General features: G+C 65.9%; 45 protein-coding genes (1 of these 45 only partly in view). 20 read left to right on the plus strand and 25 right to left on the minus strand.

The features are described from left to right. The 3 genes from DI041_RS12800 to grxD all read right to left on the minus strand — a co-directional run. A protein-coding gene (locus DI041_RS12800) for a TonB-dependent receptor (protein ID WP_136638771.1) crosses the window boundary here: on the minus strand, nucleotides 1-2058 show its 5' portion. Its footprint begins 1191 nt before the window's first position; the window shows 2058 of its 3249 coding nt (coding positions 1-2058); the start codon lies at nucleotides 2056-2058; the stop codon falls past the left edge of the window. A gap of 230 nt (nucleotides 2059-2288) precedes the next feature. Continuing rightward, entirely contained in the window at nucleotides 2289-3065 is a 777-nt protein-coding gene (locus DI041_RS12805) for an SDR family NAD(P)-dependent oxidoreductase (protein WP_136638772.1), read from the minus strand. Continuing rightward, nucleotides 3062-3382 (minus strand): Grx4 family monothiol glutaredoxin, encoded by a 321-nt coding sequence (grxD, locus tag DI041_RS12810; RefSeq protein WP_004152129.1) that lies wholly within the window; start codon nucleotides 3380-3382, stop codon nucleotides 3062-3064. The genes DI041_RS12805 and grxD overlap by 4 nt, the downstream gene beginning before the upstream one ends. Nucleotides 3383-3501: 119 nt before the next feature. Between grxD and DI041_RS12815 the strand changes: the two genes are divergently transcribed. After that, complete coding sequence (locus DI041_RS12815) at nucleotides 3502-4080, plus strand: superoxide dismutase (RefSeq protein ID WP_136638773.1); 579 nt, start codon at nucleotides 3502-3504, stop codon at nucleotides 4078-4080. Nucleotides 4081-4157: 77 nt separating this feature from the next. Here the strand turns inward: DI041_RS12815 and DI041_RS12820 are convergent, their stop codons facing one another. The 3 genes from DI041_RS12820 to purE all read right to left on the minus strand — a co-directional run bounded on the left by DI041_RS12820 (nucleotide 4158) and on the right by purE (nucleotide 6260). Then, nucleotides 4158-4499 (minus strand): carboxymuconolactone decarboxylase family protein, encoded by a 342-nt coding sequence (locus DI041_RS12820; protein WP_046983319.1) that lies wholly within the window; start codon nucleotides 4497-4499, stop codon nucleotides 4158-4160. Nucleotides 4500-4611: 112 nt separating this feature from the next. Then, complete coding sequence (locus DI041_RS12825) at nucleotides 4612-5760, minus strand: 5-(carboxyamino)imidazole ribonucleotide synthase (RefSeq protein WP_136638774.1); 1149 nt, start codon at nucleotides 5758-5760, stop codon at nucleotides 4612-4614. Then, nucleotides 5757-6260: a 5-(carboxyamino)imidazole ribonucleotide mutase gene (gene purE / locus DI041_RS12830; protein ID WP_005412808.1), complete on the minus strand. Its 504-nt coding sequence runs from the start codon at nucleotides 6258-6260 to the stop codon at nucleotides 5757-5759. The genes DI041_RS12825 and purE overlap by 4 nt, the downstream gene beginning before the upstream one ends. A gap of 58 nt (nucleotides 6261-6318) precedes the next feature. Between purE and DI041_RS12835 the strand changes: the two genes are divergently transcribed. The 4 genes from DI041_RS12835 to DI041_RS12850 all read left to right on the plus strand — a co-directional run bounded on the left by DI041_RS12835 (nucleotide 6319) and on the right by DI041_RS12850 (nucleotide 8971). Further along, nucleotides 6319-6588, plus strand: a complete 270-nt coding sequence (locus DI041_RS12835) for a Trm112 family protein (protein WP_032128883.1) — start codon at nucleotides 6319-6321, stop codon at nucleotides 6586-6588. Next, on the plus strand, nucleotides 6585-7436 hold the full coding sequence (nadC, locus tag DI041_RS12840) for a carboxylating nicotinate-nucleotide diphosphorylase (protein ID WP_012510596.1): 852 nt from the start codon (nucleotides 6585-6587) through the stop codon (nucleotides 7434-7436). The genes DI041_RS12835 and nadC overlap by 4 nt, the downstream gene beginning before the upstream one ends. A 115-nt stretch (nucleotides 7437-7551) precedes the next feature. Next, entirely contained in the window at nucleotides 7552-8553 is a 1002-nt protein-coding gene (locus tag DI041_RS12845; protein WP_136638775.1) for a DUF2272 domain-containing protein, read from the plus strand. A 67-nt stretch (nucleotides 8554-8620) separates the two neighbouring features. Then, nucleotides 8621-8971, plus strand: a complete 351-nt coding sequence (locus DI041_RS12850) for a DUF3301 domain-containing protein (protein WP_012510594.1) — start codon at nucleotides 8621-8623, stop codon at nucleotides 8969-8971. A 152-nt stretch (nucleotides 8972-9123) separates the two neighbouring features. Here the strand turns inward: DI041_RS12850 and DI041_RS12855 are convergent, their stop codons facing one another. The 7 genes from DI041_RS12855 to DI041_RS12885 all read right to left on the minus strand — a co-directional run bounded on the left by DI041_RS12855 (nucleotide 9124) and on the right by DI041_RS12885 (nucleotide 15205). Continuing rightward, complete coding sequence (locus tag DI041_RS12855; RefSeq protein WP_046983322.1) at nucleotides 9124-9576, minus strand: ClpXP protease specificity-enhancing factor; 453 nt, start codon at nucleotides 9574-9576, stop codon at nucleotides 9124-9126. 84 nt (nucleotides 9577-9660) lie between these two features. Next, on the minus strand, nucleotides 9661-10296 hold the full coding sequence (locus tag DI041_RS12860; RefSeq protein WP_046983323.1) for a glutathione S-transferase N-terminal domain-containing protein: 636 nt from the start codon (nucleotides 10294-10296) through the stop codon (nucleotides 9661-9663). Between the two features lie 134 nt (nucleotides 10297-10430). Further along, a complete protein-coding gene (locus DI041_RS12865; protein WP_046983324.1) occupies nucleotides 10431-11180 on the minus strand; it encodes a cytochrome c1 in 750 nt (249 codons plus the stop codon). Then, the gene (locus tag DI041_RS12870) at nucleotides 11173-12432 is read right to left on the minus strand and encodes a cytochrome b (RefSeq protein ID WP_046983325.1); all 1260 of its coding nucleotides are present in this window, start codon (nucleotides 12430-12432) and stop codon (nucleotides 11173-11175) included. Before DI041_RS12870 ends, DI041_RS12865 begins: the two co-directional genes overlap by 8 nt. Continuing rightward, nucleotides 12432-13052, minus strand: coding sequence for a ubiquinol-cytochrome c reductase iron-sulfur subunit (gene petA, locus DI041_RS12875; RefSeq protein WP_004151998.1), 621 nt, complete (start codon nucleotides 13050-13052; stop codon nucleotides 12432-12434). The genes DI041_RS12870 and petA overlap by 1 nt, the downstream gene beginning before the upstream one ends. A 211-nt stretch (nucleotides 13053-13263) precedes the next feature. Next, complete coding sequence (locus DI041_RS12880; protein ID WP_136638776.1) at nucleotides 13264-14190, minus strand: lytic transglycosylase domain-containing protein; 927 nt, start codon at nucleotides 14188-14190, stop codon at nucleotides 13264-13266. Between the two features lie 46 nt (nucleotides 14191-14236). Then, a complete protein-coding gene (locus tag DI041_RS12885; RefSeq protein ID WP_136638777.1) occupies nucleotides 14237-15205 on the minus strand; it encodes a helix-turn-helix transcriptional regulator in 969 nt (322 codons plus the stop codon). 80 nt (nucleotides 15206-15285) lie between these two features. Between DI041_RS12885 and DI041_RS12890 the strand changes: the two genes are divergently transcribed. After that, on the plus strand, nucleotides 15286-15906 hold the full coding sequence (locus DI041_RS12890; protein ID WP_012510589.1) for a glutathione S-transferase family protein: 621 nt from the start codon (nucleotides 15286-15288) through the stop codon (nucleotides 15904-15906). A 187-nt stretch (nucleotides 15907-16093) separates the two neighbouring features. Next, complete coding sequence (miaB, locus tag DI041_RS12895) at nucleotides 16094-17512, plus strand: tRNA (N6-isopentenyl adenosine(37)-C2)-methylthiotransferase MiaB (protein ID WP_136638778.1); 1419 nt, start codon at nucleotides 16094-16096, stop codon at nucleotides 17510-17512. A gap of 88 nt (nucleotides 17513-17600) precedes the next feature. Here the strand turns inward: miaB and DI041_RS12900 are convergent, their stop codons facing one another. From DI041_RS12900 to DI041_RS12910, 3 genes are all read right to left on the minus strand, one after another. Continuing rightward, nucleotides 17601-18713 carry an ABC transporter permease gene (locus tag DI041_RS12900; protein WP_046983329.1) on the minus strand — a complete coding sequence of 371 codons (1113 nt, stop codon included), beginning with the start codon at nucleotides 18711-18713 and terminating at the stop codon, nucleotides 17601-17603. Continuing rightward, nucleotides 18710-19588: an ABC transporter ATP-binding protein gene (locus DI041_RS12905; protein ID WP_046983330.1), complete on the minus strand. Its 879-nt coding sequence runs from the start codon at nucleotides 19586-19588 to the stop codon at nucleotides 18710-18712. The genes DI041_RS12900 and DI041_RS12905 overlap by 4 nt, the downstream gene beginning before the upstream one ends. 65 nt (nucleotides 19589-19653) lie before the next feature. After that, nucleotides 19654-20610 carry an HlyD family secretion protein gene (locus DI041_RS12910; protein WP_046983331.1) on the minus strand — a complete coding sequence of 319 codons (957 nt, stop codon included), beginning with the start codon at nucleotides 20608-20610 and terminating at the stop codon, nucleotides 19654-19656. A gap of 502 nt (nucleotides 20611-21112) precedes the next feature. Here DI041_RS12910 and DI041_RS12915 point away from each other — a divergent pair. From DI041_RS12915 to DI041_RS12945, 7 genes are all read left to right on the plus strand, one after another. Continuing rightward, on the plus strand, nucleotides 21113-22099 hold the full coding sequence (locus DI041_RS12915) for a PhoH family protein (protein WP_032969420.1): 987 nt from the start codon (nucleotides 21113-21115) through the stop codon (nucleotides 22097-22099). Next, complete coding sequence (gene ybeY / locus DI041_RS12920; protein WP_019659039.1) at nucleotides 22096-22581, plus strand: rRNA maturation RNase YbeY; 486 nt, start codon at nucleotides 22096-22098, stop codon at nucleotides 22579-22581. Before DI041_RS12915 ends, ybeY begins: the two co-directional genes overlap by 4 nt. Before the next feature lie 54 nt (nucleotides 22582-22635). Further along, nucleotides 22636-23244 carry a hypothetical protein gene (locus DI041_RS12925; RefSeq protein WP_136638779.1) on the plus strand — a complete coding sequence of 203 codons (609 nt, stop codon included), beginning with the start codon at nucleotides 22636-22638 and terminating at the stop codon, nucleotides 23242-23244. A gap of 28 nt (nucleotides 23245-23272) precedes the next feature. Beyond that, nucleotides 23273-23848 (plus strand): hypothetical protein, encoded by a 576-nt coding sequence (locus tag DI041_RS12930; protein ID WP_136638780.1) that lies wholly within the window; start codon nucleotides 23273-23275, stop codon nucleotides 23846-23848. 64 nt (nucleotides 23849-23912) lie between these two features. After that, nucleotides 23913-24794: a CorC family transporter gene (locus DI041_RS12935; protein WP_004151956.1), complete on the plus strand. Its 882-nt coding sequence runs from the start codon at nucleotides 23913-23915 to the stop codon at nucleotides 24792-24794. Further along, entirely contained in the window at nucleotides 24791-26041 is a 1251-nt protein-coding gene (locus DI041_RS12940; protein ID WP_136638781.1) for a lipoprotein N-acyltransferase Lnb domain-containing protein, read from the plus strand. The genes DI041_RS12935 and DI041_RS12940 overlap by 4 nt, the downstream gene beginning before the upstream one ends. A gap of 6 nt (nucleotides 26042-26047) precedes the next feature. After that, entirely contained in the window at nucleotides 26048-27070 is a 1023-nt protein-coding gene (locus tag DI041_RS12945) for a magnesium and cobalt transport protein CorA (protein ID WP_046983335.1), read from the plus strand. Nucleotides 27071-27144: 74 nt separating this feature from the next. On the opposite strand, the gene DI041_RS12950 is transcribed toward DI041_RS12945, so the two are convergent. From DI041_RS12950 to DI041_RS12965, 4 genes are all read right to left on the minus strand, one after another. Further along, nucleotides 27145-28509: an NAD-dependent succinate-semialdehyde dehydrogenase gene (locus DI041_RS12950; RefSeq protein ID WP_046983336.1), complete on the minus strand. Its 1365-nt coding sequence runs from the start codon at nucleotides 28507-28509 to the stop codon at nucleotides 27145-27147. 83 nt (nucleotides 28510-28592) lie between these two features. After that, complete coding sequence (locus tag DI041_RS12955) at nucleotides 28593-29435, minus strand: ABC transporter permease subunit (RefSeq protein ID WP_008267688.1); 843 nt, start codon at nucleotides 29433-29435, stop codon at nucleotides 28593-28595. Next, nucleotides 29432-30364, minus strand: coding sequence for an ABC transporter permease subunit (locus tag DI041_RS12960; RefSeq protein WP_012510577.1), 933 nt, complete (start codon nucleotides 30362-30364; stop codon nucleotides 29432-29434). The genes DI041_RS12955 and DI041_RS12960 overlap by 4 nt, the downstream gene beginning before the upstream one ends. Then, nucleotides 30361-31497: an ABC transporter ATP-binding protein gene (locus DI041_RS12965; RefSeq protein WP_046983338.1), complete on the minus strand. Its 1137-nt coding sequence runs from the start codon at nucleotides 31495-31497 to the stop codon at nucleotides 30361-30363. The genes DI041_RS12960 and DI041_RS12965 overlap by 4 nt, the downstream gene beginning before the upstream one ends. Before the next feature lie 273 nt (nucleotides 31498-31770). Between DI041_RS12965 and DI041_RS12970 the strand changes: the two genes are divergently transcribed. After that, on the plus strand, nucleotides 31771-33171 hold the full coding sequence (locus DI041_RS12970) for a flavin-containing monooxygenase (RefSeq protein WP_136638782.1): 1401 nt from the start codon (nucleotides 31771-31773) through the stop codon (nucleotides 33169-33171). Between the two features lie 39 nt (nucleotides 33172-33210). Here the strand turns inward: DI041_RS12970 and DI041_RS12975 are convergent, their stop codons facing one another. The 3 genes from DI041_RS12975 to DI041_RS12985 form a co-directional block, all read right to left on the minus strand. Further along, nucleotides 33211-34320: a polyamine ABC transporter substrate-binding protein gene (locus DI041_RS12975; RefSeq protein ID WP_136638783.1), complete on the minus strand. Its 1110-nt coding sequence runs from the start codon at nucleotides 34318-34320 to the stop codon at nucleotides 33211-33213. Nucleotides 34321-34411: 91 nt separating this feature from the next. Further along, nucleotides 34412-35806, minus strand: coding sequence for a glutamine synthetase family protein (locus DI041_RS12980; RefSeq protein WP_046984963.1), 1395 nt, complete (start codon nucleotides 35804-35806; stop codon nucleotides 34412-34414). Beyond that, nucleotides 35803-36564 (minus strand): gamma-glutamyl-gamma-aminobutyrate hydrolase family protein, encoded by a 762-nt coding sequence (locus DI041_RS12985; RefSeq protein WP_136638784.1) that lies wholly within the window; start codon nucleotides 36562-36564, stop codon nucleotides 35803-35805. Before DI041_RS12985 ends, DI041_RS12980 begins: the two co-directional genes overlap by 4 nt. A gap of 161 nt (nucleotides 36565-36725) precedes the next feature. Between DI041_RS12985 and DI041_RS12990 the strand changes: the two genes are divergently transcribed. Together DI041_RS12990 and DI041_RS12995 are read left to right on the plus strand one after the other, a co-directional pair. After that, nucleotides 36726-38003 (plus strand): NAD(P)/FAD-dependent oxidoreductase, encoded by a 1278-nt coding sequence (locus DI041_RS12990; RefSeq protein WP_136638785.1) that lies wholly within the window; start codon nucleotides 36726-36728, stop codon nucleotides 38001-38003. A 196-nt stretch (nucleotides 38004-38199) separates the two neighbouring features. After that, a complete protein-coding gene (locus tag DI041_RS12995) occupies nucleotides 38200-39810 on the plus strand; it encodes an MASE1 domain-containing protein (protein ID WP_136638786.1) in 1611 nt (536 codons plus the stop codon). A 120-nt stretch (nucleotides 39811-39930) separates the two neighbouring features. On the opposite strand, the gene DI041_RS13000 is transcribed toward DI041_RS12995, so the two are convergent. Then, nucleotides 39931-40377, minus strand: coding sequence for a hypothetical protein (locus tag DI041_RS13000; protein WP_136638787.1), 447 nt, complete (start codon nucleotides 40375-40377; stop codon nucleotides 39931-39933). A 247-nt stretch (nucleotides 40378-40624) separates the two neighbouring features. Here DI041_RS13000 and DI041_RS13005 point away from each other — a divergent pair, with 247 nt between their 5' ends. The 3 genes from DI041_RS13005 to DI041_RS13015 all read left to right on the plus strand — a co-directional run bounded on the left by DI041_RS13005 (nucleotide 40625) and on the right by DI041_RS13015 (nucleotide 44157). Continuing rightward, entirely contained in the window at nucleotides 40625-42208 is a 1584-nt protein-coding gene (locus tag DI041_RS13005; protein ID WP_136638788.1) for an MASE1 domain-containing protein, read from the plus strand. Between the two features lie 58 nt (nucleotides 42209-42266). Next, complete coding sequence (locus DI041_RS13010; RefSeq protein WP_136638789.1) at nucleotides 42267-43610, plus strand: diguanylate cyclase; 1344 nt, start codon at nucleotides 42267-42269, stop codon at nucleotides 43608-43610. Nucleotides 43611-43695: 85 nt separating this feature from the next. After that, complete coding sequence (locus tag DI041_RS13015) at nucleotides 43696-44157, plus strand: bacteriohemerythrin (protein WP_065722369.1); 462 nt, start codon at nucleotides 43696-43698, stop codon at nucleotides 44155-44157. Here DI041_RS13015 and DI041_RS13020 read toward each other — a convergent pair. Continuing rightward, nucleotides 44138-45034, minus strand: an 897-nt coding sequence (locus tag DI041_RS13020) for an MFS transporter (protein WP_136640138.1), incomplete at its 5' end; no start/stop codon positions are given. The genes DI041_RS13015 and DI041_RS13020 overlap by 20 nt on opposite strands.

Raw genomic sequence — 45034 nt, forward strand, 5'->3', positions numbered from 1 at the left:
AGCCAGCGACGGGTCCGGGATGAACGGATTGTCAGCATCGAAGCTGAAACCACCCGGATTGCGGGTCAGGTTGTACTCGGCGTAGTTCAGGCCGGTGTTCTGGTAAGCACCTGCCAGCCACACGTTCGGGGCAGCACCGCCGAACAGACCCACGCCACCGCGCAGCTGGGTCGGGCGGTCGCTATCGAAGGTGTAGTTGAAGCCGACGCGCGGCTGGAACAGCTTCTTGTCGACCAGCTTGGTGTTGTTGAAGCCGTACAGCTGCTCGATGCGCGGGTTGTACAGGCGCTGGGTGCTGAAGTCCGGCATGTCAACGCGGACACCGAACATCAGGCTCAGGTTGTAGTTGATCGCCCAGGTATCCTGGATGAACAGACCCGTGTTCTTCAGGTGGAACTTCGCCGGAATGTCATCCAGGCTGCCACCAGCACGCGGCACGCGCACCTGGTACGCGGACGGGGTGCCAGCTTCAAACGCAGCCAGGTTGGCGAACTCATACGCGCCGTACAGGTTGCGGCCGTAGAAGTTCATCAGGTCGTTGTCGGTGTAGTCAAAGCCGAACTTGACGGTGTGGTCACCGACGTACCAGGTACCGGCACCGAATGCGCTCAGTTCCTTCGACTCGACCAGGTTGGTGTGGGTGTTCTGCTCGGTACCGAGGTACAGCGAGTTGTTGTTGTCGAAGCGGACGCGGATCTGCGGCAGGTGCGAAGCAGCAACACGGTTGGACGAGTAGTCCTTGTGCGAGACCTTGAATTCGGTGGAGAAGTTCTCGGACCAGTCACTGAACAGTTCACCCATCCAGGTTTCATACTCGGTCGGCTGGGTGTACCAGAAGTCGCTCAGCGAAATTTCGCTGTTGCTGACCTTCGGGAAACGCACCACGTCCTGCTTCATCTTGTTGTAACGCAGGGCCGCACGGTGGTTCTCGTTGATGTTCCAGTCCAGCTTGACCGCGTACTCTTCGATCTCGGTCTTGTTGTTCAGCGCGCCTACGCCGCCGACCTGATAGCCAAGATCGGACATGCGCTTCTGAACGCGGGCGATATCAGCATCGCTGATGCCGCCAGCCTTGTTGTAGGGGCTTTCGCCAAGGCTGACGCCGCCACCGCTACGCTCGTACTTTTCGTAGTTGGTGAAGAAGAACAGCTTGTCCTTGACGATCGGGCCGCCGAAGGTCATGCCGTAGGTCTTCTCGTCCTTGAAGCCGTTGAAGTCCTGCTTGTCACCTTCCAGGCGCGAACGGACCATGTCCTTGTCGCGGTACGAACCGTACACGGTGCCGTGGAATTCATTGGTACCCGACTTGGTCACGGCGTTGATCACCGCACCGGTACCACCGGCGATGGTGGTGTCGTAGTTGGCCAGGTCGATGTTGATTTCCTGGATGGCATCCATCGACACCGGCTGACGCTCGGTCGGCAGGTTGTTGGAGCCCAGGCCGAACGGATCGGAGGCGCTGATGCCGTCGATGCGGATGGCGTTGTAACGGGTGTTCTGGCCACCGGCCGAGATCGCGCCGTCAGCCTTGCTGACCTGCGAGATGCGCGGGTCCAGGCGGATGTAGTCCTGGATGTTGCGGTTGGCCGACGGCAGCGCGTCCATCGTTTCGCGGGTCACGTTGGTGCCGCTGCCCATCTTGGTGGCGCTGAACAGGTCCAGTCCGCCGGCGGTGGCGACGACGTTCACGGCGTCCAGGTTGGTGGCGGCCAAGTCGCCGCCGAGGCTGGCGTTGACCGTGTTGACCTGATTCAGGTTCAGGAAGACACCTTCTTCGGTCTTGGTGCCTTCACCAGACTTGGTGATGGTGATGGTGTACGGGCCACCCACGCGCAGGCCGCGCGCGTTGTAACGACCCGACGCATCGGTGGTAGCACGCGAAACAGTGCCCGACTCGGTGTGGGTGATGGTGACTTCAGCGCCGGCGACAGGCTGGCCTGCAGCGGACATGACCTGGCCACCGACACCGGCGGAGGTGCTCTGGGCGAAGGCAGGAGCGGCAGCAAGTGCAGCCACGAGACCAAGGGTAAGCTTGGACATCCGGAGTGGGTGAGTCATTTTTCGGTAGCCTCGATGCGAGTTGGCGATGGCGGAAAAAAAGCGCATCCAAGCAGCCTTGCGGGCGGCTGTTCGGACATTTATCTGGGGTTCCCTACCGTGAACGGCAGCTGCCGAAACGGTTAACACTAGATTAACACGCTACGCCTTGGATGTGACGGTTGTGCGACAAACGGCACCGGATCGCAACGCAATCGTGACGGGTTCTTCACTCCGCCTTTCCCCGGGACTTACTCGACCGGGCTCATTCCACTGGCGTCAAGGACCCGCCCGCGCCACGCGCTCCCCGCGCTGGACAGGAGGGTCACGGCCGCCGCCGCGGCTGCTTCAGGGCCCTGGGCGGCCGGGTCCTGGTCAACGGAATAGGCCCGGGCACGCAGCGCCGTGCGCAGCGGGCCGGGATACAGGCCGCTGACCCGCACCGGGCTGCGGCCGAGTTCGTCGTGCAGGCTGGCGATCAGGCCGCGCAGGCCATGCTGGGCCACGCCGTATCCGCCCCAGTAGGCCTGCCCGACCCGTTCCGGCGCATCGACAGCAAACACCAGCGCTGCATCTTCGCGCTGTCGCAGCAGCGGCAGGCAGGCCTGGGCCAGCCAGGCTGGGGCGGTCAAGGTGACATGGACGGCGCGGGCGAAGCTGGCCGGATCGGCCAGCTCGAACGGGGTCAGGCCCGGGAAGTGGGCGGCGCAGACCAGCAGGCCGTCCAGGCGACCCAACTCGCGCCGCAGGGCCTGGGCCAGCTCGGCATAGTCATCGGGGCCGGCTCCCTCAAGGTCCAGCGGGTAGAGCAGAGGCTCCGGACCGACGGCCTGGACCTGCGCATAGACGCGATCCAGCCGGCGCGGCTTGCGCCCCATCAGGACGACAGTGGCCCCGGCGGCGGCCGCTGCGACCGCTGCGGCACTGCCCAGCCCGCCACCGGCACCGGCAACCAGCACCACGCGGTCCTGCAACGGGCGGCCATCGAGCGCCCCGTCAGTCGGTGACGTCGATGGCCAGGCACTCATCCCTGGGTCGCCTCTTCGACGATGCGCTTCAGCTCGCCGGCTTCGAACAGTTCCATGACGATGTCGCAGCCGCCGATCAACTCGCCGTTGATGAACAGTTGCGGGAAGGTCGGCAGATTGGAGAAGCGCGGCAGATTGGCGCGGATCTCCGGCTCTTCCAGCACGTTGACGGTGCGCAGGGTGACGGCGCCGGCAGCCATCAACGCCTGTACGGCGCGGCTGGAGAAGCCACACATCGGGTATTGCGGGGTGCCCTTCATGAACAAGACGAGCGGGTAACGATCGACCTCGGCCTGGATTTGCTGCATTACCGCCACAACCACACTCCTTGCTTCGCCGGACAAACCGACCGCGATGGTCGGCTAGACTGCCCAAGGTAGCCGCCATTGTAAGCCGATGGAACCGGCTGCCGCCGCCCCCTGCCACGAACCTGTCCATGCCCGTCGAATTGCCTGCCCTGCCCTACCTCTCTGGCTCCCTGCTGCCGCACCTGTCCGCGCAGACCGTGGAACTGCACCACGGCCGCCACCATCGCGCCTATGTCGATGCGGTCAATGCCGGCATTCTCGGCACCGAGTGGGAGGAGGCGTCACTGGAAGAGATCGTCCGCCACACCCAGGGCAGACTGTTCGACGCTGCGGCCCAGGCGTGGAACCACGGCTTCTACTGGCAATGCCTGCGCCCACGCGGCGGTGGCGAGCCACAGGGCCGGCTGGGCGAGCTGGTCAAGCGCCAGTTTGGCGACACGCAGCGCCTGCGCGAGGAGTTCAACCGTACCGCGCTGGGGCTGTTCGGCTCAGGCTGGGTGTGGCTGGTGCAGCATCCCGGCGGCCAGCTGGGCATCCAGGCCACCCGCAATGCCGGCACGCCGCTGACCGGCGAGAGTACGCCACTGCTGTGCTGCGATGTGTGGGAACACGCCTACTACACCGACTACCAGAATGATCGCGCGCGATACCTGGAGGCGTTCTGGCAGATGGTCAACTGGGAATTCGCCGAAAGCCAGCTGCGCTGAAGACATCCGCCGGGCATGGCCCGGCGCTACCACACCCATCCCGGTAGCGCCGGGCCATGCCCGGCGACACGTGGACCTCACGCGCTCTCGTGCGCGGCCACGGCATCCATCACCCGCGCCGAGTAGACCAGCGCTGCACCGGCATTGAGCGACACCGCCACGCCCAGCGCTTCGGCGATTTCCTCGCGGCTGGCGCCGTGCTTCAGCGCAGCATCCACGTGCACGGTGATGCAGCCATCACAGCGGGTGGTGACCGCCACCGCCAGCGCGATCAGCTCGCGGGTCTTGGCATCGAGATGGTGGGTCTGCGCGCCGGCATTGGCCAGCGTCGCGTAGCCCTTGACCGTATCCGGTGAAAGCTTGCCGATCTCGCCGATGCGGCCCTTCAGTTCCTTGCGGTAGGCATTCCAGTCGAGCATGGGGATGAGTCCTGTGAAAGGAGCTCCACGCTACCACCGGGAATGTTGCGCCGATGCCTGCACCGGCGCGCCACAGCGTTGCATTGCCGGCCAGCGGCCGGCACTACCCTCCTCAGCGATTGCGCAGCGCGTGTACCGCCGGTGCCACCTGGGCCTGGCGGTCCAGCTCCAGGCCGACCTGCTCCAGCGCATCGGCCAGCGCATCGGCATCATCGTCGCGCAAGGTGGCGTGGCCAACCTTGCGGCCATCGCGCGCTTCCTTCCCGTAGTCGTGCCAGTGGCCGCTGGCCTGGGCCAGCACCGGCAACGGGTCGGGCATCGCGCCCAGCCAGTTCAGCATGCAGGCATGGCCGAGCATGCGGGTGCTGCCCAGCGGCAGGCCGAGCACCGCGCGCAGGTGGTTCTCGAACTGCGAAGTTTCACTGCCTTCGATGGTCCAGTGGCCGGAGTTGTGCACGCGCGGTGCCATCTCGTTGGCCAGCAGTTCGCCATCGCGGCAGAACAGCTCCAGCGCGAACACACCGACATACTGCAGGTGCTCCGCGATGCGGCGCGCATAGCCGATCGCGGCCTCATGCTCGGCGGCCGACAGCACGGCCGGGGCCACGCTGGCCGACAGCACCCCGTCGACGTGCCAGTTACCGGTGACCGGCCAGGCCTGGAAGCTGCCATCGCGGCCACGCACGGCAACCACACTGACCTCGCGCTGGAAGGCCACGAAGCCCTCCAGGATCAGGCCAGTGCGTTCGACCTGGGCGCCCAGCGCATCCCATGCCGCGTCGATGTCGGCTTCGCTGCGCAGGCGGAACTGGCCCTTGCCGTCATAGCCGAGGCGGCGCGTCTTGAGAATGCACGGCAGGCCGAACTCGGCGGCCTTCGCGGCCAGCTCGTCACGGCTGCGGATGTCGGCAAAGGCCGGCAGCGGGATGCCCAGCTGCTGGAACAGGGTCTTCTCACTCAGCCGGTCCTGGGCCACGGCCAGTGCGGCCGGCGGCGGGTAGACCGGCACGCGATCAGCCAGGAACTGCGCGCTGTCGGCAGGCACGTTCTCGAAATCGAAGGTGACCACATCGACCCTGGCGGCGAAGTCCGCCAGAGCCTGGCGGTCGTCAAACGCGCCGACGGTGAGCGGCGCCAGCGGGCCACTGCAGGCGTCGGCCGCCGGGTCATACAGTTCGAAGCGCAGTCCCAGCGGCGCACCAGCCAGAACCATCATGCGGGCGAGCTGGCCGCCGCCCAGGATGCCGACGGTCAAGCTCATTGGCGCGGATCGTCGTGGGCCATCACGTCTTCGGTCTGGCGTGCGCGGAACGCGTCAAGCGCCTGGCCGATCGCCGGCTGGTCGCTGGCCAGCATCGCGGCGGCGAACAGGGCGGCGTTCGAGGCACCTGCATTGCCGATGGCGAAGGTGGCGACCGGGATGCCGGCCGGCATCTGCACGATCGACAGCAGCGAATCCATGCCGTTGAGGGCCTTGGACTGCACGGGCACGCCCAGCACCGGCACCGCGGTCTTGGCCGCGATCATGCCCGGCAGGTGCGCGGCCCCGCCGGCACCGGCGATGATCGCGCGCAGACCACGCGGGCCCGCCTGCTCGGCGTAACTGAACAACACATCCGGCGTCCGATGGGCGGACACCACCTTCACTTCGAACGGAACACCCAGGGCTTCAAGCTTCTGGGCGGCGTGCTGCATGGTTTCCCAGTCGGAGCGGGAACCCATGACGATGCCGACAAGCGGCGCGATCGGGTTGGGGGTCATTGGCCGTCACCTGCCTTAAAGACGTATTCTAGCCATCTTCCACGCAAGACGAAGAACCATGGATCGCAAGCTGCTCGACCTGCTGGTGTCGCCGGACACCCGCCAGCCCCTGTCCCTGCTGGATGGCAAGGGCCTGGAAGCCCTCAACAAGGCCATTTCCACCGGCGCGGTGAACAAGGCCGATGGCAACCCGCTGGCGCAGCCGCTGCGCGAGGCGCTGGTCACCCGCGACCGCAAGCAGGTGTTCCGCGTCGACGATGGCATCCCGGTACTGCTGGCCGAGGAAGCCATCCCCACCGCGCAGATCGCCGACTTCCCGGCCGCATGAGCACGCTGCCGACGCCGGATGCGGCCGTGGTCGCCGCCGATGTCGCGCGTGCGCTGGCCGAGGACCTCGGCAGCGGCGACGTCACCGCCGCCCTGTTGCCTGACCAGGCCGACAGCGCCTATCTGCTGTGCAAGCAGGATGCGGTGATCGCCGGCCGCCCCTGGTTCGACGCCACCCATCGTGCACTCGACCCCGACGTGCGCATTGAATGGCGCGTTGCCGACGGCGATGCAGTCACCGCCGGCACTGTACTGGCCCTGCTGCATGGCCGCAGCCGCAGCCTGGTCAGCGCCGAGCGCACCTCGCTGAATTTCCTGCAGACGCTGTCCGCCACCGCCACCACCACCGCCCGCTACGTGGCGGCCGTGGAAGGCACCGGCACGCGCATCCTCGACACCCGCAAGACGCTGCCCGGCCTGCGCCTGGCGCAGAAGTACGCAGTGCGCTGCGGCGGTGGCGAGAATCACCGCTTCGGCCTGTACGACACGGTGATGCTGAAGGAAAACCACATCCGTGCCGCCGGTTCGCTGGCTGCCGCCGTGGCGGCTGCACGCCGGCAATGGCCGCAGCTGCCGCTGGTGGTCGAGGTCGAGGATCTGGAGCAGTTGCGGCAGGCACTGGAAGCCGGCTGCGAACGCATCCTGCTGGATGACTTCAGTCCCGATCTGCGCCGCGAGGCGGTGCGCATTACGGCGGGACGCATTCCGCTTGAGGTCTCCGGCAGCGTCGGCCTGGGTGGCCTGCGTTCGATCGCCGAAGACGGCGTGGACTGCATCTCGATCGGTGGACTGACCAAGCACGTGCAAGCGATTGATCTGTCGCTGAAGCTGGGCCCGCCGCCGGGCTGAGGCCGGGGCTGGGGTCAGATCCCTTTTCCTCGGGAAAAGGGATCTGCCCCCGATCTCACACCCGGCGTTCACGACGGCACTGCGACGCTGCGGCCATCCCCCACAGGAGCCGCGCATGCGCCGGACGCTCTTGCCTGCCTGCCTGCTACTGGCAGCCGCCCCCTTGTCTGCGGCTGCCGCCGAAGCCTGCGATGTACCGCCACGCTTTGGCCTGAGCCCCTTGGCGGTGGCCATCCGCAATACTGCCTGCAACGAACACCGTCTGTGGTACCGGCCCTTCATCGACCGTGATGGCCGCGCCGCAAGCCTCAGCGTCACCGAAGCCGAAAGCGATCACCTGGCCGACAACGGGCTGATCGCCTGGCAGCGCGTGGCCGGCTACTGGCGCAACAGCGGCACGCTCAACGCGATGGGCAGCATCGTGGGCGCCAGCAGCTGTCTGGCACCTCTGGGCACGCGCTACACCGACAGCGACTGCCGCGCCTTCCTGATCGACAACCCGTGGTCGGCCGCGTTCATTTCCTGGGTAATGGTGCAGTCCGGTGTTCCCGGCTTCAACACGTCGCCACGCCACATCGACTACATCCGTGCCGCCTACCAGGGTGGCCCGTCGGGCGTGCCCTACCGGCTGGTCGACCCCGCCACGGCCAAACCCGCGCCGGGCGACCTACTGTGCTTCCTGCGCGACCGCAGCAGCACGCTCAGCTACGGCGGGCTGGTGCAGGCGCTGGGCAACGGTTCGGTCGGCCACTGGAAGTCGCACTGCGAGGTCGTGGTCGCGGCCAATCTCGGCGGCGACCAGACCCTGTACCTGATCGGTGGCAACGTCATGAACACCGTGGCGATGCGCCTGCTGCCGCTCGACCGCACCGGACTGATCAAGCTGCCGCCCGCGCGCGAACGCAACAGCACCGGCATCGACCCCAGCTGCACGCCGGGCCGCGAGGACGAGTGCAGCTTCAACCGCCAGGACTGGGCGGCGCTGCTGCAGTTGACCGCAACTGCGCCGTCGGTGATGCCCACACCAACAGCGACGCCGATGCAGCCCTCACCCGCGCCACAGCCGGTCGTCATACCGCCGCAACCGGTCTCTGGTGGCCCGCAGCCAACGCATTGAATCCGGCGCTTGATCCAGCGCGCGTTCGCCGCCATCTTTGCAGGATCGACACCTGACGGCTGACGCCATGCCCACCCTGCTGCTGTTGCTGATTGCCGGCGGAATCATCTACTTCTTCTGGAACGCCGCGCGTTCGGCTGCCGAGCGCGCGGTCGAACTGGGCCGCAACGCCTGCCGTGCCGCCGATGTGCAATGGCTGGACCAGGCGGTGCACGCTACCGGCCTGCGCCTGTCGCGCGGCGAGGACGGCCGGCTCGGTTTCGAGCGCACCTTCAAGTTCGAGTATTCCTACGATGGCATCGACCGCCATGTGGGGCGCATGGTGCTGCGCGGCGATCAGCTGATTTCGTTCACTGGCCCGGGCGCGGCGCGAATCAGCCAGATCCGCGCGGACGTGGATGATGCCGAAGACATCTAGGCGGTAGCGCCGGGCCATGCCCGGCGAGCACAGCGGCATCGGTGTGCCGACCAACGATCGGCACCCACCCCATCTCGCCCCCACAACCTGACGGCACCGGCGCTACGCCATCAAACGAAAAACGCCGCCCTTGAGGGGCGGCGTCGGAGAGGTTACTTGACCACGCGCAGGTTCGGGCGCCCCTTCGGCGGCGGACTGGCCGGCGGCGTATCGTCCGGTGGCGTGTCTTCGTCGTGCAGCAGTTCGTCGCTGGTCGGCGCGGTTTCGGCGCCGGGAATGTCATCCGGCAACGCCATGCCCTGCCCGGTCTCGCGGGCGTAGACGGCCAGCACGGCGCTGATCGGCACCTGCACCGGATAGCTGGTGCCAGAGAAGCGCGCCGAGAAGCTCACCATCTCGTTGTCGATCATCAGCCGCACGACGGCGCGCTCGGCGATGTTGAGCACCACCCGGCCATCCTTGACCGCCGAAGGCGGGACCTGCACGCCGGGGACGCCGGCGTCGACCAGGATGTGCGGGGTCAGCTGGTTGTCGTTGATCCATTCCACCAGCGCCCGCAGCAGGTACGGGCGGTGGCTGGTCATGTGGAAGAAGTCTTCGGTCATGCGTGAAGTGTACGCGCCCGGCGCCCTGCCTGGGCAGATCGCCTGCACGCCGGTCGGCGTGCAGACGGGTAATCGCGCACCGGATCAGACCGGCAGATCGCGCAGTTTCTTTTCCTGTTCGGTCAGGCTGCGGATGAAACCAGGGTGACGGAAGATGCGGTTGCCGTAGTCCTCGATCGCCTTGCCGTCCTTCGGCAGCGGCACATCCAGCGACTGCAGGCGCCAGATGATCGGGGCCATCGCGCAGTCGGCCAGGCTCATTTCCGGATTGAGGAAGAATTTGCTGGCCTTGAACAGTGGCAGCGAAGCCGTCAGCAATTCTTTCAGGCGCTTGCGCCCCGCTTCGGCCTGCGTCTTGTTGCCCAGCTGGATGGCCTGCACCTGCGGCACCCAATCGTGCTCGATTCGCAGCATGGCCAACCGGATGCGGGCACGCGACAGCGGATCGACCGGCATCAGCGGCGGATGCGGATAGCGCTCATCGAGGTATTCGCTGACCACCGATGCCGCGTACAGCACCAGCTCGCGCTCGACCAGGGTAGGCACCGAATGGTACGGATTTAGGTCGATCAGGTCTTCGGGCGGGTTCTGTGGATCGACCGGAACGAAGTCGAAGCTCACACCCTTGGCCGCCAGGACCAGACGTACACGGTGGCACAGTACATCGTCGTTCGAGGAAAACAGCGTCAGTGTATTGCGCATGCGTACGCTCGCCGCCATCAAAGGCTCTCCCACGACAGGAGACCGCCTGCCGCATCGGCGCCGCCGGCACCGTGCCGGCGATCGACTCCTCCCCGAGTGTGCAACCGACCATCACAAAAGCCAATAGGCCCGTGCGATGGCCGGCGGCAGAATCAGTGAACGTCCTTCCAGTATTCCTTCTTCAGCAGGTACAGCAGGAAGGTCAACAGGGCCAGGAACAGGATCACCCACACGCCCAGTTGCTGGCGCTTGAGTGCGGCCGGTTCACCGGCATATTCGAGGAAGTTGGTGATGTCACGAACTGCCTGGTCGTACTGGCCGGCATCGACCGAGCCCGGACTGTCGATGCGCAGGGCGGTCACCGGCGGGTCCATGCCCGGCGCTTCCGGCTTTCCATGCACGGCGTGCTGCAGGCCCTGCATCTCCCACAGCGGGTTGGGCATGGAGGCGTTGGCGAACAGCGCGTTGTTCCAGCCCAGTGGCCGGCTGCTGTCCAGATAGAACGACTTGAGGTAGGTGTAGACCCAGTCGCTGCCACGCACGCGCGAGATCAGGCTGAGGTCCGGCGGCATCTTGCCGAACCACTTTTCAGCGTTCTCCTTGGGCATCGCCACCGGGATCGGGTCACCGATCGCCGAGCCGGTGAAGTTGAGGTTGTTCATCACCTCTTCCTCGGTCAAGCCCAGGTCCTGCGCCATCCGCGAATAGCGCAGGTACTTCAGTGCATGGCAGCCGGAGCAGTAGTTCATGTACAGCTGCGCGCCGCGCTGCAGCGATGCGCGGTCACCGAGGTCGTTGCCGGCCTGCAGCAGTTTGGTGCCGCCTTCGGCGGCGGAGGCCAGGAAACTTCCCAGCATCAGGGTGGCCGCCAGGGCCAGCCGGACCATCCAGCGCTCAGTCATGGGTGGTCACCCTCTCCGGTACCGGCTTGGTCCTGTCCAACCGTGTCCATAGCGGCATGGTGATGAAGAAAGCGAAGTACAGGAAGGTCAGCACTCGCCCGATGTAGGTCTCGTGCGCGTCAGTGCCCGGGCCGGAGCCGATCACGCCGAGCCAGACGAAGCACACCGCGAACACGCCCAGCAGCACCTTCGAGAGCACGCCGCGATAGCGGTAGGACTTCACCCGCGCGCGGTCCAGCCAGGGCACCAGGAACAGGATGGCGATGGCCGAGAACATCACCAGCACACCACCCAGCTTGTTGGGCACCACCCGCAGCATCGCGTAGTACGGGGTGTAGTACCAGACCGGCTTGATGTGCTCCGGGGTCACCAGGCGGTTGGCCTCGGTGAAGTTGTCGTGCTCCAGGAACAAGCCGCCGAATGCAGGTGCGAAGAAGATGATGAAGGCGGCGATGATCAGCAGGAAGCCGGCGCCGACGCCATCCTTGAGCGTGTAGTACGGGTGGAACGGGATGCCGTCGGCCGGTGCATTCGGCGACCAGCGGTTGCCCTTCGGCCCCTTCTTGATCTCCACCCCGTCCGGGTTGTTCGACCCCACTTCATGCAGCGCGCCCAGATGCAGCACCACCAGCAACAGCAGCACCAGCGGTAGTGCGATGACGTGCAGTGCGAAGAAGCGGTTGAGCGTGGCGTCACTGGGCAGGTAGTCGCCCATGATCCATTCGGTCAGGCCGTTGCCGATCACCGGTATGGCGCCGAACAGCGAGATGATCACCTTGGCGCCCCAGAACGACATCTGGCCCCATGGCAGCACATAGCCCATGAAGGCTTCGGCCATCAGCACCAGATAGATCAGCATGCCGAGGATCCACACCAGCTCGCGCGGCTTCTGGTAACTGCCGTACAGCAGGCCGCGGAACATGTGCAGGTAGACCACGATGAAGAACAGCGAGGCCCCGGTGGAGTGCATGTAGCGGATCAGCCAGCCCCACTCCACGTCCCGCATGATGTATTCGATGGAACCGAACGCCTCGGCGGCGTTGGTCTTGTAGTGCATCGTCAGGAAGATGCCGGTGACGATCTGGTTGACCAGCACCAGCAGCGCCAGCGAACCGAAGTAGTACCAGATGTTGAAGTTCTTCGGCGCGTAGTACTCGCTGACGTGCTTGCGGTAGACCGGCATCAGGCCCGGTGCGCGGGCGTTGACCCAGTCGGCCACGCCGCTGGCGGTACGGCTGAGGATATTGGCCATCAGGCAGCCCCCTGCGGATCGACACCGATGATGATGGTGTTGTCGTCCTGGTAATGGTGCGCGGGCACCTTCAGGTTGATCGGCGCCGGCACGTCCTTGAAGACGCGGCCGGACATGTCGAAGCGCGACTTGTGGCAGGGGCAGAAGTAGCCGCCCTTCCACTGCGGGTCGTAGGGTTCAGGCCGGATCTCGGCGACCATCTCCGGCGAGCAGCCCAGGTGCGTGCACAGGCCGACCAGCACGGAAATGTCCGGCTTGATCGAACGCAGCTCGGGATTCTGCTTCAGCACGTAGTCCGGCTGCTGGTCCTTCTCGCCGGACTCCGGGTCCTTGAGACGGCCATCCAGCCCATGCAGCGCATCGAGGATGGCCTTGGACCGCTTGACGATCCAGATCGGCTGGCCACGCCACTCCACGATCAGGCGTTGGCCTTCCTGCAGCGCGCTGATGTCGGCCACCACAGGTGCACCGGCAAGCTTGGCCCGCGCACTGGGATTCCAGGATTTGATGAAAGGGACTGCGGTGAATCCGACGCCGACGGCGCCCACCACGGCTGTGGTGGCAGAAAGAAAACGCCGACGTCCGGTGTTGACTGGATCGTGTACCCCATCGTTTGCCATCCGGCACTCCGATATTGATTAGGTAGCTTTAAGGCTGCCAACGGTTCCGGTGGGGGCCAGAGCCGCATTGAATCATGGCCGAGTGTAGCGGAACCGTCGCGCGCCACACAACGCATTGCAACAACATTGATTGCGGGGTTGCCGGCCAGCGGCCGGCACTACCTTTCAAATGAGTGCCGACCAACGGTCGGCACCCACCAGTTAGCGGCACCTACTGGTGACTCAGGGCGGTGCGGTAACGCTCGGCCAGCTGGCCGACCCGGCGCACGTAATACTGGGTTTCGCTGTATGGCGGCACGCCACCGTGGCGGTCGACCGCGCCTTCGCCGGCGTTGTAGCCGGCGGCAGCCAGGGTCAGATCGCCGTTGAAGCGCTTCAGCAACCACGCAAGATACTGCACGCCGCCGCGGATGTTCTGTCCGGCATCGTAGGAATCACCAACCCCGAAGCGGGCGGCGGTGGGGGGCATCAGCTGCATCAGGCCCTGGGCGCCGGCGCGGCTGAGCGCGGTCGGGTTGTAGGCCGACTCGGCATGGATGATCGCGCGCACCACCGCCTCGTCGACGCCGAACTCGCGTGCGGCCGAGGTGATCTCGCTCTGGAATGCCGTGGTGTTCAAGCGCACCGTGCCGAAGTCCACGCGCGGATTGACCCCGCAGGCGTAGCAGCGCTCCATGAAGCTGTAGCGGATGGTGCGTACCGGGCCGAGATTGGCCACCTGGGTCGGCCGGGCGCTGGTGTAGTGGCGCACGCCGTCCTTCATGAAGGAATAGACCTGGCCGCTGACCATGCGGCCGCCACGCGGGGTGGCCTGGGGCGCCGGAACAGCTGCAGGTGTTGGCGTTGGTGCTGGCCCGACCACGGCCGGCGCCGCCACACCGGCCGCCACAGCGACCGGATTGCGCTCGATGCTGGCCACGGTGGCCGGAGACGGTTTCGGCGCGGAAACCACCGGGCGCGGTGCCGGGCGGCTATCGCGGCTGTAGCTGATGGTGCTGCAGCGGGCCCCGGCCACACGCTTGCTGACATAACTGGTGACGCCATCGGCGCCCTGGCACTTGTACAGGCTGCCGGCGCTGGCCGGCGCAGCGGTCAGCGCAGCGATGATGATCGCCGTTGTCCCCAGTATCCCCTTCATGGCGGCGAGTGTCCCAGCTTCGCCTGAGCTTGCCAAGCGATGCGGCTCAGGCTGTGACCGGCGCCACAGCCAGCACCTGGCCCAGCCCGTCCAAGCGCTGCGCCAGCTCGTCGCGCAGGCCTGGTGGCGTGGTCCACAGCGCCACCGGCACGCGGTCCAGGCTGAGGATCTGCGCCAGCATCATGCCGCGGCTCTCGGCGCCCATGCGCAGCAGGCAATGGTGGGCGCCATCGGCCTCCAGCACCCCGCACCACGGCGGAATGCGCCCTTCCAGCTCGGCGCGGCTGCCGGCCAGGCGCAGGATCGCCTGCAGCGCGAACGGGGCCTGGCTGACTGCCTGCCGCACCATCACATCCGGCGGTGCCGGGGTACGTCGGTGCATGCCCGGCTCGGAGCATTCGCGTACCGCGCCCATCCGGTCCACGCGCAGGGTGCGCCAGTCCTGGCGCCCCAGATCCCAGGCCAGCAGGTACCAGCGCCGACCGTAATTGACCAGATGCTGGGCCTCGACCTCGCGCTGGGTCACCGCGTCCTGCGCGCTGCGGTACTCGAAGGCCAGCCGCGCCGCCTGCCGGCAATGCAGGGCCAGCCGTCCCAGCAGCCGTGCATCGGTGGACGGAAGATCTGACAAGGTGGCCGTCGCTGCATGCACCTCGCCCGCCTGCTGGCGACGGCGGGCCGGCACCAGCGGGTCGAGCTTGGACAGCAGCCCACGCGCGGTGTCGTCGATTCCGGCGACGGTGGCCGATGCCGCACGCAGCGCGATGGCCAGGGTGGTCGCCTCCTCCTCATCCAGCAGCATCGGCAACACTGGCGCGCCGGACCCCAGCTGGTAGCCGCCGCCGACGCCGGCCGAGGCCTGCACCGGGTAACCCAGCTCGCGCAGGCGCTCGATGTCGCGGCGGATGCTGCGCCGGTCCACGCCCATGCGCTCGGCCAGTTCGGCGCCGGACCACTGGCGACGGGCCTGCAGCAGGGCGATCAGGCGCAGCAGTCGATGGGCGGTGTGGCGCATGAAGGATCGAGGACAGAAGTCGTCCGCAATAGTGCCTCAGGATGGCCTCCAGTTCACCACCCACCGCAAGGAGCAATGCCATGACGTCACGCCAGATCACCCTGTACCACGCCGCCCGTTCACGCTCGAGCGGCGCCGTGGCCCTGCTGGAAGCGCTGGGTGCCGACTACCGCATGCAGGTGCTGGACCTGAAGGCCGGCGCCAACCTGGCCCCGGCCTACCTGGCCATCAACCCGATGGGCAAGGTGCCGGCCATCGTCCACAACGGCGCCCTGGTGACCGAACAGGTGGCGATCTACCTGTACCTGGCCGACCTGTACCCGGAAGCCGGGCTGGCCCCGCCGATCGGCGACGCCCTGCGCGGCCCCTACCTGCGCTGGATGGCCTTCTATGGCGCCTGCTTCGAGCCGGCGATGATCGACAAGGCGATGCATCGCGAGCCGCCGCCGCGACTGATGTCGCCCTACAACGACGCGGAGACCGTGCTGCAGGTGATCGAAGCCCAGCTGGCGCAAGGCCCGTATCTGCTCGGCGAGACGATGAGCGCCGCCGACGTGCTGTGGGGCAATGCACTGGCCTGGACCACCGCCTTCGGCCTGGTGCAGCCGGCGCCGGCCACGGCTGACTACATCGCGCGAATGAGCGCGATGACCGCCTTTGACCGCTCGCGTCAGATCGATGCGGAGCTGGCAGCGGCTTAAGCAGAGCCCCCTTGTAGAGCCGAGCCCACGCTCGGCTTGGGTTTCAGCAGAGCCAGGCCATGCCTGGCTGCCACGTAGGTGATGGAGGAGCAGCCGAGCGTGGGCTCGGCTCTACACAGGCGCGGCGGGGGGCGCAGGATGCGGGTAGAATTGCCCGCTTTCCCGCCACCCGAATGGATTAAGCGCCATGACCGGGACGCCAGACGTCTTTCCGCCCGCCGCGCCGGGCGGTACCCCGCTCGTTGCCCTGCCCGCTGGTCCGCGCAAGCCTGACCAGGTCAAGGGCAAGCTGTACATCAAGACCCACGGTTGCCAGATGAACGAGTACGACTCGGCCAAGATGGCCGACGTGCTTGCCGCCAGCGATGGCCTGGAACTGACCGACAGCCCGGACGACGCCGACGTCATCCTGGTCAACACCTGCTCCATCCGTGAGAAGGCGCAGGAAAAGGTATTCAGCCAGCTGGGCGTGTGGAAGGGCCTGAAGAACAAGGGCCGTGAAGTCATCATCGGCGTGGGCGGCTGCGTCGCCTCGCAGGAAGGCGAAGCGATCATCAAGCGCGCGCCGTTCGTCGACCTGGTGTTCGGCCCGCAGACCCTGCACCGCCTGCCGGAACTGATCCGCGCACGGCGCGAGCAGAAGCGTCCGCAGGTGGACATCAGCTTCCCCGAGATCGAGAAGTTCGACCGCCTGCCCGAGCCGCGCGCCGACGGTGCCTCTGCCTTCGTCTCGATCATGGAAGGCTGTTCCAAGTACTGCTCGTTCTGCGTGGTGCCTTACACCCGCGGCACCGAGGTCAGCCGCCCGTTCGAGGACGTGGTGGTGGAAGTGGCGCAGCTGGCCGCGCAGGGCGTGCGCGAGATCAACCTGCTCGGCCAGAACGTCAATGCCTACCGCGGCCCGTATGGCGACGGCGAATTTGCCGACCTCGGCCTGCTGATCCGCACCATCGCCGAGATCGACGGTGTCGGTCGCATCCGCTTCACCACCTCGCACCCGCTGGAATTCAGCGATTCGCTGATCGATGCATTCCGCGACGTGCCGCAGCTGGCCAACTTCCTGCACCTGCCGGTGCAGGCCGGCAGCGACCGCGTGCTGTCGGCGATGAAGCGTGGTTACACCGCACTGGAATTCAAGTCGAAGATCCGCAAACTGCGCGCGGTGCGCCCGGACATCTCGATCAGCTCGGACTTCATCGTCGGCTTCCCCGGCGAGACCGATGCCGACTTCGAGAAGACCATGAAGCTGATCGAAGACATCGGCTTCGACCACAGCTTCTCCTTCATCTATTCGCGTCGCCCGGGCACCCCGGCTGCGGACCTGGAGGACACGATCAGCGACGCCGAGAAGCACGCACGCCTGTCGCGTCTGCAGGAACGCATCAATGCGCATGCCGCCGGCATCTCCGAGAAGATGGTCGGCACCGTGCAGACCGTGCTGGTGGAAGGTCCTTCGCGCAAGAACCCGAACGAGCTGACCGGCAAGACCGAGAACATGCGTTCGGTGAACTTCCCGGCACCGGCGCGGCTGATCGGCCAGTTCGTGGACGTGGTGATCACCGAAGCGCTGACCAATTCGCTGCGCGCGCGCGTGGTCGCGGGCTGACCGGCAGGGTCGGATCCCCGCAGGGGCTCCGACCCGTTGCACCGATCATTGGGGTCAGAGCCCCTGTGGGGATCCGACCCCGGCCACGTCAATCCAGCCGCTTGCGGAAGCGCAGGATCGCCAGCGTCATCATCACCACGATGAAGGCCAGCAGCGCCAGCGCGTCGTGCCACAGCTCCCACAGCGAGGCCCCGCGCAGCATGATGCCGCGCACCAGTCGCAGGAAATGGGTCAGCGGAAGCACCTCGGCCAGCCACTGCACCGGCCGCGGCATGCCCGCGAACGGGAACATGAAGCCCGACAGCAGGATCGACGGCAGGAACAGGAACAGAGTCATCTGCATGGCCTGGAACTGCGAGCGTGCGCGCGTGGAAATCAGCAGGCCCAACGCCAGGTTGGCCAGCACCAGCAGCACCGCCGCCAGGTAGATGTCCAACAGGCTACCGCGGATCGGCACCTGGAACAGCCATGTGCCAAGCAGCAGCACCAGCGTAGTCTGCAGCAGGCCGATGGCCGCATAGGGCAGCACCTTGCCGACCATCAGTTCGCTGCGTGACACCGGCGTGGCGATCAGCAGTTCCATGTTGCCGCGCTCGCGTTCGCGCACCACCGCCACGGCAGTGAACATCACCAGGGTCATGGTCAGGATCACCCCGATCAGGCCCGGCACGATGTTCACTGCCGAACGCCGCTGCGGGTTGTAGAAACTGGTCACACTGATCGGACCACCGGCGATGCTGCCTTCGCGTAGTGGCCGCGTGTTGCTGGTCGGTCGTGTCTCCAGCGGCACCTGCGCCAGCTGGATCGCCGCGCTCTGTACAACCGTGTCGCTGCCATCGACCAGCACCTGTACCGCCTCGCGTCCATCGAAACGGCGCCGCTCGAAGTCGGCCGGCACCACGATGCCGACACTGATCTCGCCACGGCGCAACGCCTGCATCAGCTCATCAGGCGTGTAGGTGTCGCTGCGCGGCGTGATCACACCAGTGGCCACCATGTCCTGCACCAGCGCACGCGACGCCGCACTGTTGGCCTGGTCGGCGACACCGGCGTTGAGATGGCGCAGGTTGAGATTGATCGCGTAGCCGAACAGCAGCAGCTGCATTACCGGAATGCCGACGATCATCGCCAGCGTGATGCGGTCGCGGCGCAGCTGCCGCAGTTCCTTGAGCATGATCGCCCACAGCCGGCGCAGGTTCATGCCGCCGGCTCCCGGCCGCGGCCGCGGGTGGCGGCCACGAAGACGTCTTCCAGGTTCGGCGCCACCGGCTCAATGCTGGCCTGCGGATCGGCACCGGCCAGTGCATGGCGCAGCTCAGCAACATCTGCCATCTCCTCACTGCACAGCACGCGAAGCTGAGTGCCGATCTGCGCCACGCTCAGCACGCCAGGCAATGCGGCCAGCGCGCGGCTGGCCTGACGCGGTTGCACCGACGTGACCTGCAACGTGCGGCCTTGCAGCTGTGCACACAGCTCGTCCGGCGTGCCGTCGGCCACCAGTGCGCCACGATCGAGAATCGCCAGCCGGTGGCAGCGCTCGGCCTCGTCCATGTAATGGGTTGAAACCAGCACGGTGGTACCGGCGTCGGCCAGCTCGAACAGGGCCTCCCAGAAATCGCGGCGCGATTCCGGATCGACCGCACTGGTCGGCTCGTCCAGGAACAGCAGTTCCGGCCCATGTATCACCGCACCGGCCAGCGCCAGGCGCTGCTTCTGCCCACCGCTGAGGGTGCCGGCCAACTGCGGCTGCCGGTCCTGCAGGCGGTACTGCTGCAGCAGCGCTTCGATCCGCTGTCGGGCCTGCGCGCGCGGCAGGTCCTGGATGGCGGCGAGGAATTCCAGGTTCTCGCGCACCGACAGGTCTTCGTACAGCGAGAAGCGCTGGGTCATGTAGCCGATGCGCCGGCGCAGCGCCTCTGCCTGCTCGGGCACTGCCAGTCCCAGCACCTCGATCTGCCCTGCGCTGGGTTCCAGCAGGCCGCACAGCATGCGGATGGTGGTCGACTTGCCGGACCCGTTCGGGCCCAGGAAGCCGTAGACCTGGCCGCGCGGCACGGTCAGGTCGACGTTGTCCACGGCCAGAAGTTCGCCGAAGCGACGCGTCAGCCCTCGTGCGCGGACCGCGATGTCCTCACTGGTGTTCAGAAGCGCACCTGCACCGGCAACCCGGCCGGGAGCTTCTGCATGTCCGCAGCCTCGTCCACTTCGATCTCGGCCAGATAGCTCAAGCGCGCGACGTCGTCGCCGGTCAGTGCGTAGTACGGCGTGAACGAGGGCTCGCTGCGGATCGAACGCACGCGCCCCTTCAGCACGGTGCCGCCCCCTTCCAACTGCACCTGTGCGGCCTGCCCCACGGTGACCTGCAGGCGCAGCGGCTGCGGCAGGTAGACACGCGCGTAGGGACGCTCGCCGACCAGCATCACCGCCAGCGGTGCGCCGATGGGGGCCTGGTCACCCTGCCGATACGGCAAGGCATCGACCACGCCATCGCGTGGCGCGCGCAGCTGCAGCTTCTGCAGATTGACCCCCTGCACGACCTGTTGTGCCTGTGCGGCTTCGGCGGTGGCCTGGCCCTGGGCGATGTCCTGCAAGCGACTGCCGTGCACCAGCTCCAGCCAGGCCTGCTCGGCAGCATGCACGCTGGCCTCGGCATTGCCGGCGGCGGCGCGTGCGCGGTCCAGTTCGGCGGCGGCGATCAGGCGCTGCTGCGCCAACGGCTGCACCCGGCGGTAGTAGGCACTGGCCTCGGCGGCCTGTGCGCGCAATGCGGTCAGCTGTGCCTTTGCCTGCGCGATCTGCTCCTGGCGCGGTCCGATCTTCAGTTCTTCCAGTTGCGCCTGCGCTCGGGCCGTGTCGGCCTGAGCGGCAGCGAACTGCGCGTCGCCGCGGGCCGGGTCGAGCTGCATCAGCACCGCGCCGGCCTTGACCTGCTGGCCTTCGTGCACGTCCACCGTGGCGATTACTTCGGCTGCCGGCGCCGGCACCGTGATCCGGTCCCATTCCAGCGTGCCCAGTGCGATGGGCGGTGCCTGCCCACACCCTGCCAGCAGACCGATGCCTACCAGCCCAATTCGACGCATGCCGTTGCCCATATCCATGCCAGCCCCTACTGCGACGGCGCTACGGTGCCATGTGCTCCGTGCACCCACAATGATCCCGATCAGCCCTGACGGTTTTTTCACCACGGCGTGGCGAAGCCCTTGCGACAAGGGTCTGAGCCACCTATCCACAGGTTGATTCAGCATCATTCCACAGCGGGTGTGGAAAACCGGCACGGCACGCTGCCGTTGCTCGCCTGGCAGTGGAACATGCGCTGCCATCACGATGAATCCCGGAGTGCGCTGCGAAGTAGCCTCCTTGCGACGCGTTTGTCCTTTCGATGCGGGAGCCCTTGCGGCCGTGACGATTTTTTCACCACCTTCTCATGAGGCTTGTGGCACAAGCACTGCAGAGGTCTATCCACAGGTTTCCTCAGCTCCCGTCCACACCGGGTGTGGAAAACGCTGTATCGCCCTCCTGCTGGCCGTGCGCCCCGTGCGCGCGCTACCCTTGTCCTCCCTGAATACACTGCGGTGGAAGGCTTCCGCCCCACCCAAAGCAATGAAAAGCATCGATCATCGAGACTTCACCCTGTCGCCGGAAGACAACGAGCGATTGGCCAACCTGTGCGGCCCCTTCGATGGCCACCTGCGCCAGATCGAGCTGAAGCTCGGCGTGGAGATCGCCAACCGTGGCTTCGTGTTCCGCATCAGCGGGCCGAACGAGGCCATCGTCGAGGCGCAGAAGCTGGTCGAGGCGCTGTACGCCGAAGCCGGTGAGACCACCTTCGACAACCACGCCATCCATCTGCGCCTGGCGCAGGCCAATGTCGAGCAGATCGCCGAGCGCTCCTACGAAGCACAGGACGTGGCAATCAAGGTCAAGCGCGGCACGGTGCGCGGACGTGGCGCCAACCAGAGCCGCTACCTGCACCAGATCGCCAGCCACGACATCAACTTCGGTATCGGCCCGGCCGGCACCGGCAAGACCTTCCTGGCCGTAGCCAGCGCGGTCGAGGCGCTGAACGAGTCGCGGGTGCAGCGGCTGATCCTGGTGCGCCCGGCAGTGGAAGCCGGCGAGAAGCTGGGCTTCCTGCCCGGCGACCTGAGCCAGAAGGTCGACCCCTACCTGCGACCGCTGTACGACGCCCTGTACGAGATGATGGGTGTGGAAAAGGTGGTGAAGCTGCTCGAGCGCAACGTCATCGAGATCGCACCGCTGGCCTACATGCGCGGCCGCACGCTCAACGATGCATTCGTGATCCTGGACGAAGCACAGAACACCACCATCGAGCAGATGAAGATGTTCCTGACCCGCCTGGGCTATGGCTCGACCGCAGTGGTCACCGGTGACCTGACCCAGACCGATCTGCCCAAGCATGTGAAGTCCGGCCTTCGCGATGCCATCGATGTGCTGCGCGAGGTCGAGGGCGTGAGCTTCACCTTCTTCGAATCCCGCGACGTGGTGCGCCACCCGCTGGTGGCGCGTATCGTCAGTGCCTACGACCGCCGCGACCTGCATCAGATCCAACCTGGAGCAACTCCATGACCCGTGGTCCCGTGCGACTGGACGTCGCCGTCAGTTACGCCCTGCCGCGTGCCGGCCTGCCGGCGGCCGTCAGCTTCCGCAAGTGGGTGGCCGCTGCGCTGAAGGGCCGCATCCGCGAGGCCGACCTGGCCATCCGCGTGGTCGATGCCAAGGAGGGGCAGTCGCTGAACCGCCATTACCGTGGCAAGGACTACGCCACCAACGTGCTCAGCTTCCCGGCCGAAGTGCCCGAAGGCCTGCCCAAGGGCGTGAAATTTCCACTGCTCGGTGACCTGGTGATCTGCGCACCGGTGGTGGCCCGCGAGGCCGACGAACAGGGCAAGGCACTCAACGCGCACTACGCGCACCTGACCGTGCACGGCGTGCTGCACCTGCTCGGCTGGGACCACGAAGACGACAAGGAAGCCGAGGCGATGGAACAGCTGGAGCGTGACATCCTGGCCGAGCTCGGCATCGCCGATCCGTACGCTGGCGAGCGCTGAGCGGGAAACGCCCCCAATGCCCCATGCCGGGGGCCAGAAACCGGAGGAACAAGGATGACCTCGCACGGCAGCTTCATTCCGTTTCTGATTGGCGCCAGCCTGTTTGCCGTCCTGGTGGTGCTCGGTGCCTATGCCGTTCAACGCATCGGCGCCCGTGATCCCGCCGGCAGCCACTGGCTGCTGCGCGGCCTGGCCCTGCTGTCGCCCGTCTGTCTGCTGATCGGGCTGGCGATCGGCTTGATCGGCCCGCATCTCACCGGCGAACGCGAGCCGGTCCATCTTCCCGGAATGTGGGAAACGTCGATGGTGCTGGTGCTGGTGGGTGCACTGACCCTTCCGGTCCTGTGGCGAATGATCCTGCACCGCCGTCTGGGCCGCTCCGTAAACGCGCTGCCGTTCTTCCATGCCAGCCGCACCGCGCTGCTGGTGCTGTTCGTGCTGGCCGTGATCTACATGAAAGTGGCCAGGATCGCGGCAGCGGAACTGATGCCCTGGCTGACCAGCCCGGGCCTGTGGCCGACCGTGGCGCGCATCGCGGGGCAGTTGATGCAGGTCGCCATGCTTGCGGTCGTGCTGACCCTGTCGCTGATGGTCGTACGGCGGGCGATGGTCGGCTTCCTGCGCCTTCTCACCCGGCCTTCCGGGCGTTCGCCGGAGCTATGATGGCGGCCCCCGACCACGGAAACCGCTCGTGTCATTGCGCTGCTGCCTGCCCCTGCTGTGTGCCCTTGCGGCCCCGTCTGCCGTCGCCTCCAGCCTGGACCTGCCGGCGCTGATCGAATGCCGCCAGGGTATGGCCGAGTACGCCGCACTGGCACCGCTGCTGGCCGACCCGCTGAAAGCCGTGGCCCAGGGCCTGCAGCCGCTGCCGCAGGGCAACCAGTTCATGAGCGAGTACCGCCTGGCCCAGCCGATCAGCGTATTTGGCACAGTCACCGAGCGGGTGGCCGTGGCCGGCGCCAGCATCATGGCCGTCCTCGACCAGGCCGACCCGCGGCCGCTGGCCAAGCAGCTGGAACTGGAGACCGGCTACGACCAGGACGGCAAGTTCATGGCCGGGCGCGAGCTGGTCAGCCGCGATATGACCGACCCGAAGACCGGCGAGGCCCAGATCGAGTCGATCATCCTCAGCGTCTCCACCGTGGCCTCCCACCCCGGCAAGACCCTGGCCGGCTGCACCTACAGCCTGGACCTGCCCGAGGAGGAAGCCCCCCGGCCCGAACTGGCCCCACCGCCGATCACTGGACCGGGCAGCGTCGGTAACTGACAGGCCGCCACATCCTGCTAGACTTGGGCCAACGCCCGGCCTGCCGGGTGCCTTTTTTCCAGAGATGTCAGAAGACGACAGTAGTAGCTCCCCCGCGGAGCACAGTGAAAAGAAGCGCGGCTGGCTTGAACGCCTGACCTCCGCCTTCTCCGGCGAACCCCACACCCGCGACGAGCTGGTCGCTGTCCTGCACACCGCGCAGGAAGAGGGTCTGATTGCCGCCGATACCCTGAAGATGATGGAAGGCGCCATTTCGGTGGCCGAGCTGACCGTGGGCGACGTGATGATTTCGCGCTCGCAGATGGTCTCGCTGCCGGTCGAAGCGCCCTTCCTGGAACTGATGAAGCAGGTGGTCGAATCCGGCCATTCGCGCTTCCCGGTGCACGGCGAGAACAAGGACGACATCCTTGGCATCCTGCTGGCCAAGGACCTGCTGCGCGGCGTGGTTGCCGACAACGGCCCGGCCAACGTGCGTGAGCTGCTGCGCCCGGCGGTGCTGATTCCGGAGGCCAAGAAGCTCAACGTGCTTCTCAAGGAGTTCCGCCTGTCGCGCAACCACATGGCCATCGTGGTCGACGAGTACGGCGGTGTCGCCGGCCTGGTCACCATCGAAGACGTGCTGGAACAGATCGTCGGCGACATCGACGACGAGCATGACGAAGCTGAAGATCCCTCGGCGCAGATCGCCATCCAGTCCGACGGCCAGTACGTGGTCGACGCGCTGACCCCGATCGGCGACTTCAACGAGCGATTCGGCGCGACGTTCTCCGACGAAGACTACGACACCATCGGCGGCCTGGTCACCGAGGCCGTGGGCCATCTGCCGGAAGTCGGTGACGAGCTGGCGCTGGACCGTTTCATGTTCCGTGTGGCCCGCGCCGATGCGCGCCGGGTGCAGGCCTTCCACGTGACCGTGCTGCCGCCGGACGCGCAGGACGACGCTTGAAGCGCCGCGGCCTGATCCTGACGCTGTGGCTGGCACTGTGCGTGCTGGCCATGGGCCTGCCGCTGGCCGCCTTCGCGCAGCCTGCGGCAGCCGCGCCTGCCGTACCCGCGACCCACGCCGAAGCCCCTGCCCCGCGCATCGGCGTGGTGACCATGCAGCCGGGCACGGTGTTCTTCGAACGCTTCGGCCATGACGCCATCGTGGTGCTTGATCCGGTCAGCGGCGAGGCGACCTCCTACAACTTCGGCTACTTCGACCCGTCCGAGGACGATTTCATCAGCCGCTTCGCACGCGGCGACATGATGTATTACCTGGTGGCGCTGCCGTTGCAGCAGGACCTGTCGTACTACGACGAGACCGGCCGTGGCGCCAGCGTGCAGTGGCTGGACCTGCGCCCGGACCAGGCACGTGCGCTGGCCGCCGATCTGGCCGAGCGGGCCAAGCCGGAAAACGCGCGCTACCACTACGACTACTACACCGCCAACTGCGCGACGATGGTGCGCGACACGGTGGACAAGGCACTCGGCGGTGGCCTGCACTCGCAGCTGTCGGGCCGCTCGCGTGGCAATACCTACCGCAGTGAATCGGTTCGCCTGGCATCGCCGGCACCGTGGATGTGGCTGGGCTTCGATGTAGGCCTTGGGCCGTTCGCCGACCAGCCGCTGTCGCGCTGGCAGGAAGCCTTCGTACCGATGCGCCTGGCAGATGCACTGCGCCAGGCACGCAACAGCGATGGCCGTCCGCTGGTGCAGTCCGAACAGGAACTGCTGCCGCACCGCATCGACCCGGAGCCGAAGGAGTTCGCACGCCGTTGGTGGCCGTGGCTGCTGTGCGGCCTGGTAATCGCCGCTGGCGTGCTGGCGCTGCGCAACCGCCCGCGCCTGCTGGCGGGGCTGGCCCTGCCGTTCTGGCTGCTGTGCGCCCTGTTCGGTGGCGTGCTGGTGTTCCTGTGGGGCTTCAGCATCCACTACGCCGCATGGGCCAACCGCAACCTGCTGTTGCTCTCGCCGCTGGCGGTGCTGCTGCTGCCGGGTGCGATCGCCCTGCTGCGCCGACGTGTGCCGGGCCGCATGTTCAGGATCGTGCTGTGGCTGCTGGCGGTACAGGCCGTAGCCGCGCTGGTGCTGCACTGGCTGAGCCTGCAGGCGCAGTACAACGTGCAGTGGATCGTGCTGCTGCTGCCGGTCCATGTGGCCCTGGCCTGGGTACTGGGCCGGCGTCCTCACTTGTCGGAAACACGGCACTGACGCACGATGGCGGGCATGTCATTGCCCGCCTCCGCTTCCGCACCTGCTTCGGCCAACCCCGCCTGCGTCATCAACTGCGTCCACTACGATGACGAGGGCAAACGCCACGACATCAGCCTGGATGCCATCAGCGACGTCATCGCCAGTGGCAACGGCTTCGTCTGGGTCGGCCTGTACGACCCCAACGACGATGTGCTGCTGAAACTGCAGGAGGAATTCTGCCTGCACGACCTGGCCATCGAGGATGCGCGCAACGCGCACCAGCGGCCCAAGGTCGAAACCTACGGCAACTCAATGTTCGTGGTGGTGACCACCGCGCAGATGGTCGACGAGCGTATCCAGTACGGCGAAACCCACGCCTTCCTCGGCCCGCGCTTCCTGGTCACGGTGCGCCATGGTGCTTCGCTGTCCTATGCACCTGTGCGCGCACGCGTGGAACGCGAGCCGCAGCTGCTGAAGATGGGCCCGTCGTACTGCCTGTACGCAGTGGCCGACTTCGTGGTCGACAACTACCTGCCCATCGTGCACCGCTTCCGCGACACCCTGGACCTGCTGGAAAAGGACATCTTTGCGGACAACTACAAGCGCAGCACGGTGGTGCGGCTGTACGAGCTCAAGCGCGAACTGAACAAGATGCGGATGGCGGTGGCGCCACTGCAGGACGTACTGGCTCAGCTGCGCCGCTACCAGGGCGAACTGATCCCCGACGAAGTGAAGCTGTACATCCGCGACGTGCACGACCACGCAGTACGCATCAGCGATGTGATCGACACCCTGCGCGAGATGCTGGGCACCGCACTGAGCGTAAACCTGTCGCTGGTGACGCTGGCGCAGGGCGAGACGGTGAAGCGGCTGGGTGCATGGGCGGCGCTGCTGGCGGCGCCGACGCTGATCACCAGCTGGTACGGCATGAACTTCAGCCACATGCCGGAGCTGAGCGAACCGTGGTCCTACCCGCTGATGATCGTGGGCGTGGGTGGCGTGTGCGTGGGGTTGTACCGGTTGTTCAAGCGCGCGAAGTGGTTGTAGCCCGCTTTGGGTAGTGCCGGCCGCGGGCCGGCAACCAGGCAATGCCGGCCAGCGGCCGGCACTACCGTTCGGCATCAAGCCACGTAGACGGTCTTGATGTTCATGAACTCATGGATGCCGTGGTCGGCCAGTTCACGGCCGAAACCGGACTGCTTGCTGCCACCGAACGGCAAGCGCGCATCGCTCTTGACGATGGCGTTGACGAACGCCGCGCCGCATTCCATGCGTTGCGCGAAACGTTCGCCGCGCACTGGATCGCGCGTCCACACGCTGCCGCCCAGGCCAAAACGGGTGTCGTTGGCCACGCGCAGCGCCTCGGCCTCGTCCTTGACCCGGATCACCGCAGCGACCGGACCGAACAGTTCCTCGTCGTAGGCAGGCATGCCCGGGCCGACCTGATCGAGCACGGTGGCCGGATAGCCGGCATGCGTGCCCGCAATCGGCTCACCACCCACCAGCACCCGCGCGCCCTTGGCCACACTGGCCTGCACCTGCTTGTGCAGTTCGTCGCGTAGATCAGCGCGGGCCATGGGTGCCAGCGTGGTGCCGCGCTCGCCGGGATCACCGTATTGGCGCTCGCCCGCAGCTTCAACGAAACGACGGGTGAACTCATCGGCCACCGCGTCGACCACGATGAAGCGCTTGGCCGCGATGCAGGTCTGACCGCTGTTGTCGAAACGCGACTTCACCGCCGTCGCCACGGTCTTGTCGAGGTCGGCATCGTCTAGCACCACGAAGGCATCGCTGCCCCCGAGCTCCATCACCGACTTCTTCAGCTGGCTGCCCGCGTTGGACGCAATCGAGCGCCCTGCCCGTTCGCTGCCAGTCAGGGTCACCGCCTTTACCCGTGCATCGCGCAGCACGTCGGCCGCCTGGTCGTTGTCGATGTGCAGTACATCGAACACGCCATCCGGCAGGCCACCGTCACGGCATACCGCCAGGATCAGGTCGGCACACTGGGGCACATTGCTGGCGTGCTTGAGCAGGGCCACGTTGCCGGCCATGAACGCCGGAGCGAGGAAACGGAACACCTGCCAGATCGGGAAATTCCACGGCATCACCGCGAACACGCAGCCGATCGGCTCGTAGCGCACATAGCTGCGCTGGGCTTCGGTGTCGATCAGCTGCGGCTTGAGGTAATCGGCGGCGTGGTCGGCGTAGAACTCGCAGGCCGCCGCGCACTTGTCGACCTCGGCCAACGCCTCTGCCTTGAGCTTGCCCATCTCGTGGGTCATCGCCTGTTGCAGATCATCGCGGCGCGCACGCAGTTGGCCAGCGATCTGCTTGAGGATCGCCCCCCGTTCCTGCAGCGAGCGCTCGGCCCAGCCGGGGAATGCATCGGCGGCGGCCTGCAGGCGCTGCTCGATGTCGGCAGCACCCATCAGTTCATGGCGGTAGGTCACCTGGCCGGTGGCCGGGTCGACAATCTCGACGGTCATGGGGGATCTCCATCTGGTAGACCCCCATTGTGCGCCGCCGGCCGTGAGCCGGATGTTGCCGACGCTGTCGACAAACCGTGTGCTCAGCCGTTGTCCTGGCGTGCCAGCTGCAGGTCGCGCTGGCGTCGCTTCTCCGCACGCGCATTGATGTACCAGCCGATCACCGCAGCAATGGACACTGCAGACACCAGCAGCGTGGCCAGCGCATTGATCTTCGGGCTGATGCCCATGCGCACCGAGGCGAACACCTTCATCGGCAGCGTAGTCGAGCCCGGCGTGGCGACGAAGCTGGCCACCACCACGTCATCCAGCGACAGGGTGAACGCCAGCAGCCAACCGGCCACCAGCGCCGGTGCGATGATCGGCAGGGTGATGCGCCCGAACACGGTCAGCCGGCTCGCGCCCAGGTCCATTGCGGCTTCTTCCAGCGACAGGTCCATTTCCTGCAGGCGCGAGGACACCACCACGGTGACGAAGCACAGGGTGAAGGTGACGTGGGCGATCCAGATGGTGGTCAAGCCACGTGCCGGGAAGCCGGGAATCGCACCCATCGAGGCCAGCAGCGCCATCAGCGAGAAGCCGAGGATCACATCCGGCATCACCAGCGGCGCGGTCACCAGCGCGCCGAACAGCGGCTTGCCACGGAAGCGCTTGAAGCGCGTCATCACCATCGCCGCCAGCGTGCCCAGCACGGTGGCGGTACAGGCGGTCCAGAACGCAACCACCAGGCTGGTCCACATCGCATCCATCAGCGCGCGGTCGGCGAACAGGTCGCTGTAGGCGCGGGTAGAGAACCCTGCCCAGACCATCGCCAGCCGCGAGCTGTTGAACGAATAGAACATCAACAACAGGATCGGCAGGTACAGGAAGGCAAAGCCGAGCAGCAGCACGCCCAGCCCCAGGCCCTTGGCGGAACGCGGGCTCATGCCTGCTTCCCTTCCAGCAGGCGCTGCTGGGACCGGTTGAACAGCAGGATAGGCACCAGCAGCAACAGAATCATCGCCACCGCCATCGCCGAGGCGCCCGGCCAATTGCGGTTGTTGAAAAATTCATTCCACAGCTGGCGGCCAACCATCAGCGTTTCCGAGCCACCCAGCATTTCCGGAATCACGAATTCGCCAATCGCCGGGATCATCACCAGCATGCAACCGGCGATGATGCCGGCCTTGGACAGCGGCAGGGTGATGCGCAGGAACGCCTGCCACGGCTTGGCACCGAGGTCGTAGGCCGCTTCCAGCAGGCGGTGATCGTGCTTGACCAGGTTGGCGTACAGCGGCAGCACCATGAACGGCAGGTAGCAGTAGACGATGCCGATGTAAGCGGCGGTCGGGGTGTCGATCAGCTGCAGCTTGGGCAGGCCCATGCTGGTCATCAACGATTGCAGGCCGGTGAACTGCAGGAACTGGTCGAGCAGGCCGTTGCGGTCCAGGATCGCCTTCCACGCATACACGCGGATCAGGAACGAGGTCCACGACGGCAGCACCACCAGCATCATTGCCACGTTGCGCGCGGCCGGCGACAGGCGGGCGATGGCATAGGCCATCGGGTAGCCGATCAGCAGGGTCAGGAAAGTGGAGATGGCCGCGATCTTGATCGAGCTCAGGAAGGCCTGCGCATAGATCGAGTCGCGGAACAGGGCCAGGTAGTTCTCGAGGTTGAGCTTGAGCGAGAACGCGCCGTCCACGTACTGCAGCAGCCAGGTGTACGGCGGCGAGCCGACCCGGCTGTGCGAGAAGCTGATCATCAGCACGATCAGGAACGGCACCGCGAAGAACAGCAGCAGCCACAGGTACGGAATACCGATCACCGTGGCACGCAGCCCCGGCAGCCAGCGCTTCAGGCCGGCGACGCTCATGAGGTCAGCACCACGCCATCGTTGTCGCGCCAATGCACCCACACTTCGTCGCCCCAGGTCAGGCCATCGCTGGCCCAGCGCTGCGAGTTGGCGAAGTTGGCCAGCACCTTGGCGCCGCTGGGCAGCCGCACGTGGTAGACCGAGTGGCTGCCGAAGTAGGCGATGTCTTCGATCACGCCCTGCGCCTTGTTGGTGTGCCCTTCCGGCTCGTCCTTGCCGATCATCACCTTCTCGGGGCGCAGCGCGAACGCAACCGGTTGCCCTTCATAGCAGGTGATGCCATGGGCGATGTAGATCGGCGCGGGGAACAGCGGGGTGCGCACGGTCACGTACTCGGGCAGGTCCTCGTCGATCACGCCGTCGAAGGAATTGACTGAACCGATGAAGCCCGCGACGAAGCGGTTGGCCGGCTGCTCGTAAACCTCGTCCGGCTTGCCGACCTGCTGGATCCAGCCGGCATCCATCACTGCGATGCGGGTGGCCATGGTCATCGCTTCTTCCTGGTCGTGGGTGACCATCACACAGGTCACGCCCGACGATTCGATGATGCTGACCAGTTCCAGCTGCATCTGCGAGCGCAGCTTCTTGTCCAGCGCGCCCATCGGCTCGTCCAGCAGCAGCAGCTTCGGCCCCTTGGCCAGCGACCGCGCCAGCGCCACGCGCTGCTGCTGGCCGCCGGACAGCTGGTGCGGCTTGCGCTTGCCCAGGTGACCCATCTGCACCAGGTCCAGCATCTCGCCCACGCGCTTGCTGATCGCGTCCTTTGCCATCCCGTCCTGCTTCAGGCCGAAGGCGATGTTCTGCTCGACCGTCATGTGCGGGAACAGGGCGTAGGACTGGAACATCATGTTGACCGGCCGCTGGTACGGCGGCAGCGCGTCCAGGCGCTGGCCATCGAGGGTGATGCTGCCCTTGGTAGGCGTCTCAAAGCCGCCGAGGCAGCGCAGCAGGGTCGATTTGCCACTGCCGGAGCCACCGAGCAGGGCAAAGATCTCGCCCTTGCGCACGTCCAGATTGACGTCGTCGACGGCGACGAAACCGTCGAATTCCTTGCGCAGGTCACGAATGGAGAGATAGCCGGGCGCACCGGTCGTGTCGACGACGGCGGCTACCGGCTGGGCTTCAACGGGCATGGGGGCTCCGGGAGCGGGCGGTGGACAGCGGCCGCCATTCTAACGGCCGGTGGGCGCAGGGGATATGACGGCGGCAGGCGGAAGCGGCCGCTGGCCGGCTCCGGGGCTCCGAGGGGTGTCGGTTTTCCCCCGTAATGGTGGCCTGTCCGCTCAAAGGCCGCGGCTCGCCCGGACGCCCATGCCGCCGTCCCGACCAGACAGCACGGGCGACGGCCCGTTCTGCAACGTTTTTCAGAACCGGATCTGTTGAAGGCACGGGGCATTCCCCGCGCAATGGCCCTGATCAAGGCCTTGCATGGACCCACCCTGGTGATTTCCCCGGACAACCCCTCCCCCTTCCTGCCCCGCCTACCGGACTCCCTGCCTGCCAGGCTGCCGCTGGTCATCATCGGCGCCGGCCAGGCCGGGCTGTCCCTCAGCGCGCTCCTGCAGGAGGCCGGAATCGAGCATCGCGTGCTGGAGGCCGAAACCGTGGGCGCCAGCTGGCAACGGCGCTGGGACTCGTTCCAGACCAACACCGCCAACGCGACGATGGCCCTGCACGGCCACGCTTACGCGGGCGATGACCCGGAAGGCTTCATGGGGGCCTCGGAGGTGATCCGGCGGCTGCGCGACTATGCCCGCGAGCGCTCGTTGCCGATCAACGAGGGATGTGGGGTACGTCGGGTCGCACCTGAGTCCGGTGCCTACGCCATCGACAGCAGCCAGGGGCCGATCCACGCCCGCGCAGTGGTGGTCGCCACCGGTGAATACCGCCGCGCGCGGATGCCCAGGGTCCCTTTCGCGCCCGCGCCGGGTCTGACGGTGCTGCACTCCGGCGACTACCGCAGCCCCCGCCAGCTGCCCGACGGCGGCGTGCTGGTCATCGGTGGCGGCCAGTCCGGTGCGCAGATCACCCAGGACCTGCGCGACAGCGGTCGCAGCGTGTACTGGTCACTGGCCCAGCGGCATTCGCATACCCGCCGGCTGCGCGGCAAGGACTCGATGACCTGGTGGGACATGGCCGGGCGCATCCACCAGCACGTGAGTGAAGCGGCCGCCGTACTGGCTGGCGAACCGGATGCGCTGCGCAAGGCCCGCACCGCGGAGTTTCCGCTGATTTCCGGGAAGGGAAGTGCCGGCCTGGGGAGCTCGATCAGCCTGCTGGCGATGCACCGCGCGGGCATCAGACTGCTGGGCCGGTTGCAGGGCTTCGAAGGAAACGTCGCCCGCTTCGCCGATGTGCGCCCGCAGCTGCATACCGCGATCAAGGCCACGCGCGCCGAGTATGCCTATCTCGATTCGCTGGCCAGCGCGTACTACGCCACGCGGCCCGAACCGCGTACCGACGATGCCCGCTACATTCCCGAAGAGGTCTATCTGCACTGGGAGCCGGACGCCGCTCCGCTTGAACTGGATCTGCAGGCGGAAGGCATCCGCTCGGTGGTGCTGGCCACCGGCTTCGTTGCCGAATGGCCGTGGCTCGACGTGCGGGGCGCGCTGGATGCACACGGCTATCCGCTCGGCGAGTTCGGCGTTTCCCCGCAGCCGGGGCTGTTCTTCATCGGCATGCACAACCTGCAGCGGATGAGTTCGTCGTTCCTGTGCAACGGCGGCCGCGATGCGCGCGACCTGTTGCCGGCGATCCTGCGACACCTTGGCCAGGGCGGCGGTACCGCGCCGGGCCAAGGATGAAGCAATCCGACGGGCATGGCCCGTCGGCGCCAGACCGGCTTAGCGGCCGGTCTTCACCTCGGTCCACAGTCGGGTGTAGAGCTTGTCGGTCTCCGGCGTGTTGATCGAGTACGTGAACATCTTCGCGGCCACGTCGGCCGGCGGGTAGATGGTCGGGTCGGTGCGGATCGCCTCATCCACCAGCGGGGTCGCAGCCGGCACCGGGTTGGCGTAGTGGATGAAGTTGGTGTTGGCCGCGGCAACCTTCGGCTGCAGCAGGTAGTTGATGAACGCGTACGCGGCTTCCGGATGCTTGGCATCCTTCGGGATCGCCAGCATGTCGAACCACTGCGGGGCGCCTTCCTTCGGGATCGAATAGGCCACGTGCACGCCGTTGCTGGCCTCCTCGGCGCGGTCGCGGGCCTGGATGATGTCACCCGACCAGCCGACCACCAGGCAGGTGCCGCCATTGGCCAGCGAACCCACGTACTGCGAGGAGTGGAAGTTCTGCACGTACGGGCGGATCGACTTCAGCAGATCGGCCGCCTTCTGCAGCTCGGCCGGATCACCGCTGTGCGGGTCCAAGCCCAGGTAGTGCAGCGCGATCGGGATCATGTCCGCCGGCGTGTCCAGGATGGTCACGCCGCAGTCCTTCATCTTGCTGATGTTCTCCGGCTTGAACACCAGGTCCCAGCTGTTGGCGATGTCGGCGCTGCCGCCGAAGCGTTCCTTCAGCATATCCACGTTGTAGCCGATGCCGGTAGTGCCGATCATGTACGGCACGCCGTACTGGTTGCCCGGATCCTGGGTGGCGATGCGCTTCATCACCGCCGGGTCGAGGTTGGCCAGGTTGGGGATCTTGCTTTTGTCCAGCGGCAGGAACACGCCGGCCTGGATCTGGCGACCGAAGAAGTTCAGCGTCGGCACCACCACGTCGTAGCCGCTGTTGCCGGCCAGCAGCTTGGTCTCGACCATCTCATCGCTGTCGAACACATCGTAGGTCACCTTGATCCCGCTCTCCTTCTCGAAGGTCGGGATGGTGTCCTCGGCGATGTAGTCGCTGTAGTTGTAGACGTTCAGGACCTGGCTGTCCTGCGCGCCGCCGTTGCCACCGCTGCAGGCGGCAAGCATGGCGGAGGCCAGGCCGAGCGTGAGGATACGCAGCTTCATCGGGTGCTCCAGAATGCGGGAAGGGGGGCCGGCGGGGCCGGCGACGGGTGCCAGCCTACCCCCCGGCGGCGGATTTTTCTATTCCAGATGCTCAGACGTTCAGCAGCAGGAACTCGCGCTCCCACGAACTGATGACACGGAAAAAGGTCTCGTATTCCTTGCGCTTGACCGAAATGTAGGCACGGCAGAAGCGCTCGCCCAGCAGGGCCTGCAGCTCGCTGCACTGCTCCAGCCCGTCCAGCGCTTCACCCAGCGAGCGCGGCAGGTTGTAGCCCAGCTCCTTGGCGCTGCCGGTCACCGGTGCATCCGGTGCCAGCCGCTCGCGGATACCGAGCAGGCCACAGGCCAGGGTCGCAGCCATCGCCAGGTAAGGGTTGGCGTCGGAACCGGCGAAGCGGCTCTCCACACGCATGTTCTCCGGCGTATCCAAGGGCACGCGCAGGCCGCAGGTGCGGTTGTCGAAGCCCCAGTGCACGTTGCTCGGCGAGACCTCGCCAAACACCAGCCGGCGGTAGGAATTCACGTTCGGCGCGAAGAACGCCATGGCCATCGGCACATACTTCTGCAGGCCGGCCAGGTAGTGGGCGAACAACGGGCTGAAATCTTCCCCGCCATGTTCGCCGGTGAACACGTTCTGGCCATCGCTGATCCGCAGCAGGCTCTGGTGGATGTGCATGGCACTGCCCGGCTCGTTCTCCATCGGCTTGGCCAGGAAGGTGGCATACACCCCGTGTCGCATCGCCGATTCGCGCATGGTGCGCTTGAACAGGAACACCTGGTCGGCCAGGTCCATCGCGTTGGCATGGGTGAAATTGACTTCCAGCTGCGCCGCACCGGACTCGTGGATGAGCGTATCCACGTCCAGCTTCATCGCATCACAGTAGTCGTACATCAGGTCAAGGATGGGGTCGAATTCGTTGACCGCATCGATCGAGTAGGACTGGCGGGCCGTTTCCGGCCGCCCCGAGCGACCGGCCGGCGGCAGCAGCGGGAAATCGGGATCGGTGTTCTTCTGCACCAGGAAGAACTCCAGCTCCGGCGCCACCACCGGGCGCAGGCCCAGCTCCGTGTAAGCGTCCAGCACCCGTCGCAGCACGTTGCGCGGCGCCAGCTCGTGCGGCTCGCCGGTCTTGGTGTAGCAATCGTGGATGACCTGCGCGGTCGGATCGGTGGCCCACGGCACCATGCGCACGGTATCGGGGTCCGGACGCAGGATCATGTCCGAATCCGACGGCGAGGTCAGGTCGTAGTAATCGTCCGGGAACTCGCCGGTGACGGTGGTCGCGAAAATGCCTTCCGGCAAGCGCGTGCCGTAATCATGCGAGAACTTGTCGGCGGGAATGATCTTGCCGCGGGCGTTGCCAGTGATATCCGGCACCAGGCATTCGACCTCGGTGATGCGCCGCTCCTTCAGCCAGCGCAGCAGACTGCTTTCCTGCGGTGCGGGGGGCGTGGCCGTCTTGCGCGGGCGCGTTCGGGAACTCATCGGGAATCCAGTCGGTTCTGTTGGTGCTGCCGGCAAGCTTGGCCGAACGCACGGAAAATAGCGTGATAGAACGGCGCCTGCATGACACGCCACTCCGGGTGCCACTGTACGCCGAGCACGAAACGATGGTGCGGACTGCGTGCGGCCTCGATCAGACCATCGTCGGCCCAGGCCTCGACCTGCAGGCCTTCGGCGAGGCGCGCAATGCCCTGCCCATGTACCGAATTGACCTGCACGCGATCGCCTCCATGCCACTGCGCCAGCCAGCCATCGGCGACCAGGGTGACCGCATGGGCCGGCCCGTACTGCACATCCACCGGCGCCTGCGGGTCTTCGCGGTGGTCGGCCAGGCCCGGCACCGCATGCACCTGCGGATGCAGGCTGCCACCGAGCGCGACGTTCAGTTCCTGGAAGCCGCGGCAGATCGCCAGCACCGGCATGTGCAGCGAAAGCGCTTCGTGCAGCAACGCAAACGCATTGGCATCGCGGGCCGGGTCATGCGGATTGCCGGGCCAGCTGCGGCCGCCCTCGTAGTGCTGCGGTTCGATGTTGCTGACCGCACCAGTCAACAGCAAGCCATCGAGCCCGTGCAGCCAGTCGCCAGCCGGCAACGGAGGCTGCAGGCTCGGCAGTACCACCGGTGTGACCTCGGCTGCATCGGCCAGCGCGCGCACATACTTCTCGCCGGCCAGCGCGAAACGATGATGGCCGAGCACGGTGCTGTCGGTGGGCAGGCCCACCCAGGGCAGGCGGCGCATGGGAAAACTCCTTGGCGTGCCGACACGTTACCCGTCGGCCCGCGAATGCGGCAAGTCGTCGCCGTCACACCATGACCGTCACGCATCGGCGAAACTAGTCGTGTGAACGCTGATCGTCCTCCCCCGCTCCGTCCTTCCGTACTGCGCCTGCGAGGCCGGCGGTGAGCGCCGCCTTCCCGCCCAGCTGGTATGCCGCCAGCCTGCCCGAACCACCCGCACTGTCCCCACTGCAGGGCGACGTGCAGGCCGATGTCGCGGTGCTTGGCGCCGGCTACACCGGCCTGACCGCCGCGCTGGAGCTGGCCGCGCGTGGACAGCGCGTAGTGGTGCTGGAAGCGCAGCGGATCGGCTGGGGCGCGTCCGGCCGCAACGGCGGCCAGGCACTGGTCGGCTATGGCTGCGAGGTGGACGAACTGGAGCGCCAGCTCGGCCGCGACGACGCGCGCCACCTGTTCGACTGGTCACGTGACGCGGTCGGGGCAATGCGCACGCGCATCGATCGCCACGGCATCGACTGCCATTGGGTGGAAGGCCATGCCAGCGTCGCCATCCGCGAACGCCATGAGCGTGAACTAATGGCCAACTGCGAGCACCTGCAGCGCCACTACGGCTACCCGATGCAATGGTGGGACCGTGATGCCCTGCGCGCACAACTGGACAGCCCGCGCTACCGCGCAGCGATGTTCGATCCGCTCAGCGCGCACCTGCAGCCCCTGGCCTATGCCCGCGGACTGGCCGATGCAGCGCGCGCCGCTGGCGTGGTGATCCACGAGAACTCCAAAGTGACCCGCGTGCAGCGTGGACCGCAGCCTGCCCTGCATACCGCTCAGGGCAGCGTGCGCGCTGCGCATCTGGTGGTGGCCGGCAACGCTTGGCTGCAGGGCCTGCTACCTGAGCTGGAGCGGCGGATCATGCCGGTCGGCACCTATATCGGTGCCAGCGAACCGCTGGGTGCTGAACGCGCCCGGGCGCTGATTGGCAACAATATGGCCGTGGCCGACACCGCTTGGGCACTGGATTACTTCCGTCTCAGCCACGACCACCGCCTGCTGTTTGGCGGCCGCGCCAGCTACTCGGCCCTGCCCCCACCCGGCCTGCGCGGCGTGATGCAGCGGCGCATGCACCAGGTGTTCCCGCAGCTGGCCGACGTGGCCCTGGACCAGGTCTGGGGCGGTTACGTGGACATCACCCGCAACCGCGCCCCGCACTGGGGCCGGCTGGATGGCAACCTGTACTTCGCACAGGGCTTCTCCGGCCATGGCGTGGCCTCCGCCGGGCTGGCCGGTGAGGTGATCGCCGCCGCGATTGCCGGCCAGAGTGAGCGCCTTGACGTGTTCCAGCGCCTGCGGCATGCCCCCTTCCCCGGCGGCCGGCTGCTGCGCACACCGCTGCTGGTGGCGGCGATGTCCTGGTACAAATTGCGGGATGCGCTGTGGTGAGTTGATCAGGGATCCCCCTGAATCAGCTGCCTCGGAAACTGTGAAACCCGTCGCCACGGCAATTCATGTGATGATTTTCTCACTTGCCCGGCACTGCGCTGCAGTGATTGCATAATCGAACGCGTGTCGATACCGTCGGTAAGAACCGGGTCCCGCGGCGAATGGATGCTGACAGGGAACGTACTGTGAAGGGGTAGTGCGATTGAATTGGTGGAATGAAGGCCTGCAGCTGAAGTTGCGCATCCATCCGGCAGGACTTGCCTTGGCTGTGCTGTATGCCATTGCCTGTTGGGCCACCCGCCAGTTGTCCCTTGATCAGTTCTATCTGCCCGCTGGTGTACGCGTGGCTGCGGTACTGCTCTGCCCTCCTCGGCTTTGGCCCTATCTCCTGCTGGGCGAGTACGCCTATTTCGCACAGATGCGAGTGCCGATGATCGATCGGTACGGGCTGACATGGGTCATTCTCGGCTCGGTGTTCCAGATGCCGGTTGTAATGACGATCGTCTATCTCCATCGCAATGTAATCTCGGCAGTAAAGAACGCTTGGCTCATCTCGATTGCTGCCTTCGCTGCAGTTTCCGTCACACTGATCAACCTGCTTCTGGCGAACTCCCTCTGGCCAACACCCCCCGCTTTTCCGCTGTTGACCGGAATCGTCCGCCTGGTAGTAGGTGACTTCATCGGCATACTCACGTTTGCGCCGCTTGTGCTGCTGTGGTCGCGAGGCAAGGCTGAAGTGCAGGTCCGGAAACGGGATATCGCACAGATGGCAGGAGCGCTTGCGCTGATGGTCGTGTTCGGCCTTTGGGCTGCGGACGTACCTGCTGATGCAGTGACGACAAAAGTGTCCCTGCAACTCCTCATGGCGCTTCCCGCCGTTCTTCTCACATGCGTGTATGGGTGGCGGGGCGCCGCCATCGGCGTGCCGACCCTGAACATGATTATCGGTCTGACAACACCCTCGTCTCACCCTGAGTCATTCGATCCTGCATCGTTCGCGACCCAGCAGATCATGGCCGTCACGGGCGCAGCACTGCTCATACTGGGCTCCCGGATCACTCACTACTATCACCGTTATCGACTGCGGGAGGTCGGCGAGAAAAATGCCATCAGACTTGCTCGGAGCTCCCATGTCGCCAGTGAGCTGGATCTTCGCGAACGCGCGTTTCATCTGCGGAAGCTTGGGGATGGCATAGATCATGCGCTTGACGAGGTGATCAACTGGCTTACTGCACAAGGCCATCATGCGATTGCGGAGAGCCTTGTACATGTGGCGTCGATTCATTCGCGCCAGTTCCGCGAGCAGACAAGCATGATTTATCCGACCGCCCTGGAGCAGCTCGGCCTTTATGTTGCCCTCCGAGCAGGTGGCGTTCGCGAAGCATGGGAAAAAACGGCTCGCGTCGCCAATCCGTCGTTGCTTGGCGACCCCTGTCAACTCAGTGTCGGAATGCAGCTTGCTGCCTACCGCACTGTGATAGATGCGGTGTCACTGCTGATCCAGGGTGAAACGGGACAGATCCACGTGCGGGCGCGTTGCGGACGGACGGGTTCACATCGTGGAATCCTGATAGCGGTGTCACTGCTGGATCAACATCAACGCCTTTCGGACACAACCGTCGCCGCCGCGATGGAACGACTGGCCGGCAAGACGCTTGCCTACGGCGGCACACTGAAATGCAACCGAAATCGCATCGTGCTGGCAATGAAGGAAACGGGTACAGCCGCTCCTCTGGATGCTTTTTCATCAGATGCCCGGAACAGCCTTTCGGGACTCGAAGCGGGTCCCTCACGCGCTCAGGCTTGAACGACAAGGTCTACTGACTTCTGTTCCGATAGCAGGCATTTGCCCCCCCCCTGAGCGTGGTCGCGGAAACGTGCAAGCGGTTTTGATCGCTCGCACGCCTCAAGCCCTCCGGTCCGGGCGCTACGGTGTTTCGACAGACCAGATGTCGCCATCCGCGGTGGCATACCGCACCAGTACCACGTCCTGCGCACGATACACCTCGGAACGCTTTGCAGTGGATGGGACAGTGAGTCGCTGACCGGGAAGCGAAACAAGTGCTGCGGACTTGCCGGCAGGCAATGCAAAGTACGCACCAGCGGCATTGCCGATGATCAGCTTTACCTGCCCGGTCAGATCGTTGACCTGTAGGTAGACCATGCCATCGCGTTGGAAGGCATACACCTGCCAAGCGGGATCGGCGCTGATGTCTGCGGCGGCAGGGCTGGTCTCACCAAGGCCTGCCTTCGAAACTGCGGCACTTGCCAAGGGACTGCCGTGGTAGTCCCCCCCCCCTTTATCACCCGCGAATACCGGAGCTGCGGCGAACAATGTTGCCCCGGTCACAACACCAACAAGTATGGATCGCACAATGACCTCCTGGTCGGAATGAGAGCAAACAACCTCGAGACGATAGTAGCGTCTTCCCGCCACAACAAAGTGATTGACGGATAATCCGGACGATTTAGTTTCATTCGTGCACCCCTGCCCCCTTCCCCCTGCCCGCACCATGTCATCTGCAGAAGAAGGACGGTGCTGATTGCGCCTGCGACGATCTATTGGATAGTGTCCAGTAGCCGGCCAGCGGTGGCTGGGCGGGAGCAAAGGAGTCTTGTTTTTGGACAGATTCAAGAAGGCAATTGAACTGAGCTTCCGGATCCGTCCGGTCGGTCTTGTGCTGGCCGCCGCCTATGCGGCCAGCTGCCTCATATCGCGTCAGTTCTCGCTCGATCAGTTCTTCCTGCCCGCAGGCATCCGGGCAGCGGCACTGCTGATCGTCCCGCCCCGCTTGTGGCCTTACCTGTTGCTGGGCGAATACATCTACTTCGCGACGCTGCGCATCCCCATGATTGATGCCTACGGCTTGGCGTGGGTCATCCTGGCGTCAACACTGTTGATGCCGATGGCGATGCTGGTGGTCCACCTTCACCTCAGGAGAATGCCGTCCGAGGCCGTCACCGGTCTCTGGCTGCTGTCGTTATCGATCTGCACGGCACTGTTCGTCCCGGGTCTAAACCTGAGCATTTCATATATCCTCTGGTCGAACCCTCCGCCGAGCAACCTGCTGGACGCGGTCGACCGAACGATCTTTGGTCACTTCGCGGCCATCATCACCCTGCTCCCACTGGCCTTCCTTTGGGCGCAGCGGCACGCGGATCCCAGTTGGAGCACCCGCTTTGTAGCGCCTACAGCTGCGGCGATCCTGGCGATGCTGATACTGGGGTTGGGCATGCAGTTGACAGCCGGCAGTGCCCATACCACCCGCACACACCTTGTCCTGCTGGCCGCGCTGCCCGCCATCGCCCTGACCTTCATGCATGGGTGGCGTGGCGCTGCCATCGCGATTCCGCTATTGAATCTCCCGCTTCACGGCGCTACGCCCAGCACTGGCCTGCCGTCTTCTTTCGACCTCGGCACGTTCGCAACCCAGCAGAACATGGCAGTCATGAGCATCGCACTGCTCGCGCTGGGATCCAGCATCAGCTATCACCATCAGCGTGCACGGTCCCGCGGCCTGGCAGAGAAAACCACGTTGCGCCTGGCACGCAGTTCACACCAGACCAGCGAACGTGAACTTCGCGAGCGCGCTGCCCACCTCAAGCACCTGGGCGAAGGCATGGATAATTCGCTCGGCGAGATGATCAGCTGGCTGAGGTCCCAGGGCCACCACGCGGTAGCCAACAGCCTGCAACACGCTACTTCCGTGCACTCGCGCCTGTTTCGTGAACAGGCCAGTCTGGTCTACCCTACGGGACTGGAGCAGGTGGGGCTCTATGTCGCCCTTCAGGGCGGCGGCGCTTACGAAATATGGAGCAACACCCACCGCGTCACGCAGCCCCGGCTGACAGGCAATCCCTCCGCGCTGAATGTGGATCTGCAACTGGCGATCTACCGCACATTGATCGAAGCAGTTTCGCTGCTGCTGGAACTGGAAGCGGGGCAGGTCTACGTGCGAGCGCGATGCGGCAGTGTTGGCAACCGCCGTGGCATCGTAGCGGTCATCGCCCTGCTTGACCGCGGATGTGCGTTGTCGCCGCAGACAACCCACCAGGCCTTCGAACGTCTGGCCGGCAGGATGCTGGCCTACGGCGGCGCGGTGCATTGTCGTGGCAACCGACTGCGTCTCGTGTTGCACGAACCGACCACGACGCCTCAATCCACGATCCCACAGCCGGCCCAACCGCGCCCCCTGCCCGGCTAAAGTTACGCCCGAAACCGCCGCTATCCGTGCCGAGCCCTCCTTCGTGAGCCACCGCATCATGCCCGTCCTGCCGCAGGCCGCCGTCGATGGCGACCTGGCCGATCCGTTGCCACAGCGGATCCTGCTGGTCGAAAACTCCCGTGCCTTTACCGGCATGCTGCGCGAAGCCATCGAGCAACGCCTGGAACTGCCGGTGGTGATCGCCTCCACCCTGGCCGAGGCAGACCGCCTGCTCAGCGAAGGGGGCGGCTGGTTCCTGGTGCTGACCGGGCTGGTATTGGCCGATGGCGACCGCGACACGGTGGTCGAGTTCTTCCTCAAGCGCGACCTGCCCACCGTGGTGGTCAGCGGCGTGTATGACGAGGACCTGCGCAAGCGCGTGCTGCAGCAGCAGATCATCGACTACGTGCTGAAGAACACCCCCGGCAGCATCGACTACCTGGTGTGGCTGGTGCAGCGGCTGGAACGCAACCGCCGCATCGCCGCGCTGGTGGTGGACGATTCGCCCTCCGCGCGTGGCTATGCCGCCGCCCTGCTGCGCATGTACGGCCATGAGGTGCATGAAGCCGCCGACGGCAACGAGGGCCTGGCCGCGATCGAGGCGCATCCGGCAATCCGCCTGGCGGTGGTCGACCAGGAAATGCCCGGCATGCAGGGCGTGGAATTCACCCGCCGCCTGCGCACCCTGCGCTCGCGCGACAAGGTGGCGGTGATCGGCATCTCCGGCAACACCGACGCCTCGCTGATCCCGCGCTTCCTGAAGAACGGTGCCAATGACTTCCTGCGCAAGCCATTCTCGCGCGAAGAGTTCTTCTGCCGCGTCTCGCAGAACGTGGACCAGCTGGAACTGATCGGCACCCTGCAGGATCTGGCCACCCGCGACTTCCTTACCGGCCTGCCCAACCGCCGCTGCTTCCTGGAGCAAAGCCAGCGCCAGTTGCCGCAGCTGCAGCTGCATGGCCAGTGCGTGGCGGTGGCGATGATCGACATCGATCATTTCAAGCACATCAACGACACCCACGGCCACGAGGCCGGCGATGATGCGCTGCGCGCGGTGGCCGGTGCGGTGGCCGCGCATGCACGCAGCCAGGACCTGATCGCACGCTTCGGTGGCGAGGAATTCTGCCTGCTGGTGCCGGACATGGAACAGGACGAGGCACTGCAGTACTTCGAGGAACTGCGTCAGCGCATTGCCGCACTGGAAGTGGACATCGGCACCGCCACCCTGCGCATGACGGTCAGCATCGGCCTGTGCTGCCTGCGCCCGCAGCGTGATGCACTGCACCGGCTGATCTCCGAGGCCGACCGCCAGCTGTACCTGGCCAAGGCCGGTGGCCGCAACCGGGTCACCTGCACCACGGTGGCCAGCCAGCTGCGCCCGCGCGAGCCCGCCCTGCCCTGACCGGCCTGCTTTGATCCAGATCAACGCCGCCCAGCGGCGGCGCCCCTACAGTCGGCCCCGACATACGCATGAAGGGGAGCCGGGGATGGCACTACTGGTCTGGCAGGACGATCTGAACATCGGCATCGATGTGATCGATCAGCAACATCGCCGCATCATCGAGATGCTCAACCACCTGCACGTGGCACAGACCAGCATGCAGCGTGCGGCGGTGGGTGAAGTGATCGACGAGGTGGTGGACTACACCATGTCGCACTTCGCATTCGAAGAAGAACTGATGGAGGAAGCGGGCTATCCGTTCTGTGCCGCGCACAAGCGCGTGCATGAGGTCTTCATCAAGCGGGTATCGGAATACCGCATGCGCTTCCAGGCCGGCGAAGACATCAGTGACGAGCTGCGCACCATGCTCTCGCGCTGGCTGTTCAATCACATCCGCGGCGATGACCAGGCCTATGCCGAACAGGTCAAGGCGCACCTGAACCAGTTCGCCCGCGAACACCAGGGCGGCGGTTGGCTGGGGCGCACGCTCAAGCGCTTCTTTGGTTGAGCCGCAGGGCGCGCCGGTGCAGTGCCACCAGCGCGCACAGGGTCGCCACCGCGGTCAGGCACAGGTAGTAGCCCACCGCGACCAGGCCGAAGCGTTCGGCCAGCCAGGTGGCCAGGTACGGCGCCGGCGCCGCACCAAGGATGCCGGCCAGGTTGAACGACAACGAGGCACCGGTGTAGCGCACTTCCACCGGGTAGATCTCGGCCAGGAAGGTGCCGCAGGGGCCGTAGGTCAGGCCCATCAGGAACAGGCCCAGGCACAGGAAACCGGTGACCAGCCACGGGCTGTGCGGCTGGAACAGCGGCGCGAACAGTACGCCGAAACCGATGATCAGCAGACTGGCGACGATCATCGTGCGGCGCGTGCCCCAGCGGTCGCCATAGCGTGCCGACAGCGGAATGCCCAGCGCGAAGAACAGCATGCCGGCCATCTGCATCAGCAGGAACTGCTCGCGGCTGTAGCCCAGCACTGCGGTGCCATGTCCGAGACTGAACACCGTCATCAGGTAGAACAGCACGAAGGTGGCGAACGCACCCAGCGTGCCCAACAACATCGGCACCGGGTGGTCACGCAGCACCGTCAGCATCGGCAGCCGCACCGGGGCCTTGCGCTCCAGCGCCTTCTTGAAATCCGGCGTCTCGTGGATGTTCAGGCGCACCCACAGGCCGAGGCCGACCAGCAACGCGCTGGCCACGAACGGAATGCGCCAGCCCCATTGCAGGAAGTCGTCCTGGCTCAGGCAGCGGCCCAGCACCAGGAAGATGCCGGCCGACAGCAGGAAGCCCAGCGGTGCGCCCAGCTGCGGGAACATGCCGTACCAGGCGCGCTTGCCCGGTGGTGCGTTCTCGGTGGCCAGCAGCACCGCCCCACCCCATTC

Source organism: Stenotrophomonas maltophilia, from assembly GCF_004920835.1.
Lineage (GTDB): Bacteria > Pseudomonadota > Gammaproteobacteria > Xanthomonadales > Xanthomonadaceae > Stenotrophomonas > Stenotrophomonas maltophilia_AQ.

Coding starts and splice junctions, on each gene's coding strand:
- DI041_RS12805 (WP_136638772.1), bottom strand. CDS start 3,065: ATGAGTGCCTGGCCATCGACGTCACCGACTGACGGGGCGCTCGATGGC.
- DI041_RS12815 (WP_136638773.1), top strand. CDS start 3,502: ATGCCCGTCGAATTGCCTGCCCTGCCCTACCTCTCTGGCTCCCTGCTG.
- DI041_RS12820 (WP_046983319.1), bottom strand. CDS start 4,499: ATGCTCGACTGGAATGCCTACCGCAAGGAACTGAAGGGCCGCATCGGC.
- DI041_RS12825 (WP_136638774.1), bottom strand. CDS start 5,760: ATGAGCTTGACCGTCGGCATCCTGGGCGGCGGCCAGCTCGCCCGCATG.
- purE (WP_005412808.1), bottom strand. CDS start 6,260: ATGACCCCCAACCCGATCGCGCCGCTTGTCGGCATCGTCATGGGTTCC.
- DI041_RS12835 (WP_032128883.1), top strand. CDS start 6,319: ATGGATCGCAAGCTGCTCGACCTGCTGGTGTCGCCGGACACCCGCCAG.
- nadC (WP_012510596.1), top strand. CDS start 6,585: ATGAGCACGCTGCCGACGCCGGATGCGGCCGTGGTCGCCGCCGATGTC.
- DI041_RS12845 (WP_136638775.1), top strand. CDS start 7,552: ATGCGCCGGACGCTCTTGCCTGCCTGCCTGCTACTGGCAGCCGCCCCC.
- DI041_RS12850 (WP_012510594.1), top strand. CDS start 8,621: ATGCCCACCCTGCTGCTGTTGCTGATTGCCGGCGGAATCATCTACTTC.
- DI041_RS12855 (WP_046983322.1), bottom strand. CDS start 9,576: ATGACCGAAGACTTCTTCCACATGACCAGCCACCGCCCGTACCTGCTG.
- DI041_RS12860 (WP_046983323.1), bottom strand. CDS start 10,296: ATGGCGGCGAGCGTACGCATGCGCAATACACTGACGCTGTTTTCCTCG.
- DI041_RS12865 (WP_046983324.1), bottom strand. CDS start 11,180: ATGACTGAGCGCTGGATGGTCCGGCTGGCCCTGGCGGCCACCCTGATG.
- DI041_RS12870 (WP_046983325.1), bottom strand. CDS start 12,432: ATGGCCAATATCCTCAGCCGTACCGCCAGCGGCGTGGCCGACTGGGTC.
- petA (WP_004151998.1), bottom strand. CDS start 13,052: ATGGCAAACGATGGGGTACACGATCCAGTCAACACCGGACGTCGGCGT.
- DI041_RS12880 (WP_136638776.1), bottom strand. CDS start 14,190: ATGAAGGGGATACTGGGGACAACGGCGATCATCATCGCTGCGCTGACC.
- DI041_RS12885 (WP_136638777.1), bottom strand. CDS start 15,205: ATGCGCCACACCGCCCATCGACTGCTGCGCCTGATCGCCCTGCTGCAG.
- DI041_RS12890 (WP_012510589.1), top strand. CDS start 15,286: ATGACGTCACGCCAGATCACCCTGTACCACGCCGCCCGTTCACGCTCG.
- miaB (WP_136638778.1), top strand. CDS start 16,094: ATGACCGGGACGCCAGACGTCTTTCCGCCCGCCGCGCCGGGCGGTACC.
- DI041_RS12900 (WP_046983329.1), bottom strand. CDS start 18,713: ATGAACCTGCGCCGGCTGTGGGCGATCATGCTCAAGGAACTGCGGCAG.
- DI041_RS12910 (WP_046983331.1), bottom strand. CDS start 20,610: ATGGATATGGGCAACGGCATGCGTCGAATTGGGCTGGTAGGCATCGGT.
- DI041_RS12915 (WP_032969420.1), top strand. CDS start 21,113: ATGAAAAGCATCGATCATCGAGACTTCACCCTGTCGCCGGAAGACAAC.
- ybeY (WP_019659039.1), top strand. CDS start 22,096: ATGACCCGTGGTCCCGTGCGACTGGACGTCGCCGTCAGTTACGCCCTG.
- DI041_RS12925 (WP_136638779.1), top strand. CDS start 22,636: ATGACCTCGCACGGCAGCTTCATTCCGTTTCTGATTGGCGCCAGCCTG.
- DI041_RS12935 (WP_004151956.1), top strand. CDS start 23,913: ATGTCAGAAGACGACAGTAGTAGCTCCCCCGCGGAGCACAGTGAAAAG.
- DI041_RS12945 (WP_046983335.1), top strand. CDS start 26,048: ATGGCGGGCATGTCATTGCCCGCCTCCGCTTCCGCACCTGCTTCGGCC.
- DI041_RS12950 (WP_046983336.1), bottom strand. CDS start 28,509: ATGACCGTCGAGATTGTCGACCCGGCCACCGGCCAGGTGACCTACCGC.
- DI041_RS12955 (WP_008267688.1), bottom strand. CDS start 29,435: ATGAGCCCGCGTTCCGCCAAGGGCCTGGGGCTGGGCGTGCTGCTGCTC.
- DI041_RS12960 (WP_012510577.1), bottom strand. CDS start 30,364: ATGAGCGTCGCCGGCCTGAAGCGCTGGCTGCCGGGGCTGCGTGCCACG.
- DI041_RS12965 (WP_046983338.1), bottom strand. CDS start 31,497: ATGCCCGTTGAAGCCCAGCCGGTAGCCGCCGTCGTCGACACGACCGGT.
- DI041_RS12970 (WP_136638782.1), top strand. CDS start 31,771: ATGGCCCTGATCAAGGCCTTGCATGGACCCACCCTGGTGATTTCCCCG.
- DI041_RS12975 (WP_136638783.1), bottom strand. CDS start 34,320: ATGAAGCTGCGTATCCTCACGCTCGGCCTGGCCTCCGCCATGCTTGCC.
- DI041_RS12980 (WP_046984963.1), bottom strand. CDS start 35,806: ATGAGTTCCCGAACGCGCCCGCGCAAGACGGCCACGCCCCCCGCACCG.
- DI041_RS12985 (WP_136638784.1), bottom strand. CDS start 36,564: ATGCGCCGCCTGCCCTGGGTGGGCCTGCCCACCGACAGCACCGTGCTC.
- DI041_RS13010 (WP_136638789.1), top strand. CDS start 42,267: ATGCCCGTCCTGCCGCAGGCCGCCGTCGATGGCGACCTGGCCGATCCG.
- DI041_RS13015 (WP_065722369.1), top strand. CDS start 43,696: ATGGCACTACTGGTCTGGCAGGACGATCTGAACATCGGCATCGATGTG.